The following is a 57,671-nucleotide window of genomic DNA, read 5'->3' on the forward strand; positions in this document are numbered from 1 at the left end:
CCAGATTTAGTTATAACTCGGGGTTTGACAAGTACATCAAGGAAAAAGGCTATACCGATGTGAAGTCACTGGTGGCATTCTCCGGTGAAATTACCTTAAAGGAGTTTGCGGACAAAAAATTCACCGAAGTGAATATGAATAACGGCATCAAGGAAACCGAGCTACCGGAAAAATTTAATACCGCAGACTATCAAGTGCTGTTGGTGGCGGAGAAATACCAGACTGGTTTTGATCAGCCTTTGCTGCACAGTATGTATGTCGATAAACGCTTGGCCGGGATTCAGGCGGTACAGACTTTGAGCCGGCTCAACCGCACGACGCGTGGTAAAAGCGACACCTTTGTGCTGGATTTTGTGAATGAGCCGGAAGATATCTATAAGGCTTTCAAACCCTATTATGAAGTGACGCCGAAAGGCGAAGATACCGATCCGCAACAACTGAACACGCTGGCGCATAGCCTGATCGAATGGAAAGTGTTTACCAAGGATGAGGTGAATGCTTGGTGTGAAATTTGGTTTAAGAATCGGATGAATCCCACCGGCGGCGAACACAAAAAATTGAATGGTTTGCTGGATTTGGCGGTAGAACGGTTTAAACAGCTGTCGGAAGAAGATGGGTTGTTTTTTAAAGGCCAGTTGGCAACCTTCCGCAATTTATATATGTTTGTTTCCCAGATCATCCCGTATCAGGATTCGGATCATGAAAAGCTGTACAGCTATCTGCGCTTTTTGCTGAATAAATTGCCGCGCAACACCGATACCGGCACGGTTCAAGTCGATGATGATGTTGAATTGAAATATTACCGGTTACAGAAAATCAGTGAAGGCGCTATCGATCTTAAAGTAGGAGAAACCGAGCCATTGTATGGTCAGACGGCTGTTGGCACTGGTCAGCCGGATGAGGACGTTCAGTTATCCACTTTGGTGGATAAGCTGAATGAACGTTTTGGTACTGAATTTACGCCTGCCGACCAACTGTTTTTTGATCAAGTGAGAGAGACCGCCGCAGCCAATGAGCAATTGCGGCAGGCGGTGATGGCCAACACCATTGATAATTTTGCACCGGTGTTTAATAAGCAGTTAGAAAACTTGTTCGTTGAACGCATGGACGGTAACGAAGATATTTTTGTCCGGCTGATGAACGACGAGGCGTTTCGTAATATCGCATCCGGCTATCTGATGCGCGCGGTTTATAGCCAGGTGCGGGCAGGGGCAATAGATTCGAATCTCTGATTATTACCCGGCCCTTAAATATCGTCGCTCCCGCGAAGGCGGGAGCCCAGTGGCTATATTGGATTCGCTGCGCGGTCTAACGGCTCCCGCCTTCGCGGGAATGACTACTCCAGGGAATTTAAGGGCCGGGTCAATAACAGGATGCTTCAAATGAAAGCCTCAAGCATTTCAACTTTATCTCGGCGTACCTCCTGGGGCATAAGCGGAATACCAAATCCAGGCTGCCTGGATAGTTCGAAGCTTGCAGTCCATGGCGCTGGGTGCCCACTCTTGTGTCCTCAATGGACATGTCATTTTTCAGCAGGATGTATCTGACATTGCTCCGGTTTGCCGTCCTTATACACTGCCGAAATGCCACCCGGTCCAGTGGTGCCGGTGATTAGCAGATAGGCTTGGCCGTCGATACACACCTTGTGTAAGCGCCAGGTTTGAATCTGGCCTTGAATATTGATGTGCTCCAGGCTTATCTCTTCAAGCGGCAACGATCTCGCCTCCGGAGGCGGCAGGGCATTGGCGGTGGCTGCTGCAATGCTTAGCAATAAACCGAAAATAAACGGCTGCATATTTTTCTCCTGTTTGTTTTTAGGGGCCCGCACCGCGTCAGAGCAATCGTATCAATGTTACTCGGTGCAGCTAAAGCTTTCGAAATTATCGTTGGAGTAGGGTAATTCAGGCGCTAGGGACTATTGCTGGCGGCAGCAGGTATTTTTCCACAGATTTAAGGGCGCGGCAGTCTTACAGTGACTACGCCGGCGGATCACAGGGATTGGTAATAGGACTCATAGTCGTTCGTTGCCGGTCGGAGAGAAATAGGCGTTACTTTCTGGCTCTGGGCAGAAAATGGACCTTTCTGGTCACGAGCAATAGCCAGTTGAATCGTCCTGCCTTAATGATTGGTTTCAAGGCTGAGCGGTTCGACTCGCGGTTTGGAGCTGCCTTTTTACAGGTGGGAATTTTTCGATATTTCAAAGGAGTTAGTCAAATGAACGCTCAATCAGATCAAAGTTTCAGAGTTCTGAATGCTGAAGAACTGCAAAATGTATCCGGCGGTTGGTGCGGAACCACGTACCCCGGTTTCTGGAAAGGGCCAAAACCCGGTCCGCTGCCTGACCTGTTTAATAGCGCGGTCAGCAGGCTATCCACGGTAAGCCTGAATCCGCAACCGTTACCACCCGCTGAAATCGGCTTCTTCATAAAGTAAGAGGTTCTGATCAGAAAAGCCGGCTAAGTGCCGGCTTTTTACGTTGTGGCAAGCAAATAAATAAACGTCTTCTTGGCATCGCTGAAGTAGCATTCTAGGCAAAAAAAAACCATGCCGTCGGCGAGATGATCGCCAACGGCATGGCAGGTAGGAGGGAAGGGAGCGCGGGATGATTTATGCGGCGGCTTTTCGACGTTTACCCAAACCCATTACCCCCAGCATGCCGCTTAGAAATAGCCAGGTGGCGCCGGGCAGCGGTACCGCGGAAACACCGGATACCGAGAAGGCTTGGTTAAAGGTGGTGCCGCCAACGATGTCGGTGCCAATTCTCAGCCAATCCGGGTCCAGGTTTTCGTCGCGTATCCAGGATTGCAGGTCAGGGGTGAACGGGCCGCTGCCGCCGACTATCGGTTTGGCTGCGGACAACCAGAGGAAGTTACCGTTTTTCAATTCTACCTGCGGCACGAAAAAGTAATGGTCGGCCGCCAGTGAGATGGCGTCGTTAAAATTAATGTCGAATCTGACCTCCTGCCCGGAAACTGCGCCTTCACCGCCGGTGTTTTGATCGGGCAGTGGATGGATGCCGTTAATTACCGAGTTGGCGGCCGAGGCGTTACCACTTAATAGCGTGACGCTGTAACTCAGCGAGTTGCTGGCCGATTCGCGGCCCAAAAAAGCGACGTCCGAGGGTGAGTTGACGCGGGTAGGGACGCGGCCTGATGGCGGATTGACCGAATCTTTTCCGAATACCCTATAGATTTCCACATTGACGTTGGCGATGTCGCCAAGTGTGGCGCCGTTAGCCAGTAAACCGGTGAACGTGGCTTGGTTTAGCTGGGTATGTTGCGTCAATACGAAATCGTCGGCCGATTCTATTTCCTTGCTGGTGCCGCCGGCTTGTGCGCCGGTGGCGATTCTGTAATCCGAATCGCCGGTGCTGAACGAGAAGGCTGCGGCGTCAGCGTTGGCTGCGAATAGTGTGGAAATAGCCAGAATAGGGATTAATTTGGTTTGCATGGGGATACTCCTAAAATGATTAAAGTGCTGAGAACTCGTCTCGGATAAAGAAACTGCTGATAGCTTCTGTCTCTAACAATGCGAGTAGCGTGCCAAAAGTGTTTTTTATAAATAATGTTTAAAATTCAGAGTGTTATGCTTGTTTGTGACATGATTGTTCTGGCGAGAGGGTGCGACGAAAGTTGCGGAAAAACTGTTTGCTGCGGATGTGAGGCCAGGTAATCTGCGACAGGGAACAGCTGTCAGGGTTGTGAATACGGCAACTTTTGTCGCAGGGCAGTGGCAATGGAGTTAATGCCGTAAACCAACAATCTGCGTTTATCCAAGCAAAGGTATGGATTGAAGCTGTTTCCCATCCATTGTCGTCGCAGCGAAATTTAGGCGTATCGCCATTTCAATCGAGGATAGAATGAAGACCGGATTCGTAAACCAAGCTTCGACACCAGTAAATATGACGCAGAAAAGTATTCCTGGGCTTTTTTTAGCGGTATGCATGGGTATAGCCTTATCGGTTGCCGCGCAGGCGCAAACGCCGGAACCGCTGGCACCGTTGCCGCTCACAGTGGACTTGGATGCTCCGCGCGTGGTGTTGGGGCAGCGCTTATTCCACGACCCCAAACTCTCCGATCAAGGCCGGCGCTCTTGCGCCAGTTGTCATCCGCTAGACAGCGGCGGCATGGACGGCAAAGTCCGCGCCGAATCCGCCGACGGCATTTCGCTGCTGCGCAATACCCCCAGCTTGTTCAATGTCTCCTTCAACTACTTTTTCAATTGGGACGGTGTAGTGACTACGCTGGAAGCACATACCGAAAAAGTCATGCTTAATCCGAAAATCATGAACGCCAAATGGCCGGAATTGATCGAGCGTCTGCGTGCGATGCCGGATTATGTCGATGCGTTTAACCGAATCTATCCGGACGGATTGACGAAAGCCGACGTGGTCGATGCCTTGAGTCATTTCGAACGCAGTTTGATCACGCCCAATGCCCGCTTCGACCGTTTTCTGCGCGGCGAAACAAACGTACTCGATAGCGACGAGCAAGAAGGTTATCGAGTATTCAATGCCCTGGGTTGCGTGGCCTGCCATCAGGGTGTCAATCTGGGCGGCAATTTATTTCAGAAATTCGGCATATTCGGCGCACCGCAAGGCGGGCAGGGCGCGGTGGACGAAGGGCGTTACAGCGTGACCGGCAACGACAGAGACCGGGGCGTGTTTCGGGTGCCGAGTTTACGCAACGTCGCCGTCACCGCCCCGTATTTTCACGACGGTCGCGCGGCTAATCTGGAAGCGGCAGTGGATACGATGGCCGAGCATCAATTAGGCAAACGGCTGGCGGCGAAACAGCGCGATGCTATCGTCAAATTTCTGCGGACATTGACCGGGGAATATGCCGGGAAGGCTTTGGCCGTCAAGAACGCACCCAATCCATGACCGCTATTTCCTGGCAGCCCAGGCTGATCGTCGCCGGTCTGTTGCTGACCTTGACCTATCTCTGGCTACAAAGCGCCAGCCCGGAACTGGAAAGGCGTAACCGCCTGCAAACTACGCTGCGCATCATCGAATTGCGCGATGCCGAATTGATGCGTGATATTTTGCTGGCCCGTGCCGGTCTGCTCGCTAACTATGATTCACTAACCAAGGCCGGCCAGGAACTGCTGCGCTTATCGCAGAGTTTGCAAACCGAATTGCAACCGGCAAATGCTGAAGCCGAAAAACTAATGGCTAATTTAGCGGACCAGCTAACCGTGACTGTCCAGGATAGCTTGGTGCAAATCGAGTACCTCAAATCGGACAATGCCTTGCTGCGCAATTCGGTGATGTCCTTCGACGAGATCGGCAACACCTTGCGGACCGCCGCGAAGCCCGCCGATACCGCCAAGCTGGGCAATTTATGGCGCTTGATGTTCAGTTTCACGGACAGCCCGCGGCCGGAATTGGCCAACGAAATCCAGCTGGAGCTTGATGGGCTGGCCGGACTTGCTTCGCTGTCCGATGACTATCGGCTGCTGATTGCCCACGGCCGGCTGATCGTAGAAGTCTCGCCCAAAGTGGATACACTATTGCGGCAGACCATCGCCCAGCCTATAGTCAGCCGGGTCGATGATTTGCAACAGGCCTTGCGCCACTACGGCGACAGCGTAGAGCAACAAGCCGAAGTCTATCGTCTGGCGCTATACCTGGTCGCCGTAGTCCTGCTGGCGTATTTGCTGTATCAATTCGCGCTGCTCAGGGCCAACACGCTGGCTTTGCGCCGGGCGCACGCCAACTTGCAAGAAGAAACCAACGAACGCGTGCAAGCTGAATCCTGGTTGCGGGAAAGCGAAGCCCGGCTGCGCGCCATCACCGACTCGGCGCATGAAGCGATTATCTCCGTGGACATGCAAGGCAACATCGTGTCCTGGAACCAGGGGGCGCAACTGATGTTCGGGTATACGGCAGACCTGATCTTGGGGCAGCCATACCAGCAGTTGCTGGCTAAGCCGTCGCCAGACTTTTTCAAACAAATCTGGGAAGAAAGGGAGATAAATCGACTTAATAGCCCGATGCTGGATTCGATAGCTTTAAGGCAGGACAGCAGCCAGTTTCCGGTCGAATTGTCGCTATCCAGTTGGACGCGCGGGACCGAACGCTATCTGACCGCGATCATCCGCGACATCAGCGCGCGTAAACACTTGGAAGAGGTTGCCCGTCAGCAAGAATTGCAGTTAATTCAGGCCAACAAAATGACGGCCCTAGGTACCTTGGTATCCGGTGTTGCTCATGAAATCAACAACCCCAATCAACTGATTTTGTTCAACTCCGGCTTACTCGCCGATATTTGGAGCGATGCGCTGGAGATTTTGGAGGAGCATTATCAAGTGACCGGTGAATTCTCGCTGGGCGGCTTGCCTTACACCGAAATGCGCAATAGTGCGGCGGTGCTGATCCATGATCTGAAGGATGGCGCCAAGCGCATCGAACGCATCGTCGCCGAGTTGAAAAATTATGCCCGCCCGCCAAGTGCGGGGGCTCAGGTTTGTTTTGCTATCAATGAGGTGGTGGAACAGGCGGTGCGCTTATTGAAGCATTTGATAGACCAAAAAACCCTGAGTTTCCAAACCGATTTGGCCGATGCATTGCCCTTGTTGCGCGGCGATCCTCAGCAGGTGGAGCAGGTGTTGGTCAATCTTCTGATCAATGCCTTGGATGCACTTCCTGACTCGCAAAAGTCTGTCAGTGTGACCACCAAGTTGCTGGATGACGGCCGGCAGGTCTCTCTGGAAGTCCGCGACGAAGGCATCGGCATAGCCGCCGAACACATCGAGCAACTGTGCGACCCGTTCTTTACCACAAAACAGGCCAATGGTGGCACCGGGCTGGGTTTGGCGATCAGCGCGTCCTTGCTGCGCGCCCAGGGCGGCCGCTTAAGTTTTTCATCCTCGCCGGGTCAAGGCACCTGCGCCCGTGTCATTTTTCCGGTAAATCCGGTGCCAGCTATGGAAGCGAATCATGCAATGTAAAGATCTGGGCAACCTGCCTATCCTGCTGGTGGACGACGAAGCGCAATTGTTGCACAGCGCCAGTCTGGTATTGCGTAGCGCCGGGTTTGCCGAGGTGCTGAGCCTGGACGACAGCCGGGCGGTGCTAGCTTTGTTGGCTAGCCGGTCCATCGGCGTGATAGTGCTGGATCTAACCATGCCGCATCTATCCGGCCGGGAATTGTTAGAACAGATTGCCGCCGAGTATCCGGAAATTCCGGTGATCGTGATGACCGCCACCAACGATTTGCAGATAGCGGTGCAGTGCATGCGTAGCGGCGCGAGCGATTATTTACTAAAGCCGGTGGAGCAAAACTGTCTGGTGGCGGCGGTGCGACGGGCGGTGGAGGCCAGAGTGTTGCGCGCGGAGTTTTTGGCGCTCAAAGATAGACTGTTAACCAACAGCCCGCACGAACCGGGCGGATTCGCCGACATCGTCACTCAAAGTCCGGCCATGTTTGCGATATTTTGCTACATCGAAGCTATCGCCGCTTCCCCGCAACCGGTGTTGATTACCGGCGAAACCGGGGCCGGCAAAGAATTGATCGCTCGGGCCTTGCATCGAGTGTCCGGCCGGTCGGGCGACTTGGTGGCGGTCAATGTCGCCGGCCTGGACGATACGCTATTTTCCGATACGCTGTTCGGCCATGCCAAGGGCTCATTCACCGGCGCCGAACGGGCCCGTGACGGTTTGATCGCCAACACCGGCGAGGGCACGCTGTTTCTCGATGAAATCGGCGACCTCAGCATCGCCTCGCAAGTAAAACTGTTGCGTTTGTTGCAGGATGGCTCGTTCTACCCAATAGGCGCGGACCGGCCCCGGCAAAGTAGGGCACGGATCATCGTGGCGACCCATTGCGATGTCAGGCGGCAGGTCGAGCTTGGCGCTTTTCGCAAGGATTTATATTTTCGGTTGCGGACCCATCACATCCAATTGCCGCCGCTACGCGAACGCCGGGAAGATCTGCCGCAACTGACGCTGCATTTCGTGGAAAAAGCCGCCGACAGCCTCGGAAAGCCCGCGCCCAGCGTGCCGCCGGCGCTGTTTCAGTGGTTGCACAATTACGCGTTCCCCGGCAATATCCGCGAGCTGGAAGGCATGGCATTCGATGCGGTCGCCCGTAGTCAGGGCGCGGTGTTATCTTTGCAGAGCTTCAAGGAGGCCATTGCCGATGAGATGCCGACGCATAGCGATGGCAATCTGATGAATGGGATGCCGGTCTGGTCCGGCAACTTTCCGGAACGTTTGCCGACTTTGAAGGAAGCCGAAGAAGCGCTGATCGCCGAAGCTTTGCAGCGTGCCCAAGGCAATCAAGGTGTCGCGGCCGGTTTGCTGGGGATTAGCCGGCAGGCTTTAAACAAGCGGCTGATCCGCCGAGACGCGGAAAACTTCTGAATCCATAATCTTTGCGTCTTGAATTGCGATAGATACTGCCGGACGCCAGATAGAATCTTATAAAACCAAGCTCAGGAGAGCCGTTCATGGCTTTAATATCATTACGACAACTTTTGGATTATGCGGCGGAACACAGCTTTGCCGTGCCGGCTTTCAACATCAGCAACATGGAGCAAGTACAGGCCATTATGCAGGCAGCCGATGCCTGCGACAGCCCGGTGATCATGCAAGGCTCGGCCGGGGCCAATCGCTACGCTGGCGAGGTGTTTCTGCGGCATTTGATATTGGCGGCTGTCGAGCAATATCCGCATATTCCGGTGGTGATGCACCGAGACCACGCGCCATCGCCCGACATCTGTGCCCAGGCCATTCAATCCGGCTTTAGCTCGGTGATGATGGATGGCTCTTTGCTTGAGGACATGAAAACCCCGGCTTCTTTTGACTACAACGTCGAGGTGACCCGCCGTGTTGTGAACATGGCGCATGCTTGTGGCGTGTCGGTGGAAGGCGAAATCGGTTGCCTGGGCTCCTTGGAAAATCAGCAGGATTCGGATCACAGTCGCTTGCTGACCGATCCTGACGAGGCGGTGGAGTTTGTCAAACAAACTCAAATCGATGCATTGGCGGTGGCCATCGGCACCAGCCATGGCGCGTATAAATTCAGCAAACCGCCTACCGGCGAAGTGTTGGTGATCAGCCGCTTAAAAACCTTGCAACAGCGTCTGCCGAATATGCATTTTGTCATGCACGGCTCCAGTTCGGTGCCGCAAGACTGGCTGCAAGTCATCAACGAATACGGTGGCAATATTGCAGAAACCTATGGCGTGCCGGTTGCGGAAATCGTGGAAGGCATTAAATACGGCGTTCGCAAGGTCAATATCGATACCGACTTGCGCATGGCGTCCACTGGCGCGATTCGCCGCTTTGTCGCCCAGCCGGAAAATGCTGCGGAGTTGGACGCGCGCAAGATTTATCAGGCCGCCAGAGACGCCATGCAGACGCTTTGCCAGGCGCGTTACGAAGCATTCGGTTCGGTTGGGCATGCCGGTAAAATTAAAGCCAAACCGTTAAGCGAAATGGCGAAACGCTATAAGTGAGCTACTCATGGGCTGCTCGGATCATCCGCAATTTGCGGGAAATCCGCGCACTGCCTTCCTCATTCCCGACGACCGGTCGCAGACACACAGTCGCGATAGGATCCAAGATATTGCCGGGACATTTCCAAGCTACACCGGTCGGTGGCCTCAGTTTTTATACTTGGTTGAACAAAAGTGTTGAGGTTCAGGCTAATGAAAACCTTTTCAGGTCAAACCACGTCATGCCGGATATTTGCGGATCGCTGCAATAAGAGGCTACCAACCGCCTAAGGAATTTGAATTAAACCGCCAAGAACAGCGAGATAGATCGCGGGGTATCCAAGCATGCAGACCGTATTGGCAAGGCAATTAAGATGAAAAAATTATTTATCTTAAAAGTGTTACAATCGGACCTTGTTTAGGTTTGTCTGAAAGTGTGCTGTTTAATTTGTCTGTGATGCCGGGAGCAGCCTACGGCATGATCTTCAGGAGGTAACATGAGAATTTTAGCTATGGTTTTAATTGCATCGCTTGGATGGTCGATGACAGCCTGTAGTAAGGCGAATCAGATCAATGCCCGGAGTTTGCAGTCTGCTCAGAAGTCGGTTTTTTACATTAAAGAGCATTTACCGCTGGAAGAACGTATACCGTTTGAGGTGGCTTATTGGCTGTTGCGCGATCAAATCAAGAACAATGATGAATTTTTGCAAGTCATCAATGGTAAAACATCGAAAGAGCTGGTTGGTTTGGGGAAAGACAATTTCGCTAAACGCAAAGCATCGGGCGATACGGAATATGCCCAGTATGAAAACTGGGAGCAGATGATTTCTAAATCCGTGCAACAACATAGCGCTCAAGATAACGGTGACAGTGCCGATCCGCGCGATAAGAAAGGCTATCCGAGGGTCGACTATAAAATGCACGCGATGTAATTTATCCGCCTTCGCCGAACTGAAGTTTAGGTACTTTAGCTACCGGACCCCTCCTTTATACCCATGCAACCAGTGAAGTCAGTCTAGGTATCTTGCAAGTCAAGCAAAGGCTTGATTAGAGGGAGTGTGTTTCCAAAGACTACCCGCATAAGGCTCCGATAACCTGAAGTTATTAACGAATGGATAAGCCGGGACTGTTGGTATGAAAAATAAAAAATAATTCACACGTTCGTAGCGTTTTGTTATCCTCGCAAAGAATCAGGTTGTAGTTAAGCCTGGAGCTTATGCCGATCAGGCTGGACAGAAAAAGATCAGAGGATTTATATGAAGAATGCCTTGCAATTATTAACAGGATTGTTAGTGGTTGGTGACGTGAGTTTGGTTTTTGCCGAATCATCAGTTCATTCGCCAGCTGTCGGAACGGAATCACTAAAAACGGGCGGGCAAAATATTGAGAAACTTCCTGATATCGAGGTGGCTGAAAGCGTTGAGAAAGCCGCGACCTTTTCCGGCTCGACGGCCGTAATCGATAAGCAAACCCTGGAGCGCGACCAAGTGTTTACCGTCAACGAAGCCTTGCGCAAGGCGCCCGGCGTGTTTGTCCGCGACGAAGAAGGTTTCGGCATTCGTCCCAATATCGGCATACGCGGCCAGAATCCGTTCCGCTCCACCAAGGTGTTGTTTCTGGAAGACGGCCTGCCGTTCAACTTCGCGCCTTATGGTGACAACGACATTTACTATCATCCGCCGATCGAGCGCTACGACGGTATTGAAATTTATAAAGGTGCGGATCTGACCCAGTTCGGCCCCCAAACTCTAAGTGGTGCGGTGAATTACCTGACACCGAAAGTGCCGACCAAACCTGGAGGTTTTGCCAGTTTTACCGGCGGCAATCGCGACTATTTGAACGGTCACGTTCGCTATGGCGGCATGTTCAATGACATTCCCGGCGTCGACAGCACCGGTGGCACCATCGACTACATCCACAAGGAAGGCGACGGCGCCCGCGACAACACTTTCGCCAAACTCGATGATGTTAATTTAAAAAGCATCGTCGATATAAACGCCAAGCACCGCTTGACCTTGCGCGGCGACTTTTATCAGGAAGATTCGCAATCCACCTTCGGTTTGACCGAGGCCGAGTACCGTCACTTCGGCTCGCGCTACAACCCGTTCAAAAACGACCGTTTTACTACTAACCGCTGGGCGGCGTCGGCGACGCACGAATACAGTTTCAATACCGATGCAACGCTGGAAACCAGTTTTTATTGGTCCGGATTTCACCGCGATTGGTGGCGGCAGGAAAATCAGCAGCCGACTGACGTCGTGGGCTGCGGCACGGCGTTTCGTAGCGCGCGGATGAACGGCGAGGCCGTTAACGTCGATACCGATTGCCCGTGGGTGCGGGGCCGTTTGCGCGACTACGAAACCTGGGGCGTGGCGCCGACCTTGCATGCCAAGCACGATTTATTCGGCATCGAAAGCCGGTTGGACGCGGGTTTTCGCGCCCATATGGAGACTCAATACCGGCGCACCGAGGAAGGCACTTCGGGTACTGCCCGTAGCGGCACGCGCAGCGAATTTCAGGAGCGCTTCGCCGAGGCCTATTCCGGTTTCGTGCAGAACAAATTCATCTGGCGCAACTGGACCGCGACGCCCGGCGTGCGGGTCGAGTCGGTCGGTTACGAGCGCTTGAACAAGTTGAATGGCGCCCGAGGCGGTTCGTCGGTGACAGAGCCCTTGCCGTCGTTTGCGATGACCTATTCGCCCATTGACGAAGCGACGCTGTTTTTCGGCGTACACAGAGGATTTGCGCCGCAACGGGTTGAGGATACTATCGGTGCCGACGGCAACAGCGTGGAAATCGGCGCCGAGAAAAGCTGGAATTTCGAGTTTGGCGTCCGCGGTCGTCCGCTGCTCGGCGTCAAAAGCGAGTTGGCCTTGTTCCATAACGATTTTCAGGTGCTCACCGCGCTGGGTACGGTAGGCGGCAACGATTCCCCGGTTGCCCAGGGTTCGGCCTTGTTCGAAGGTGTGGAGTTTTTCAATCGTGTCGATCTGGGCGATGTGTTTGGCTGGAGTCACAATCCTTATCTGCAAATTGCGTATACCTGGCTGCCGACCGCCGAATCGACATCACCGTTCCGCTGCATGTTGCGCTCCAACGGTACCCCGCAGCCGGAAAGCAGTTGCCCGAGCGGCAATGTGTACGGTTCGGCGGCCGGAAAGCGCTTGCCGTATGCACCGGAAAACCTGCTGACCGCTACGCTCGGGTATGCGCATCCCAACGGCTTCGATGCGCATTTCGAAACGGTGTTCGTCGATCAACAATTCGGCGACTTCATGAATCTGCAAAGCGGTGCCGAACACCCCAACGGTGCCAGCAGCGTGGAAGCCCTGTCCGGCCAATACGGCAAAGTCAACGAATACATCGTGGTCAATTTCGCTACTTCTTACAAAGTACAAAAAGACCTGACCTTGCAGATCTCGCTGAAAAACATGTTGGATAACGATTATCTGGTAGACCGGGTGCGCGGTATGTTGCCGGGCTCGCCAAGGCTGGTGCAGGCCGGTATTAAATATGAATTTTGAGAGAATTATTAACGGGGCATGCGGTAGAAAAATTGTAAGAAATTTTATTTTAATTTCATAATAGTGCTAAAATTGCTTTGCCTTCCAAGCAATAAAAGTAGGGTTTGATAAATTCTGAATATGTTTTTGCGACCGGATTCTATGAAGGCTTTTTTCGTGTATGAAGCTTAATGGCGCAATAGGTGCCCCAGGAGGAAGCGCTGTGAATCTCTTTTAAACAAAGTGCGTTTCTAAAACTTATTGCGCCTTTTTTGGGAATTGCCAAACCAAATTGAAAATCAAGTTTTTGAGAGTTTTATCGAGTATTTAGCGGCTTTTTTTTCGATGAAGATTTAGACCTTACCGTTTATTTTTTGAATAACTTCGACATTTTTTAAAACGAAGTTCTCGGATAAACAAGGCAGATTAGCTACTGCCAAACCCAAGTATAGAGAATGCCGTTGCCCAACAAGGCATAGTGGAAATGCAAAATAGATATAAAGGACTTAGGAATTTAGCCGGCTAATTGGGTGAGAAAGTCCGTCAGGCCCCCACCGCTTGAGTTTCTATTGCTTCGGCAAACTTGGAAGTGGCTTGGCGCTTTTGTGTTTTTACGCTGGCAGATACGTCAAGATTTTTTGAATACATACCAAATTCCAGTCACATTTTATGACTTAGCTTAGAGGATAGCCATGAATAGCAAGGCAAGATATTTTCAAATACTCGGTTTGGCGGCATTCTTGCTGCCGCTCTATGTCAACGCTCACCCTTTACACGGGGCGACCGGCGACGTCGGTTTTCTGAGCGGCATAATCCATCCGCTAGAAAGTTTCGATCATGTTTTAACGATGCTGGCGATGGGGTTATGGTTGTCCCGATCCGCTAAACAAACCATTTATTTCATGCCTTGGGTTTTTGTGGCTTTGATGCTAATCGGTAGCAGCCTGATTTTCATGCCTGTTGAAATCGTTCATGCCGAGAACATTATGAATTTATCGGTATTGCTGTTGGGTTTGATGCTGGCGTTTAGATTTAAGGCTTCATTGCTTATAGAAGCGCTTATCGTCGGTAATGTCATGGTGTTTCATGGTTATGTGCATGCCTATGACATATGGTTGGATGTGGATGCCTTTGCTTATACCGTTGGTTTCTCCGTGGCGACTGTGATGCTGATGGCGACCGGAATTGCCGCAAACCAGCTGTTCAATCGGCTCGAAGACAAATATTCGCTCGCAGGGCGGACTATCTAACGCCGTTTTAATGCGGCGACATTCTCAAATTGTGGTTTATAGGGGAGGTCCCAATTAAATAATTCACGTTAAAAGGAGTACAAAATATCCTGAAATAAAACGCTACATTAAATACAGCCGTTGTTTACCTACAAAAAAATTATTCATCGAAGAGATTTAGATATGACATTAAAAAAAATATTTATTGCATTTATCATGATTTTTGCAATGCTGGGTTTATCCGGTTCATCCTTTGCAAAGGAAGCCAAGAAAGATGTGCCTGAGATATTGAAAGAAGTGGATGCCAAAGTTCAACTAGCCTTGAATGCTATTCCTTCCGGCAATTCGCAAGAAATTGCCACACTGATTAAGGATATTTCCGAAAATGCCAGCGAGCTTAGCGCCAACTACAAATTTGAATTTGAGCGTGACAAGGTGGTGCTGAGGTTGAAAAAAGCGAGAGACTTAGCAAAAAAGTCTGATTTTGCAGGCACAGAACAAGAGCTCAAAGAAGTCCGCGAAGCATTTGCCAAATTGACAAATTACCTGTAACGGAAAATAAGGACAAGCATACAACCATGGGCTTGTTCCCTGGTTGTATGGTCATCGCACTTCAAATTTCGGTTTTTTGATTTCCTCTACCCAACCCTCTATCGGAGGGTGCGGATGTGCCGAAACTTGAAGTAGGGAAGTATATATTCTCTCTATTCCCCTCTAGTTAGGCCACAAGGCACGAATGATTCAGCTGTTTACAGCTAATTGCCGCTGCCAAACGCCTGATTCGCGAATGGATTAAAGCCGGGTTGCGTCACCACATTAAAACCAAACTCGGTGCCCTGATGGCAAGCATTGCAGGCCGCAGTGAGTGCTTTGTAATTTTCGATAAACTTCTGCAAGTTTTTGTCCTTGATAGCTTGTTCGAGTCCCGCTAGTGGTCTATCCATATGTTGAGCAATCAATTCCGGGATCGGCTGTTTAATCTGCTTGTGGGTAGGATGATACTTGCCGGCATCTGCAAAGCCCTCGCGTAACTCATCGACTTCATATGCTGCAAGGTCCCAGTTTCGCGCCTGCCCGGCAAACCAAAGTTTGCTGTGACGAACCGCAGTTTGCGCCATGATTTCACCGAGTCCGGGCGTGAAATATGCACTTTGTTGATGCTCGTGTTCATGGTGATGTAGATCGGCGCAGGCAAATAATAAACTCGTTGAGCCAATGAGCATGGTGGCGGCCAAGCGTGATAAGTTCATGATGGAATCCTCAATCGATGGTCTTGGGTTAAATTTGGGTAAGTTTTGGCCGAGCGGGCATACGGTGCGACAGCGCGCCGGAGTGGAATAAAACCTCTATTAGTTGGACTCGCTCTGTCGGGCTTTCTTGGATTTACTCAGGCGTTGTAGCGGTTGGTTTTGAGTTCAGCAGGCGTGGCAGGAAGTACGCCAAACCTGCTACCAATAAGCCGATAACGATAAAAAATATCCACAGAGGCTTCTCGCTGGCAGGTTGTTCGACAGCCAAAGCGACCGTCAGCGGGATATGCAAGGCGCTGATTTCCGGATCGATATTCAAATCGGTGTCTTTGACCTGCAATACCGCCTGATATTTGCCGGCAGATTTGAAATCCACGCTGACCGAAACCACCCCTTGCTTGGCGACCGCCATCGGCAGTTCGGCAAGCGTTTGGCCGTCTTCGCGGAGGATTTTCAGCGCCACCTGTTTTTTGCGTACATCTCTATCCAGCAAGTCCAGGGTTATCTGGGTTTTACCCACCAACGGGATGTCGATGCATTCCGCGGTCGGCAGAGTTTTCATATCCTTGGTTTGGCTGAGATCGGATTGATAGGCCGCGAAGTTGACGACGTAATAATCGTTGCTTTGCATGCAGCCGTACATGTCAAACGCGCCGCCCACGCCTTTTCGATTTCCGCCCAGCGGCACCGAAGCGTCGGCTTGCCAGGTAAAACCCAACATCAATAGCGCCACTAGACAGATTTTCAAAGTAGTCATGGTTTTGCCTCGGTGCTTGCGGTGTTGTCTGTGACGGTAAATTTCAGTACACCGCTGACGATTAGCCCATCCTCGGTGACGACCCGGTAACGAATCGCATGCGGGCCGGGCTGTAAGGCTTGGGTGCTGGCCGTTAAGCGATGGCGTTCGCCCAATACCAATCGGGTATCGGCATTGTCGACGCGTTTACCTTGACCATCGACTACCACCACGGATGGCGAGCGTTCGCTGACATTGCCGCTAAACCAGAGTTTGATATTGCCATCGAAGTTCGCTACCTCGGTATTGTCTTTGGGCTCGGATTTGAGCAATACGCCTTCCGCATGGCATGCCAGACTGAAGCCAATTAACGCCAGTGCGGCGACCAGGGTATTCGTTGTCTTGTTGTTCATAAATTCCAGTAGGACTTTTCAGAATAAATCCGAAATAAATAGCACGATGGGATCAGATAGCGGATGGAAGAAACCTAGCGTGATCAAGCCTAGTGCGACGATAAAAACCTTAGTCCAAGTATTTAGCGATAAATTTTGTTTTCGCCAAAGCAAATGGAACAGCAGCCAGCTGCCAAACCAGACAGTTAAGGCCAAGGTTTCTTTGCCGGTGTAGGAACCGATACTCCCGTCCGGACCGCTGCCCTGCGAGCCAGGTATCCAGTAGCCGAAGCTGTGTACCATTTTGTCCAGTCCGGGGGATAACCGGGAAATATGGTGGCTAACCATCAGCGTGAAAAAGGCCAGCAACACCGATAAGCTGGCTGCCACGGCAGGACCTGTATAGGGTGGTTGTTCCGAGGTTGGCTGGTCGTGTTGATCAAGTTCCATCGTAAGCTCCCCTAAACGAAACGCAATTTGGCCAGGATCAGACCGACCACGAATCCGAGCATCAAAAAACTCCAGGACACCAGGATGGTAATGCCGACAAATTTACATAAATCCCGGCGGATTTGTATCGGCAGGCCGTAGTAATAGAGTAATACGGTGGCGGATAGCATTAACGGAAACGGAAATAGCGAGATGAATTCCTTAAATTCCATCAACACGTTATGAAACAGCGGTCTATGAGCCAAGATCCAGTCGCGCGGCCCATCTTGGCCCCGGTAGCGCATGTAGATCCAATTGCCGCTGATCGCGCCGGCCAGATTCAGCAGGGTGGCGGCCAACAACCAGCGGCGTAACGACTCCAAATTGACTTTCATACCTTTAATCAACGGGAAAGCTCTATGCGTTAAAAAGGTGCCGACCACTACCGCCAGAATGGCAGTTACGCCGTGGACGCCGGCTTTTAAGCTGTAGGCGGACGGAAACCAAAAATCCGTCACCACAAGCGTGAGCAACAGCAAGAGTGCTATCAAAACCTGGCTGCGTATCAGAATCTTGCTGAAGTTATCGTGCGTATACTGCCCGGCGGACATGAAATGCCTCTGTCAAAAGTGGGCCGGAAAACCGGCGGAATGTTACCTGTTGCTGGAATCAATTCGCCTTGGCGGAGACTGTCGAGACAGGCGTTGCGCTATAATCCGGCATTTTTTAATAACAATAACGAGGAGCATACTGTGGAACGCTTCACCATCTCACTCAGCGACGAACTTGCCGCGCAATTCGACCAATGGATAGCCGCGCGCGGTTATTCGAACCGTTCAGAGGCTGTGCGCGATTTATTACGCAAGGAAATCGAAACCAAGCGTCTGGTTCAGGATCAAGCCATCTACAGTATTGCCACCTTGTCTTATGTCTACAATCATCACGAGCGCAATCTGGCGGAACGTCTGACCAATCATCAGCACGAAGCTCATGATCTGGTGGTTTCGTCGATGCATGTGCATCTGGATCACGATGACTGCCTGGAAACTTTGTTCCTACGCGGCTTGACTGCGCAAATTCGGTCCCTCGCCGATAAAATGTCTGCCGAAACCGGCGTGCGGCACAGCTCGCTGAATCTAATTCCGGTCAAAATTGCCGCCCTGCAACATTCCCATCACGGTCACTCTTCTCACGCGCACTTTCATACGCACAGTTAAAAATCGACTAGCCCACTGACATTCTTTCAACTAAGCAAGACGTCGCAGAACCTAGGATTAAGAATGTTTTTTTTATTTTCATACAAAATCAGCCTCAATGTCTAGTTCCGTTTTCTGGTCGACTCGATTCAAGGGGGATTTCATAAGTGTTTCTATTAAAGCCGTGGACAATTCGATGGGGTTGTTGACGGCAAAAGCGTGTGGGAGCAAGCCCCGGTAAAGCTTGCGTTAAGCCGACGTTCTGGCTGGATAAACGCTTCATGGACAATTTCCAAGCCGCGGCGAGTAACTAAAATTAAGCTCGAAATTTTTAATTTCATATTTTTGCGGTATCATCGCACCCCTCTTCACCTTGCACTATGACTTGGGCTGATGTTACTGGGGCTGAATAGAAGAAGGTGACATCTCGCCGAAATGGGGGGCCTAGCCGGAGAAGGATGCTTTCTATTTCAAGGAGAGCAGTAGAGGTTTTTGAAGTTTGTGTTTTTAATTGAATCGATATTTAAACTAGCTTTTCTAATTTTCCCATAATCGTCATGAAATCCAATCCCACAAGCAAATTCGCCGATACCGGACGCAGTCCGGGCAAGCTATTGCTATCGTTTGGATTGCCGCTGTTTCTCTTACTGGCCTTCCTGGGCAAACAATTTATCGGTTTTGACAGCATAGGTTGGCATAACGGTTTTAATCACCCGCTAATCGGTCTGGATCACTTGGTGACGATGTTGGCCGTGGGCATCTGGGCTGCGCAATTGCGCGGACAGGCTATCTGGATGTTGCCGCTGGCCTTCGTTGGGGTGATGAGTCTTGGCGGTTTGGCCGGTGCTGCGGGTATCGAGCTGCCCAGCGTCGAAGGCATCATCCTTTTATCGTGCGCGGTATTCAGCGTTCTGATTACCCGCAAGGTGCGTTTCAGCGCCAAAGTCAACGTGTTGATCGTGGCCTTCTTTGCGTTTTTCCACGGCTACGCGCACGGCCAGGAAATATCCACCTCGGCCAGTCTGATTTCATACACCTTGGGCTTTATGCTGGCGACTTTGCTGCTGCATGGCGCCGGCATCTTGGTAGCCAAACTGGTGGTATTCTGCGCAACCTGTCTGTTGACTGCTATGTTTGCCAATGCGGCACTGGCTAAATCCTCGGATTCCGTCGATGAAGGTCGATTGAACGCGTCTGTCAAATTGGTCCACGATTCAGGTCTGCCGCAAACCGCCCCGTTCTGGCCGGCAATGCAGATAGCAGGAGGCGCAGGGGATGTTAACGCGCTCTCCCGGCAGCGAATACTCGCCGCCGAATCGAAATGTTGTCGAGACCAGCTAGGCAGTGTCCGATCACACAGCGCTTCCAGTGAATTAAAGTTATTAATCAGCGCCGCCAATGGCGCTGACCAGTCTCACAGCCATCAGCTGCTCGCCAAAACCGAGCCTGCTCAGGGACTGGCTATTTGCCGGGATAGGGCCATATTCGATGGCGATCACCTGGTCAATGCCGGATTGGATTTCAAGCACTATTATCGGGATGTCAACCACACCCCCGGCAAACATCTGCTCAGCAACGGCGTCGGCCTCACTTCGCCGCCCGTTTCCAGTGTTTTAGCCCCGCAAGCGTTCCAAAATTCCTGCACCACCCCGAATTCATTCATTGAAGAGTCCGATCTTCAATCGAAATTTGCCCACTCTGATAGCGGCAATCTCCATACCCAAACGATCAAACACTTCAGGCCTGATAGCGACGTTCGTAATCAAGATCCTGCCTGGCAATCCGTTCGCCGCAGCTTTGTTTGCCCTACTAAAGTTCTATCTTACTTAACCGCCGACGCTAGGTCTCCAGGCGGCATTTTCAGAATTCATGTGCTTCCAGCAAGCCGAATTAGCTTGCCGTTTGCGATGTCAGTAAAACCGCTCGACCGAGCGATTCCCGTTCCAAACATAACAATAAAAATCAACGAAGTATTCAACTTATGAGGAAAGCAATGCACACCCTAACCCACGTCCGCCGTGCCCATATCTTTTATGCGCTAACACCTGTTAACGGTCAGTAAAGGAGCTGAAATGAATCCGTATACCGCAATGATGAAAAAGAAACCTTTGATTGTCGCCCTGGAAATCATTTTGGGTCTAAGCTGCACGACCCTCCAGGCGGCACCCGGCACGGAGCAGTCAGAACAACAGGCCCAGTCCGAAGCTGCCGATACCACCGAAAAACCGGCCAAAGCCAAGGCTATGGCTAAGGCCGAAAAAACCGAAGAACTGGGCGCGGTGGAAGTGGAAGAAGACGGCCGCGGCAAAAACCTGATCGGCATTGCCGGCTCGGCCTCGCAAGGCGAAGTCAGCCAAAAGCAATTCGAAAATCGTCCGCTATCCCGCAATGGCGAACTGGTGGAAGTGATTCCGGGTGCCGTTGCCACCCAGCACAGCGGGTCCGGCAAAGCCAATCAATACTTTCTACGCGGCTTTAACCTGGATCACGGCACCGATTTCACCACCTATGTGGACGGCATCCCGATGAACATGACCACCCATGCTCATGGCCAGGGTTACATGGACATCAACAGCATCATTCCCGAGCTAGTGAAAAAGGTTGAGTTTGGTAAAGGGCCGTATTACGCGGAAGTCGGCGACTTCTCGGCAGCGGGTTACGCCAAAATGTTCAGCATCGATAAACTGGATCAAGGTATCGCCAAATTTACCGCCGGTTCCTTCGATTATTACCGGACACTGGTGGCCAATTCCAGCAAAGTTGGCGACGGCGATTTGCTGTATGCCGGCGAATTCAATTTGTACGACGGCGTCTGGGAAGTGCCGGAAGATTCGAAGAAATTCAACGGCCAGCTACGCTACACGCTGGACCGCGGCGACTGGGGCATGGCTATCAACGGCAAGGCCTATACCAACAGCTGGACCGCTACCAATCAGATTCCGCAGGCGTCCATTGATAATCGCGACATTGGTTTGTACGGCAGCATGGACCCCACCGATGGCGGCGAGACCAATCGTTATAGCGTGTCCGGCAGCTTTTGGAACCAGGGCGATAACTGGAAAAACGACGCCAATATTTACGCGGTTTATACCGACTTGAATTTGTTTTCCAACTTCAGCGGCTTTACCCGCGGCGCCGGTGGCGACCAGATTTTGCAAACCGAGCGCCGAGTACAAACCGGCGGTCATTTCGAGCATACCCGCTACAACAAGCTGTTCGGTTTTGAAATGGACAACAGCATCGGCCTGCAATTTCGTAACGACCAGATCATGGATTTAGGGTTGTACGAAACCGAAGCTCGGCAAATCGTCAACACTGTCAGCAAGAGCAATGTCGGCGTGACCACCGTGGGCACCTATTTCAAAAACACCACGCATTGGCACGATAAAGTTCGCACGATCGCCGGTTTGCGCGGTGACTTTATCAACAATAATGTCGAAGTGTTGTCCAGCGGTAGCGGCACGGCCGAGACCAATGCGGCCAACTCCGGCAGTCGCGGCAAGGCCATGATCAGTCCGAAGCTGAGTTTGGTGGTCGGTCCCTGGTACAACACCGAATATTTCGCGAATATCGGTTACGGCTACCATTCCAACGATGCCCGCGGCACCACGTTGCAAGTGCATCCGGTGACCGGCACCGATCTGGATCCTGACGGCAATGCGGTCAGCCCACGGATTCGTCCGGCCGCGTGGTCGCGAGGCGGTGAAGTTGGAGCCCGCACGAATATCATCCCCGGTTTGAACAGTACCTTTGCCTTGTGGTGGCTGCAATCCAGCGAAGAATTGGTGTTCGTCGGCGATGCCGGTACTACCGAAGTCAACGGTAAATCGCAACGTTACGGTATCGAGTTTACCAACTACTACAAACCCACCGAATGGCTGACGCTGGACGCCGACTATGCGTTGACGACCGCGCAATTCAACAAAGCCCCTGACGGTGCCACCAATAAATTTATCCCTAATTCAGTCGGCCGGGTAATTAGTGCCGGTGCACTTATCGAAGCGCCCAACGGCTTATTCGGTACCCTGCGTTTTCGGCATTTCGGCAGCGTACCGTTGGATGAATCCGGCGCGGTTTGGGCCGGCGACACCAACATCGTTAACCTGGGAGCGGGCTACAAGCAAAAGCAATACAAATTCGAGATCGACATCTTCAATATCCTGGGTTCGCAAAGCAACGATATTGCCTACAACTACGAATACAACTATCCGAACGGCGTCGCCGGGGCCGGCCTTATGAAACATCCGGTAGAACCGCGCATGGTGCGCGGCACCATCACCGTCAATTTTTAAGGATAGCCTGATGAGATATGGTTTAAGCCATGGCGCTATCGGCCTGCTTGCAGTGTGGTTGATGTTGCAAACAACCTGGGTATATGCCCATCCACCGGGCCTGAGCTCGTTGGATATGACTATTAAACCTGCGCAAATCGACGCCAAGGTGACCTTTGCCTTGCAAGACATCGAGGCCTTTGCGCCGATGGATAGTGATTTGGACGCGGAGGTGACCGACGCCGAGCGCGAAGCCGCCAAGCCCACTATTGCCAAACTACTGGCCGCGCAATTGCGCGTAAACATCGATAGCCGGGATGTTTTGCCTAGCGAACCTGGGCAAGTCAGTTTCGACGATCAAAATAATGCGCGCGTGGAACTGCACTATGCGGCAGCGCCGCAAAACGCCTTGTTAGTGCAGTCGAAGTTTTTGGCTTTGCTGCCCGACGGCCACCAACAGTATTTGACGGTCAGAGATGCCAACGGCAAAGCGCTTACCGAGAAAATGCTGGGCAAACACGACGATCAACTCAGTTTACCAATCGCCAACGCCGCGGCAGCGGAGTCCCCCCAAGCTCCGTTCGCGGCGTTTGGCGATTTTTTTAAACTGGGCATCGAGCATATCGTCACCGGATACGATCACCTGTTGTTTTTATTTGCGCTGCTGGCGGTCACCCACAGCTTCTGGCCGGCTCTAAAGATCATCACGTTTTTCACGATAGCCCATTCCATCACCTTGGCCTGCGCGGGACTTAACTTGATCGAACTACCCAGTAGTTTTGTTGAGCCGTTTATCGCCGCGACAATTATCTACGTGGGTGTGGAAAACATCATCCGTGGCGACCATCCCAAGGGCCGGCATTGGCTGACTTTCGGGTTTGGTTTGATTCATGGTTTTGGTTTTGCCGGGGTGTTGCAGGAAATGGATATTAGCTCCGGCGATACCGGCATTCTGCTGCCTTTGTTGTCGTTCAATTTAGGCATAGAAACCGGACAAATTGCCGTCGCCTCTATCGTGTTGCCAATGATCTGGTGGCTGAACAATAAAGTCGAGACTGCTGAGAAATTTCTAAAGGCCGGCTCGATTGCGGTCAGCCTGATGGGTGCATTCTGGTTGGTGGAGCGGACTATGCTGTAAGTACAACCGAACAGCGGGTCTGTTGACCCGCCATAACCCCGTAAGCCCGGCCCACACTGGCCGGATTAATCCTTATCCGAAAAAAATGGTTCATGCGAGCCACGGATTGCTATTGCCTGTCGTTTCGGTAAAGCGGTAATTGGTTTTCAGATAAGAGATTGAGATACAAAGATTTTTTAATAAAACAATAACAATTTTATAGAGGAGGAAGGCCGTGGAACTCACCAATATGCTAGAACGAATTTTGTACATGATCTCGTCATCGCTATACCTGCCGGTATTGCTGATCGTTACCTTGTTGGCTGCCTATTCGGTATACACCTGCGGCCGTCTGGCGCAGGAGTGGTTGGAGCGGCGCAGGGCCGGCTCGCGCACCGTGCGCCTGTTCAATCTCGATCTGGCCGTCGCGCTGGGTCGCCAGCAACGCGCCAACGCCGCGCCGCTGGACGTGGAACTGGAACTGTTGCTGCAAACCCATGAGCATCGGCAATTGATCAAGCTGGATCAGGTGCGCTTTGTGATCAAGCTCGGCCCGGCGCTTGGTCTGATGGGTACTTTAATTCCGATGGGTATTTCTCTGGCCGCATTGGCGCAAGGCAATATCCCGAGTATGGCCGGCAGCATGGTCACCGCGTTTACCGCCACCGTGACCGGCCTGGGTTGCGGCGTGATTACCTATCTTGTGGCATTGGTGCGCGAGCAATGGCTACGCGCTGATTTTGCCGCGATGCGCCATCAGGCCGAACTGGCCGCCAGCCGGGTATTGGACGTGCAAGACTTGGCTATCGAGGAGGACGGCCATGCGCTATCTGAGACGCTCTAGTCTGCATCGCAATAGCGAGCCGTTGGAAGATCCGATCGCCGGCGTCGCTAACCTGTTCGACGCCAGCGTGGTGTTCATCGTCAGCATGATGGTGGCCTTGTTCATGGCCTACAACATGCTGGACCTTATGAACCCCGAATCGACGGTGACGATGACCAAGGAGAACGCCGATGGCACGATGGAGATCGTCAGTAAGAAGGGTTCGCAGATCAAGGTATCCAAAGTCACCGACCGCAAACTCAGCGGTTCCGGCGAGCGCTTGGGGACCGCCTATCGCTTGAACGACGGCAAGGTAGTTTATGTGCCGGAATAAATATTGGACCTGGCTGCTGGTCCCGTTGCTGTGGTTGGCGACCGGTTTGGTGGCGGCCGAAACGCCGATAAACCTGAGCCTGATCCTCGGCGACCTGGATTCGCAAACCGCCGTCGAAGCCACCGCCATACTGCAAAACGACCCGCTGTTAAAAGACGTGGCAATTCGGGTGTATTCCAGCTCCAAGCTGGCACAAGCCGATAACGCAGCATTGCAAACATCCCATCTGGTGCTGGCGCAAATCACCGGCCGAGGCATCTTGCGCGAGGGCGGCGAGATGTTCAAACAGATCGCCGCGCGCGGCGGCAAGTTGTATGCGGTGGGTTTGAGTTACGACGCCGATTTTGCCGACTACGGATTACAACTGGATAAAGATCTGCAAGCCTATATGTCGGCCGGCGGCTCCGACAATGCCGCCAACATGATCCGGCTGGCCGTCGCCAAGTATAAAAACATCCAGGCTCAGATTGCTCCACCGCAAGCCCAACCGGAAATCGGCGCCTTTGACGTGCGCAGCAAGCAGTTGTTCGCCGATTTCGACAGCTATCAAAAAGCTTACGCCGGCTATAAGCCAGGCCAGCCTTGGGTCGCGATTTTGTTCTACCGTTCCTCGGCTTTGTCAGGTCAGACCGACACCGTGAAAGTCTTGGCAGAAAAATTGGAAGCCAAGGGTTATAACGTGCTACCGGCGTTCGGCTATCCCTACGACAAAACCCTGGAAAAAATGCTAATCGATCGCAACGGCAAATCTCGGGTCGAAGCCATTGCAGCGCTGGCCTTGAAAATCGGTGCCAGCCCGGATAAAACCGTACCGACTTTGAATCGGCTTGGCGTGCCGGTGTTGAACGGCATTGCCTTGAACAGCCAAAGCCAAGTGCAATGGACCGATTCGGCGACCGGCCTGGATGTGATGGAGCGGGCTTGGCAAGTGGCTTTGCCGGAATTCGCCGGCGAAATCGCCCCGACCGTTGTGGCCAGTAAGGAAAGCGTGCACGACCAGGCTACCGGTCAGGATTTCGTCCGCGAAGTGCCGATCCCGGAACGCATCGAACGTTACGCCGACCGCCTGGACAACTGGGCGAAATTGCGCCGCACCAGCAATGCCGAGAAGAAAGTCGCCTTGATGTACTACAACTACCCGCCCGGCAAGGAAAACATCGGCGCCTCGTATCTGAATGTGTTACCGGAATCGTTGCTGCTGATCATGGAGCGGATGCGCAAGGAAGGGTATCGATTGGGCGAAGCGCCGACGGATGGTGAGGCCTTGAAAGCCACCGTGAAAAACCACGGTATCAACCTGGGCAACTGGGAGCCGGGTGCGATTGCCGAAGCCGCCGCCAGCGGCCGCGCGGTGTTGTTGCCGATAGCCGATTACCAAAAGTGGTTCGACGCACTGCCTGAGACCTTTAAAGCCGCGATGCTGAAAGCCTGGGGCAAGCCGGAAGACAGCAAAATCGGCGCCTGGAGCGACGGCAAAGGCCAGCGCTTTTTGATCCTGCCGGCCTTGCAATACGGCAATCTGTTGCTGGCGCCGCAACCGTCGCGCGGCTGGGAGCAGGACGTCAAAAAGCTGTATCACGACGTGACCATGCCGCCGCACCATCAATATGTGGCGTTCTATCTATGGCTGCAAAAAGGCTACCACGCCGACGCGATGATTCACTTGGGCACGCATGCCACCCATGAATGGCTGTCCGGTAAGGAAGTCGGCTTCACCGCCGCTGATCCCGGCGAGATTCTGATGGCCGACGTACCGCAGATTTACCCCTACATCATGGACGACGTCGGCGAAGCCTTGCAGGCCAAGCGCCGGGCGATGGCGACGATTATTTCCCACATGACACCGCCGCTCGACAAAGCCGATCTGAATCCGGAACTGGCCAAACTGGCCGGCCTGCTGGACGACTACAACGTCGCCGCACAGAAAAGCGAGCAACTGGCGAAAATCAGGCTGGATGAAATCAACCAGATTGCCGGCAAGGCAGGCCTGTTGAAAGACCTGAAAATGCAACGGGCTGAAACAGCCGATCAGTTGGAAGAACTGGAGCATTACCTGAAGGAAATCCGCGAGAAAAAGGTGCCTATGGGTTTGCATACCTTCGGCAAGGCGCCGGATGAAACGGCTAGATTGCGTTTCGCCGAAGCCATCCTCGCCCGCGATACCAAGCTGAAAGGCGAAGCGTTGAAACAAAAAGTCCAAGCCACCGCCAAGCTGATCGCCGATAGTGCCAATGCGGAAATGAATGCACTGATCGAAGCGCTGGCCGGCCGCTACATTCCGGCCGGCAGCGGCGGCGATCCGCTGCGTAATCCAGACGCGTTGCCGACCGGCAAGGATTTGTACGGTTTCGATCCCTCACGGATACCCAGCGAAGCGGTTTACAACGAAGGCGCTCGGTTGGCCGAGCAAGTGGTCGCCGACTTCAAAAAGCAGCACGGCCATTATCCGGAGCGCTTGGTGTTCAATCTTTGGGGTGTGGAAAGCTCGCGCCACGAAGGGGTGATGGAAGCCGAGATCATGCATCTGCTCGGCGTCAAACCGCATTGGGATGAGCGCGGCCGCACTCAGGGGGTGGACGTGATCGCCCGTGACACGTTGGGACGGCCGCGCGTCGACGTCACGATTATTCCGTCCGGTTTATACCGCGACTTGTTCGCGTCGGTGATCAAACTGCTCGATCAGGCCGAAACCAAGGCGCAGGAACAAGACGAGGCGGATAATCCGTTGCGCAGGCATATCAAGGAAACCCAGGCCGAACTGATGAAACGCGGTTTGACAGCCGGGGAAGCGCTGGATATGGCCTCGGCCCGTTTGTTCAGCGTACCGTCCGGCGCTTACGGCACCAATCTGGACCGGGCGATTCCGCTATCCAATACCTGGACTGACGAAAAGCAACTAGCCGACGTGTTCTTCAACCGCATGCATCACGTTTACGGACGTGGGCATTGGGGCGAGGCGGCCAGCAAGGATGCGGCGCTGGCGGTAGATTTGTTCAAATTGTCTTTGAAAGACACCGACGCGGTGATCCATAGCCGCTCCAGCAACGTCTACGCGACGTTAGACGGCGACGATTTCTTCCAATATCTGGGCGGTACCGCGATGGCGGCAAGGCAGATCAACGGCAAGACGCCGGAAGTGCTGGTCGCCGATCTGGCCGACCCGACCGCCGCCAAGACCATGAGTTTGGAACGCTACCAGGGCCGGGAGATGCAGAGCCGTTACCTGAACCCGAAATGGATCGAATCGATGTTGAAGGAAGGTTATGCCGGCGCCCGCTTCATCAATATGGTGGCGGAAAACTTGTGGGGTTGGCAGGTGACGGTGCCGGAAGCGGTCGGCGCCGAGAAATGGCAAGCGCTATATGAAACCTATGTTGAAGATAAATACCAGCTGGATATCCAAAAGAAATTCGAGCAAGCCGACAACCTGTTGGCTTATCAGGCGATGGTGGATCGGATGCTGGTGGCGATCAACAAGGGATACTGGCAAGCCGACCCGGCGGTGAAAGCCAAGCTGGAACAGGTTAACCGGGAAGTGATCGCCAAGGTCGGCGTGGCCTGTAACAAGGACACTTGCAGCAGCCCGGAAATCACCCAAGTTGCCGAGCAGCAGGACGCGGCCAAGGCAGCAAAATCGGTGGCACCGGGGGTGCAAGCTCAACCGCCGGCACCCGCGGCAGCTCAACCGCAACCACAGCCGACTCAAACCCAGCAGCAAGCTCAACACCCGCCTGCGCAGTCTCAAGCGCAAACCGCGCCGGACGCTGCCAAGCCATTGGAAGGCTATGAGATGGAAGAGAAGAAAACTGCTAGCGAAAACGCCGAACAGCAGCCAGCTCTGAGCTCGGCGCAAAGTTGGTGGTTGGGCTTCGCGATCTTGCTGTTGTTTGTTGCGGGTTATCTGCGCGGCAGTTGGGAGCAGCGCAAGCAAAAAAACTAAGGGCTGCGCGAAAGGTCCTGACTTCGTCGTTCCCGCGCAGGCGGGAATCCAGGAAAACCTGAAGTCTGGATCCCCGCTTTTGCGGGGGCGACGGGGTTTTAGCGCGTCGCCTCGATAGACGAAATACATGGAGGCGGTCTGTTCTTGATGTAAGAAGAATTAAAAATTAATCCAACATAACCATGAAGCGCCGTTTTGTTTAACGGTGGATTACAGGAGGAAGTGACTTTGTCTCGATTACACGTAATAACGCTGTTGGCCTTAAGCAATCTGGTCTACAGCAATCAAATCCTGGCGGAAGACAGTGACCAAACTGCCGCGGGGCAAACCGAACCCGCAAAACCCGACAACCTGGCCAGTAAGGACGACATGCTGGGTACTACGGTCGTTACCGCTACCCGCTCGGAAATGAGCACGGCCATGGCCCCAGCCAATGTCAGTGTCATCAACACCGAAAACACCGAAAACCGGCTGGTGCAAAGATTGGGCGATGCATTAAAAGACATTCCCGGTATCTATTTGCGTGGTGGCGCCCATGGCACGCACTTTCCGGGGTCCAGTACCAGTTTTTCCAGTTTTCATGGTATCGGCGGTACCAACCGCTCGCTGTATCTGATGGATGGTTTGCCGGTGAATACGCCCAATAACGGCAATGTCGATTGGAATATCCTGAATATGGATGATGCGCAGCAGGTGGAATATGTGCCTGGTCCATTTTCCGCGCTGTACGGTAGCGGCGCGATGGGCGGTGTGGTCAACGTCATTTCCAAAGTCCCGACAAAGCGAGAAGGCCGATTAACTGTTGGTGCGGGCGGAGCAGCTGTCGATCAATGGGGCATCAAGGGGCGCTACCGCGACCGCTTTGCAAATGGCTTAGGCATTTCTTTGACGTTCAATCATATGGAGAGTGATAACTGGGCTGTATCCGACTATGTGACTGTGAGCAGAGGTGGCGCCGCTTTAACAGGCGGCTCGATACCCGTCGCCGGCGCCGTTCCAACCACCAGCAATTCTGGCACACCGCAATTCATTGTCGGCGATAAGGGCCGGCGTCCGTGGGAGCAAAACAACGCGTCATTACACCTTTACTACGATTTAAGTCCGCAGACCCAAATCGACGGCGGCATGGGGTGGAGCAGAGGCGAGACTAACGATAGCGGCAGCTTTAACAATTATCTGACCAGACTCGACGGCACGCCTATCAGCATCGGCAGTGGCAGTAGCAACCTCAATATTGGCGGCAGACGCTACGCGGTAAGCGAAAACTCGTTTATGCATTTTCTGCCAGGCATCGAAGACACCCGGCGCTATTTTGCTCATCTGAAACACGATTTTGGCAACGATATAAAGTTAAATGTCGATTTTCAATATATGCAAACCGAAACATCCGCCACAAGTCCAGGTACGTCCGCTACGCTAAATGGTGGAGCCGGGACTATAACGCTGACTCCCAGTAACCGCATCGACGGCAATGTCTCCTTACGTTTCCCGTTTTTATGGGAGGAAAGAAACTTTGTCACCGTAGGCTTTGGTTCCAGTCAAACTACTTTGGAAGGACAGTCCCGATATAATCTCGGTAACTGGCGAAATGCCGATAGCACCACAAGTTTGACGGCATTGAGCAAAGGCGAATCCAGTATTTATTCGGCCTATCTGCAGGACGAATTGTGGTTGAGGAAAAATCTGATTGCTCATTTGGGGGTTCGTTACGACGATTGGTCGACGTCGGGCTCGAACATGAATGCGTCGCCGGCATTCAATCGTAGCTATCCAGAGCATTCGATTGGCCAATTTAACCCCAAATTCAGTTTGACTTGGCTTCCTGCCGATGGATATAAATTATTCGCGTCAACCGGCTGGGCGTTTCGGCCGCCCACTAACTTCGAACTTTATGGCAGCACCATATCCTCTGCGACTATCACCGAGCCGAATGCCAATCTGGAACCTGAAAAAATGTATTCGTGGGAAGTGGGCGGCGAGGCCAATCCGTTTGCGGGAACGACTATCGCGGCCAGTTATTTTCATCACTACATATCGGACCTTATCTACAATCGAACCGTTGGGACCAGTTTAAACAACCAAATCTTGGCTGAAAAACAGAATGCCGGCAAAGCCGAAGTTGAAGGGGTTGAAGTAAAACTCAGGCAGCGTTTGTATTGGGACTGGTTACATTTTAATGGCACGTACACCCTGAACGATTCGATTATTACCGAAAATACTGCAAATCCGGCTATCGTGGGTAAGCAGATGCAACAACTGCCGCAGACTATGTTCAGCGGCGGTTTGGACATTAAATACGATAAATGGGCGGGCGGCATTATCGGTCGTTATGTCAGCCAGCCGACATTTAACGATTTAAACGCCGACTCGCTGACTGGCCGGCCCGGCAGCTACGATCCCTATTTCCTGGTCGATACGCGTATCGCTTATCAAGCGACCAAAAATATCGATCTGTCGTTTTCAGTAAACAACTTGTTGGACCGGGAATATTCCGTGTTTTACCAACAAGCCGGCCGCACCGTTTATGGGGAAATTTCTTACAGCTTTTAGGGGCGCTATTGCTTTATTGATTGTCAGTTTCCGAATATTCGCAAGCTGCTGAATATTCGGAAGCAAGGCTATTAGCGACTCGAGTGCTTGCCTAGCGTGCACAGTTCACAAAAATTGGCGATGTAAGCGTTGGTTTTGTCATCTTCATCTGTTCTTAATCTGTTCCTAATCAAGGCTTAAACATTGCCTTCTAAAATCGATCCATAAGATGAATTAATCTCTACAGAAGGTGTTTTTATGTTCAGAGTGACAAGTATTGTTGCAATTGGTCTGCTGGTTTCGCCGTTAGCCATGGCTGATGGACACGGGCGCGGGCATCACAAACATCACCACCATGATCGTCATGTCGAGGTTGAGCGGGTGTATGTGCCGGGGCGGGTTGTGCAATATGTCCCTGCGCCACCGCCCGCGCCGCGTTACAACAGTTACGACCAACGATCCACTCAGGGCTTGGTAGGTGGCGCGTTAGGCAGTGTGGCGGGTTACGAGATGAGTAAGGGCGATCCGTTGGGAGCCGGAATCGGTGCCGCCGCGGGCGCTTGGATCGGCAATGGTATGAGCCGTTAAATAATGACAGCCAATATATTAACGTGCTCTGAATTTTTGGATAGCTCATGCGACAGGAGGACAAAATGAGAATAAAAAATGGTAAAAAATATCAACAAGAGCAATACAGTAGAGTGGAAAAGTTGTTGAATGTATTGTTGTTTTTTGTCGTTGTTTACTATAGCTACTATGTGTTGTCTTTCTCCCAAATGGGGGCTTGAGATCACTGACAGTAGCAGTATATTGTCAATTTGCGTTCCTGTTATACAGTCCGGATAACTAAACGCTGGATCGATCAGAACCCTGCAAGTCGCAAGACTTGCAGGGTTTTTTATTGCCCATTTTTCGACTATATCGAAGATGGATCTAAAAAATTGTAGATCCGAAAAAAAGCTGCCCGTCGATCAGTTCTTGATGAAACAGATTTTCCGGAGGTTCGGCGCTAGACCTTGAATGTGCTGGTAGAGCTTAGTTTATTGATTACCTGCTCAAGCCGTTGACAATGCTGGACCCAGCTGATAGCTTTGCTGTCTGGCACTCACCAATATCGAGTGCTAACGGAATTTGGGGGATGACGTGGCTGGCGGACAAGATTTAAACGAAAGATCGCTGTATTTATTAAAAACCTTGGTTGAACGTTATATCCAGGACGGCCAACCTGTTGGTTCGCGATTGTTGTCTAAAGATCCGCAACTAAAGCTTAGTCCTGCCAGTATTCGCAATGTGATGGCGGATCTGGAAGAAATGGGCTTGATCCATTCCCCACACACCTCCGCTGGCCGAGTGCCAACGGTGAGTGGCTACCGTTTGTTCGTCGACAGTTTGTTAACGGTCAAGCCTTTGGCATCCAGCGAGTTGGATCAACTGCAACATGGCTTGAAAGGCGAGGCGGATAAAGCCAGCGACGTGTTGAGCAAGGCCTCTAAATTGCTGTCGGACGTGACGCGGATGGCCGGTGTGGTGACTTTGCCGCGCAGGGAAAGCGTGACATTGCGGCACATCGAATTCCTGCCTATGTCCAATACGCGGGTGTTGGTGATTTTCGTCACCGACGACCAAGAAGTGCATAACAAAATTATCCACACCCACAAGCAGTTTAGCCCCGCCGAATTACAGCAGGCTGCCAACTATTTGAATTCGGTTTACTCCGGTCGTAGCCTGGCGAAAATTCGCGATCTAATTGTGCAGGAAATGGAGCAGGATCAGCGCCGGGTCAACCAAGGCATGATAGACGCGGTGAACATGGCGCAGCTTACCTTCACCGAGCAACCCAACGACGATTATGTGTTGAGCGGCGAAACGAATTTAATGGGCTTTTCCGAGTTGTCGGATATGGAGCGTCTTAAACAACTGTTCGAGGCTTTTAGCCAAAAGCGCGGTGTGATTCATTTATTGGATCAGTGTATACAGGCCGAAGGCGTGCAGATATTTATCGGTGAAGAATCCGGCTATAGCGCATTCGATCATTGTAGCCTGGTGACGGCGCCTTATTCGGTGAATGACGAAGTGGTTGGCGTGTTGGGTGTAATAGGACCGACCCGCATGGCCTACGAAAAAGTCATTCCGTTCGTGGATGTGACGGCAAAATTATTGGGCGCGGCCTTGAATCCCAAATAAATGGCCCTATCGTTAGGCCAACCTAAGAATTTAGAACCATGGAGTAAGTAATGAGTCATCAGCAATCTAGCCACGAACCACAATCGGATAGCGATTTGATCGCCGAAGTCTTGGAACAAACCAAGCCAATAGACGCCGAAGAACAAGCTAACGAAGCGTCTGGCGCTGGCGCCGCAGTCACTGTGGAAGCCTTGCAGGAACAATTGGAACAAGCCCAACAACAGGCTGCCGCCAATCTGGATAAAGCCATCCGCACCATGGCTGAGATGGAAAATTTAAAAAAACGTGTGCAAAAAGACTTGGACGACGAACGCAAATACGGTCTGGCGAAATTTGCGAAAGAATTGCTGAGTGTTCTGGATAGCCTGGAATTGGGCCTGCAAGCGGCAACCGGCGATAGCCCGGAAATAGTAAAATTGCGCGAAGGCAGCGAATTGACCATCAAACAATTTGAGTCGGTATTTGCCAAGTTTAATATCGAAACCGTCGACCCCATCGGTCAAGTATTCAACCCGGAATTGCACCAGGCCATGGTGATGCAGCCTAGCGCCACGGCCCAACCCAATACGGTATTAAATGTCTTCCAAAAAGGCTATGTATTGAACGGCCGTTTGCTGCGTCCTGCCATGGTGGTGGTGGCCAAAGCCGACGACAAACCGGCCGATAGCGCAAAAATCGATGAGCAGGCTTGAAATTAATACGATCAACCGCATATCGCTAACAACTTTTTAATTTATTACCAATTCAAGTCTGGAGAATATCAATGGGCAAAATGATCGGCATCGATTTAGGAACCACTAACTCCTGCGTCGCAGTACTGGAAAACGGCACCGCGCGGGTTATCGAAAACAGCGAAGGCGCGCGCACCACGCCTTCCATCATCGCCTTCACCGGCGACAACGAAGTATTGGTCGGTCAGTCCGCCAAACGTCAGGCGGTGACCAACCCTGAAAATACGTTGTTCGCGATCAAACGTTTGATCGGTCGTCGCTTTAAAGAAGACGCGGTACAAAAAGACATCAAAATGGTGCCTTATAAAATTATGGAAGCCAACAACGGTGACGCTTGGGTGGAATGCCACGGCAAAAAAATGGCGCCACCGGAAGTGTCTTCGCGTGTGTTGATGAAGTTGAAAAAAGACGCCGAAGCATTCTTGGGCGAAGAAGTGACCGAAGCGGTTATCACCGTGCCGGCTTACTTCAATGACTCGCAACGTCAAGCCACCAAAGATGCCGGCCGAATTGCCGGTCTGGACGTGAAACGGATCATCAACGAGCCGACCGCCGCCGCGTTGGCGTTTGGCATGGACAAACCGAAAGGCGACACCACCATCGCGGTTTATGACCTGGGTGGCGGTACCTTTGATATTTCCATCATCGAAATCGCTGAAATCGAAGGTGAGCACCAATTCGAAGTATTAGCCACCAACGGCGATACATTCCTGGGTGGTGAAGACTTTGACTTGCGTATCATCGATTTTCTGGCTGGCGAATTTAAAAAAGACAGCGGCATCGATCTGCACAACGATCCATTAGCGCTGCAACGTCTGAAAGAAGCGGCGGAAAAAGCCAAAATTGAGTTGTCATCTGCCGAGCAAACCGACATCAACCTGCCTTACATCACCGCCGATGCGTCAGGCCCGAAACATTTAAATGTCAAATTGACTCGCGCCAAACTGGAGTCGCTGGTTGATGAGCTGATAGAAAGAACCAAAGGCCCTTGCTTGCAAGCGATTAAAGATGCTGGTATTTCGACGTCTAAAATCAACGACGTGATCTTGGTTGGCGGTCAAACCCGGATGCCGAAAGTGCAAGCGTTCGTGAAAGAATTGTTCGGCAAAGAGCCACGCAAAGACGTTAACCCCGACGAAGCGGTAGCGTTGGGTGCGGCGATTCAAGCCGGCGTATTGGGCGGCGACGTTAAAGACGTGCTGCTGCTGGACGTGACTCCGCTGTCTTTGGGTATCGAAACCCTGGGCGGCGTAATGACCAAGTTGATCGAGAAAAACACGACGATTCCAACTAATGCTTCACAAACCTTCTCGACTGCGGACGATAACCAAACCGCAGTCACCGTGCATGTGTTGCAAGGTGAACGGGAAGTGGCTGCTGGCAATAAATCCTTGGGTCGTTTCGACTTGCAAGACATTCCGCCGGCACCGCGCGGCATTCCGCAAATCGAAGTATCGTTCGATATCGATGCCAACGGTATTTTGAACGTATCGGCGAAAGACAAAGCCACCGGCAAGAAACAATCCATCGTGATTAAAGCCTCCAGCGGTCTGTCGGATGAAGAAGTCGAACGCATGGTCAGAGATGCTGAATTACATGCTGATGAAGACCGCAAGCTGAAAGAACTGGTGTCGGCGCGAAACACGGCGGAAGGTATGATTCACGCCACCGAGAAGTCCATGAAAGAGTTGGGCGATCAAGTAGGCGGCGACGAAAAATCGGCTATCGAATCGGCGGTCAAAGACTTGCAGGCGGTACTGAAATCCGACGATAAAGAGGCAATTGAAGCCAAAACCCATGTCTTGACCGAGCTGTCCGGCAAATTAGCCGAGCGCGTTTATGCACAAAAAGGCTCGGAAGGCGGTGCTGAGGCTGGACCTGCTGGCGCATCTGAAGCCGCAGCCGAGCACGATCACAATGTGGTCGATGCCGAATTTGAAGAAGTTAAGGACGATAAGAAGTAAAAGCGTAGGGCGGATTGCGATAGCTGATCCGCCTTGCAATTTTCCATAAGGCGGAACACCTAGCGGTTTCCGTCTTATGTATTATCACATTTGGTATCTTTGCTAGCGATTTCCATATAAGTTATCTATTTCCGGGGAAATAAAATGAATTCCGATATTGGTTGGAACGACATCAAGGAACAAATTAACCATTGGCTCAAAGCTCCGGAAAATGGCTATCTTGGTAGCGGTTTTGGCTTCGGGGATAAGTTAGCTAGCTTTTTGAAAGAACAGCCTAACGACAGTGTTGTTAATCAAATAGTTTCGAAAATGCAAGAAGATATACCTGTTTTGAAGCAGAGAAAAGTATCTATAAATTGGGTGGTTGGAAATAATCAAGTTGTTATTGTTGTTGACAAGGAAATAGAAACTTTTGATTTTGACACTCTGTCTGTTTAACGAGGCATGTAGCCAAGTCATGTAGGGTACGCACCGCGTACCTTTTGCAAACGATGGGCTTCCTGGCGTCAGCCCATCCTACATTGAATAAACCGAATTCGGCAGAAATACAGGCAAGAACCGGCAATGCCAAAACTCTACGAATATTTCGGTTTAATTGTGATGTTTTATGCCAATGAACACGAACCCGTTCATGTTCACGGCAAATGCCAGGGGCGGGAAGCGAAGGCCGAAATTATTCTAGTAGATGGGCGAGTTGATAGTGTTCGTTATATTACAGTCTCCGGTCGTGAAATGTTATCCGAGCGTGAGATGCAGTATTTCCGCGAAATCGTCACGGCTCGTGTCAATGACATTGTGCAAAAATGGATCGATTATTTTGTTTGGCATAAATCGATTCGACCAGAACGCATTTGTACGAGGTTGAAATGAATCAAGTTGTTAATATTTGTAGCGCCGAGCAGATCGATTCGTATCTTTTGCGCTTAAAATTTGATGATGGTAAGGAGCAGATTATCGACTTCAAGGGATTTTTGATGCGTTCCAAGCATCCCGATATTCGGGCCTACCTCGATTCTGTGAAATTTTCCGATTATCGTATCGAGTACGGGGAATTGGTGTGGGGTGATTATGAATTATGTTTTCCGATGATCGATTTGTATATGAATCGTTTGGAACACGGTGCTTATATTGAATCGGCAGCGTAGATTTATGAATAATTGGTTGGACTTGGCGGAAGGCCGAGCAGAAGAGATCGATTCCGGCATCGTTGAATTGATACCTTCCGAAATAGTGTCGCTCAAGGCAAGGGAGTTGTTGAGTTTTCAGCAAGATCAACAGGCATTATTGCCGCCAAAATTTAGCGAGCCAATAAAGGCCGAATATAGAAAGTAAAAATAAATAGATAAATTCATCAAGTGACTCAAGACATTTAAATGGCCGCAAAAGAAGATTTTTACAAACTGCTGGAACTGGATCGCAACGCGAGCGAAGCCGAGATCAAGAAAAGCTATCGCAAGATGGCGATGAAATTTCATCCGGACAGAAATAACGATAATCCGGAAGAAGCGGAGAAGAAATTCAAGCTGGTTAAGGAAGCTTACGAGGTTCTGTCCGACCCTAAAAAACGTGCTGCTTACGACCAGTTCGGCCATGCCGGCGTTGATTCATCGATGGGCGGCGGTCGCGGCGGCTTTAGCGGGGCGGAGAATTTCAGCGATATTTTCGGCGATGTATTCGGCGATATTTTCGGTGGCGGTCGGCAGCAGCGCAGCAGCGTGCAACGCGGTGCCGATTTGCGCTACAACTTGGAACTGACGCTCGAAGAAGCCGTCGGCGGCACCGAAGCGACCGTGAAGGTACCGGTACTGGTGGCTTGTGTTGAGTGTAATGGCAGCGGCGCCAAAAAAGGCAGTAGCCCTGTTACCTGCAACACCTGTCATGGTCATGGCCAGGTCAGGATGCAACAAGGCTTTTTCTCGGTGCAACAAACATGTCCGACGTGTCGCGGTACCGGCAAGCAAATCAAGGATCCTTGCCCGAAATGCTATGGACAAGGCCGAGTCCAGGAAACCAAAACACTAAATGTCAAAGTGCCGGCCGGTGTCGATACCGGTGACCGAATTCGCTTGGCCGGAGAAGGGGAAGCGGGTGCGAACGGCGGACCAGCGGGGGATTTATACGTACAAGTGCAGGTCAAGGATCATCCGATCTTTACCCGCGATGGTGCGAATTTGTATTGCGAAGTGCCGATTAGTTTCACAACTGCTTGTTTGGGCGGCGAGCTGGAAGTTCCCACACTGGACGGCAAAGTCATGCTGAAAATTCCACCGGAAACCCAAACCGGGCGGATGTTCCGTCTGCGTGGGAAGGGTGTGAAACCGGTTAGAGGCGGTGCAGTCGGCGACTTGCTGTGCAAGGTGCAACTGGAAACCCCGGTACATTTGACAAAGGAACAGAAAGCCATGATCGAGAAGTTGGGCGAGTCCTTGTCCGGCGGCGGCAAACACCACAGCCCGCAAGAACACAGCTGGATGGATGGCGTTAAAAACTTCTTCGATAAATTAACAGGGTAAGCCATGGTACGGGTCGCGGTAGTAGGCGCTTCCGGGCGCATGGGTTTGTGTTTGCTGAAAGCCGCGCTGGCGGCGGAAAACGCCGAGTTGACGGTGGCGGTATCCCGCCCGGATAGTTTGGCAATAGGCAAGGATGCCGGCGAGTTGGCCGGCGTAGCGGCGGCCGGCATTAAAGTCGGCGACGACTTGGCGGCTCTCACCGATCGGTTTGACGTGTTGATCGATTTCACCCGGCCCGAGGCGTCGATGAACTATATCGACATTTGCCGGCAAGCCGGCAAGAAAGTAGTGATCGGCACTACCGGTTACAGCGATGCGCAAAAAGCCGCGATTGCCGAGGCTGCCCAGGATGTGGCGATAGTCATCGCGCCGAATTTTAGCGTCGGCGTCAATCTGTCCTTAAAGTTGTTGGAAATGACTGCCAAGGTGATGGGCAACTACACCGACATCGAAGTGATAGAAGCTCACCACCGGCACAAAGTCGACGCGCCGTCCGGTACAGCGTTGCGGATGGGCGAAGTGGTCGCCGCAGCGTTGGGACGCGATCTGAAAGACTGTGCGATCTATGGCCGCGAAGGCGATACCGGTGCCCGCGACCGCAAAACCATCGGCTTTTCCACCATTCGGGCCGGCGATATAGTCGGCGAGCATACCGTGATGTTTGCTGACGAAGGTGAGCGGGTGGAAATTACCCACAAAGCCACCAGCCGGATGACCTTCGCCAACGGTGCGGTAAGAGCCGCGATTTGGCTGGCGGACAAACAGAACGGCCTGTTCGATATGCAGGACGTGTTAGGGCTCAAAAGCTGAGCAGCGCACAAACCCACTCCGCAGGCCAGTGAATCAGGTAAGTCTTATATTCGTAGAGGCGTTACCTCGCCGGTCAGTTTATAATGCCGGTAATCCGCAATAACCTGAGCATGATCGAAAGCCAGCAGGCTTGGCAGATTGTCAAAATTGAACAGTCCGTAGTTTTTCGCATCGTCCGCAGCCATTGGCGTACCATGAGCTTGCGCCAGGTAGACGGCGGTGACAGTGTGATTGCGCGGGTCGCGTTGCGGATTGGAGTAAAGACCCAGTAATACGGTTAGTTCCACATCCAGGCTGGTTTCTTCTTTGGCTTCGCGGATTGCCGCGTGCTCAAGCGTTTCGCCGACATCGACAAAGCCGCCGGGTACCGCCCAACCGTATGGTGGGTATTTCCGCTCTATCAACACGAAGGGGCGCTGCGGATGATCAATCAATTCGATCAAAATATCGGCGGCTAACAAGGGTGTGATCGGCTTGGCCATGGTGTTCCTGATAATGATGAGTTTTAGTACATTGAAAATATGAGTCTTCTGCTAAATTTAAACATGTTTTCAAGCGCTGCTGAAATTCTCGATTCTTTTTCCTCGACAAATTAATCATGAATTAATCCGCTTTTCATATCATCCCGGCTGCTTTACGCAGCGCTTTTAAAGTCGAATTACATTTCCAAGAAGTAAAACATGAATGAGTTTATTCCCGGCCAACGCTGGATTAGTAATACCGAATCCGAACTCGGTTTAGGTATGGTGATGGATGCTGAATTTAACCGTGTCACCGTATTGTTTTTAGCGACCGGCGACAGGCGGGTTTACGCCAGAGATAACGCGCCGTTGACCCGGGTGCAGTTCAACGAAGGCGATGTGATCGAATCGGCGGATTACGCGAAAATCAGCGTGCAACAGGTGCAGCAGCACAACGGTTTGCTGACTTACATCGGTATCGATGAAGACGGTCAGTTGCAGCAAATCGACGAGACGGAACTTAACCATCATATTCAATTCAACAAACCGCAAGATCGTTTATTTACCGGTCAATTCGACCCGACGGCCTGGTTTTTACTGCGTTACGAAACCTGGCGGCGCCAGCAACAGCATCAACAAGCGGGGACAAAAGGTTTGCAGGGCGCGCGGGCTTCGCTGATTCCACATCAGCTCTATATCGCCCATCAAGCCGCCAGCCGCGCCTTACCGCGCATTATGCTGGCCGATGAAGTGGGTTTGGGTAAAACCATTGAAGCCGGTTTGATCATTCAGCATCGCTTGATCAACGGCTTAAGCAAGCGGGTGTTGATTTTGGTGCCGGAGAGCCTGCTGCATCAATGGTTGGTGGAGATGCTGCGGCGCTTTAATCTGCGTTTCAGCATTTTCGACGAAAGCCGTTGCTTTGCCAGTCCGGACGAGAACCCGTTTCTTAGCGAACAATTGGTACTTTGCAGCCAGCGCTTTTTTGCTGATTCTCCGCATCGCCAGCAACAAGCCTTGGATGCCGGTTGGGATTTGGTAGTGGTCGATGAAGCGCATCATCTGGAATGGAGCGAAGACGCACCCAGCGCCGATTATCTGTTTGTCGAGCAATTAGCTCTGGCGTCTCCCGGTCTGATTCTGTTGACTGCAACGCCGGAGCAATTGGGTAAGGAAAGCCATTTTGCGCGCTTGCGCTTGCTCGATCCGGATCGGTTTTATAGTTTCGAACAGTTTTTAATTGAAGAAAGCCAGTTTGAACCGGTGGCCAGACTGGCGAATTTGCTGATTTCCGGCGCAGCGCTGGATGCCGAACAGCAGGGCCAACTGAAAAATTTATTACAGCAGGACAATGTCGACAAACTGTTGCAACAGGTCAATGACACCCAAGCCAACGCTCGGGAAGAGCTGATCAAATTATTGCTGGATCATCATGGCACCGGACGGATTTTATTCAGAAACTCCCGGCAAACCGTGCAGGGTTTTCCGGATCGGCAACGCCATGCTTATCCGCTGCAAGGTGAAGAGACTGCGGATTTGGCTAACAGCGCGTATCTGCATTGGTTGGTCGGGCAGTTGAAAGCCTTGGGCGACGAAAAAGCTCTATTGATCTGCAAACGCGCGGAAACCGCAATTCAGCTCGAGCAATTATTGCGGCAGCATGTCGGCCATACGGCGGCGGTGTTTCATGAAGGCATGAGTATCGTCGAGCGGGATCGCGCGGCAGCGTTTTTTGCCGACGAAGAAAGCCGGGCGCAAGTGTTGATTTGTTCGGAGATCGGTAGCGAAGGGCGCAACTTTCAATTCGTGCGTCATCTGTTTCTGTTCGATCTGCCGGAAAATCCGGATTTGCTGCAACAACGCATCGGCCGTCTGGATCGGATCGGCCAGAAACATGTGATTCAAATTCATATTCCTTATTTGCTTGATAGTGCGCAGCATGTGCTGTTCCGCTGGTACGACGAGGGATTGGACGCATTCCGGCATAACTGTTCGGGTGCCGCGCAAGTCCTGAAGTTGCTGGGCGATGCCCGCGATAGCGCGTTGCTTAGCCGCGATGCGGCTGTAGTCGAGGCCTTGATCGCCAACACCAAGGCCTTGAACAGTCAGGTAGAAGAAGAGCTACATAAAGGCCGCGATTTGCTGTTGGAGCTAAATTCTTGCCGTCCGCAAGAAGCCGCGCGGTTGGTGGCAGAGATTACTGCCGGTGAGCAGGATGGCAGTTTGTGGCCGTTTATGGAAGCCATGTTCGACTGTTATGGCGTCGATGTCGAAGATCATTCGCGCGACTGCCATATCCTGTGGCCCAGCGAGAATCTGCGCATTGCGCATTTTCCGATGTTGCAAGACGACGGTTTGACGGTAACCGTCAATCGCGACATCGCGCTGGCCAGGGAAGACATGCAATTTCTGACCGCCGAGCATCCGATGGTGTTGTCGGCCATGGATTTGGTATTGTCCAGCGAGACCGGCAATGCCGCGGTCAGCGTGGTCAAACATCCGCAGCTGAAAGCCGGTCAATTCCTGTTGGAATTGTTGTTCGTTGCGGAATGCAGTGCGCCTGCCGAGTTACAAATCGGCCGGTTTTTACCGCATACGCCACTACGCGTTTTAGTCGATCAGCATAAAAAAGATCTAACGCTTGTCATTAGCCACGACAGCTTGGTCGAGACCGGCGATAGTTTCGATAAGGCGCAAATCAGTCAGTTTTTGAACAGCCAGCGCCAGCATATTCAGGACATGATCAAAGTGGCGGAACAGTTGGCGGGCGCACAGATGCAAAAATTGATAGCGGAAAGCAGTAATCTGATGATTGCGACCTTAACCGGCGAAATCAAACGTTTGGTGCGGCTGAAAAAAATCAATCCCGGCATCAAGGAGCAGGAAATCGAGCAGTTCAAGGAAATGACCATGCTCTCGCACGAAAGTATACAGGAAACCCAGTTGCGGCTTGATGCGGTGCGGTTCGTTATTACCAGCTAGCTAGAAATAGGGTTTTACCGCGTGGGGGGCCGGTTTTCTGCCGTAAGTTTGTCTAAACGGTTTTGATCAACACGGTGGTGTCGTCAAGTTCGATGCATTCAAACATCAGGTCGTCGATAGAACCTTCGACATGGTCTACGTAGTGCAAGCCGCATTCAGAGTCGACATGTTGATGTTTCAGAATGCCATGCACACTGAAAGGCGTTCCGGATTCCGGCAGTACCATGGTGATTTTAACCTTGCCGGCAACATCCGCGCTAATGGGATCTTGGAGCTTAACTCGGATGCCGCTGTAGCTGATGTCCAGAATTTCCGCATTCAGCGAAACTTCCCGGGCTGTTCTGCTATGGAAAATAATGCCTGCCTGTAGGCCTCTAGGTTTTACTCTACGGTGAATTCGTTTTTCGAAACTCATTTGTTTTGACCCCTGCTGAAGAATCGCGGTTACGCTATCGAGGATTTATTGTAGGTGCAAAGTTAAATTTTGCTACTTTAGGTGTGTTCATCATGCCATATCTTTTCTATTCATACACCCGTTAATTACGGGCATAACATAAGGTTTTTGCATGTTATTTTCAGAATTGGGTTTGTCCGAGCAACTACTTAAGGCGGTTGCCGAGCAAGGCTATGAAACCCCGACGCCGATACAGGCGCAGGCCATTCCGGTCATTTTGCAAGGCCGCGATGTCCTGGCCGGTGCGCAAACCGGCACCGGCAAAACCGCCGGATTTACCTTGCCTCTGCTTCAGCTGTTGCAAGAACAAGCGGTTCCGCAAAAGCCGCGTCCGGTTAGGGTATTGATCTTGACGCCGACCCGCGAATTGGCGATGCAAGTTTATGAGAGCGTCAGAACCTACGGCAAGCATTTACCGTTTTTTGCGGAAGCGATTTACGGCGGCGTCAGTATTAATCCGCAAATTCAGAAGATCCAGCGCGGCACCGATATTGTCGTTGCCACGCCCGGACGATTGCTGGATTTGATTCAGCAACAGCATCTGGACCTTTCAAAGGTTGAGCATTTTGTGCTCGACGAAGCCGACCGGATGTTGGATATGGGCTTTATTCGCGATATTCGTAGAATCATTGCTTTGCTGCCCAATAAACGCCAGAACTTACTGTTTTCGGCGACTTACGCTCCGGAAATTAGTGCGTTGGCCGAACAAATACTCACCGATCCGGTTGAAATAGCAGTCGCCAAACGCAATGCCGCCGCCGATACCGTCTCGCAGTTGGTGTATGGCATTAACCGTGAATACAAACGCGAATTACTGTCCTATCTGATCGGCAACGGTCATTGGCAACAGGTATTGGTGTTCGTCCGCACCAAGCACGGTGCGGATCGTCTGGCCAAACAGTTGATCAAGGATGGGATCCGTTGCGCGGCCTTGCACGGCGACAAGAGTCAGGGTGCCAGGGTTAGGGCTTTGGAGGAGTTTAAAAACGGCGCAATTACCGCGCTAATCGCCACCGACATCGCCGCGCGCGGTTTGGATATCGACCAGCTGCCGCATGTGGTGAACTTTGATTTGCCGCAAGTAGCGGAAGACTATGTGCATCGCATCGGCCGCACCGGCCGGGCCGGCGCCGAAGGTCAGGCAATTTCGCTGGTCGATCCGGAAGAGGCTTATTTGTTGGCTGCTATCGAGAAGCTGTTGAAAAGGCAGATTCCGCGCGTCGACGACACCGGCTATCCGAACGTGTCATTGGCAGTGACGAACAGCAAGCCGCAGCCAAAACCTGCCCAGCCGAATAAGCCGGCCAGGCGGCCGCAGAATGGCCGGCCAGGGGAGCAGGCTAAACGCGCGCCCAATTCTCGTAAACCGCGTCCGCAAACAGCCAAGCCCCGCTAAGTAGTTTGACTCGTCGTGCCCTGTCATGGGCACGACAACTCCTCTTGCCGAATGCCGGTCTATTCCGCAGTCGGCGCCTCGAACATATGAACTGCCAGCCATACTGACTCAATGTCCGGATTGGTCCATTCCACTCGGTGCTGACAATGCGCCGGAATCAGCAGATAGTCGCCCGGCTTCAGGTCCACAGGCGCGGATTGAGCAAATGTCAGCCTGGCTGCGCCTTGTAACAATATCACCCACTCGTCCTGATTTTGATCGTACCACTCGTTTTCGGCGCTGCAATGACCCTTGGAAACTATGCGCTCGATGCGAATAGTAGGCTTGCTAAACAAGGTTTGGCATAATTCTATTGGCAACTGAGCTGGAATGTCTGTAAAAATGCACGAACTGCTGATGTTCATAAAAGCGGGCACATAATAAAAAATTGGGGGAGGGGAATGAAAATGAATAATACGTCTTTTACTTCGTTAATGGCGGTGGTCATCGATAAACTACCGGGGATTATGCAACTGTCCAAACGCAGTTGCGATACTGCTAAATGCGTGGATTTTTTGGCGCCGCTGTTGCTGCGGCTCTATTTGGCGCCGGTGTTTTGGATGGCGGGCACCAAAAAATTCGCAAATTTTTCTGACACGGCCGAATGGTTCGGTAACGCCGAATGGGGCTTGGGTTTGCCGGCGCCTTATGTGTTGGTATTTCTGGTCGCGCTATTTGAAATTGTCGGCGCCTTGTTTTTATTGTTAGGCTTTGCCACCCGGCCGATCACCTTGCCGTTGATAATAATCATGGTGGTGGCGGCCATCAGCGCGCATATCAAAAACGGTTGGCTCGCCATTGCCACCGGTAGCGGTATTTTTGCCACCGAACGCACGATGGGCGCGATAGAACGCTTGGATCGCGCTAAGGAAATTTTACAGGTACAAGGCGACTATCAATGGCTGACCGAGAACGGCGCCTTGGTGATACTGAATAATGGGATTGAGTTTGCCGCCACGTATTTCGTCATGTTGCTGGCGCTGTTTTTTTTGGGCGGCGGCAGGTTTGTCAGCGCGGACTATTGGTTGGCTCGCAAATACTTGCCTGAACTAGCACCCAGGGCCTGACGACAACAGCCCAAACCGAGCTGTTGGCGCTGATCCATTCGCCGGCCTGTCGATCCGAAACATGACCGATTTGGCCGGCATCCAGCCATTGTGCGACCTGAGTTTTATTGTCGCGCGAAAACTGGTAAGCCACTTCGACCAGATCCAGGTCCGCCGCTACCGAGATTGCCAGTCCGGCCGCGAAAAATCGTTGCAACTCGACCCAGGGAATGGACGAGGTTTCCAAATTCACCTTGGCTTTTTCCAGATCGGGGAGTGAGTCGTTCATTAACATTTTCCGGTTGGGATGTTGTAGTATGCCCAGCTATTTTATCGTAACCCGGTTTATAAAACAGAAGTGAGGATTCATCAATGTCGCTATTGAGTTCATTTAAAAAGCGTTCCACCCTGGACGCGGCGATCAAGCAAGTTGCCCAGGCCCGTAAAAGCGAAGGCAGCAAAGCCGAGCAACTATACAAGGGTGCGTATCAAGGCTTTGCTAATGTAATTGCCGACCATTTGATTGTTTCCGAATCACTGTATCACTGGGGGTTTGGGCTATTGCACGAGGCCCGGACTCAAGAGCCGAAACTAGCTATCGAAATTTACGAAGACGCCATTTCCAAGTTTTCTTTTTGTTTACTGATTTCGCCTAACTATTTGGGTGCCGCGATAGATGGCGGTGTCGCCTTTATGGAATTAGCTCGCATCAGCCCGGAAGCAGCCAAACCCGATCTTTACGACTTGGCGGAAGATTTTTTCGAAAAGGCCTGTGGTATTCAAAAAGGCAGCGCGGCTTACAATCTGGCCTGCGTTTATGCTTTACGCGGTGATAACGATGCCTGTTTGGCGGCGTTGCAAACCGCCAGGGATTTTGGCAGCTTGCCCGACGAACAAAACATATTGCAAGACGAAGACATGGCTGGCGTGATCAACGCCCAGTGGTTCAAGGCGTTTATGGAGGAGGTCCGTGCCACCCCCGCACCGGAAAAAACCAAACTCAAGGATATTGAAATCAATGTGGAGCCGGGCTTCAAGATAGAGAAAAAAGAGGACTTTGATTACTACTCTTAAGTCAAGGTCATTCCAGTTTAAGGCCCCGTGAGAGCGGGGTTTTACATCGCCCGGAGCGCGTTATTTATCTGTGCCACTTTCAATATAGCCAACTAGTTTTTTGTCCTCGGATGAGGTATGAAAAGCAAACCAATTGAACAGAAAGTTAAAGGCGTCATCGGCACTGATACTGCCCGATTGTAATTTGTTGTTGGCTTCCGCCAACAATTTTGCGTGTGAATTGATGTGGTGTTCCTGCTCTGGATAGCGGTGATCTATCATGATATTTTCTTCGCTGAGAAAATGGAACTCGGCATATTTGCAAATTTCTTTGAATATTCTGAGCAATTTGTCCTTGGGCGTGTCTTGTTCGGCGGCGTCGTGGAAATCCACAATCAAACTCAGAAAGATGCGATGCTCCGCATCTATCCGGTCGTTGCCAAGCTCGTATTTACTGTCCCATTTCAGCATCTGCCCCGCCTGATAAATTGCGCCCAAAAAAAACCGGATGGCTCGATTAACAAACCACCCGGATTTTTTTGCATCCATGCCACCCATGAAGAACTACTTGCAAGGTAAAGCGTAGACCATGCCGGCCCTATTGCAAGCGGTTTGGCTGAACTGCCGTCTTATACATGGCTATACAGCTTTAACTCGGCCCTAAATTCCTTTTTCACTATTGTTGGTAGCAAGCATTTACAATCGCCCGCAGTTTTTCCAGGCCCAATTCGCGGGTAAGCGCTATATTGCGCTCGGGAATACCCTCCGGGTCCGGATGACTGGCTACCGCTTTTTCGATACTGTCTTCGCGAATCAGATGCAGCATGGGGTAAGGGGAGCGGTTGGTGTAATTGCTGGGGTCGTTTGTCGGCGTTTGCGCAAAGCAATAGTCCGGGTGAAAACTGGCCAATTGGTAGATGCCTTCGTAACCTTGATCGATCAGCAATTGCTCGGCGATAGCCAGCAAATCCAGGAAATCCTCGAAGTCGGCAAACGCCTCGCTAAATATCAACAAGGTAGTTTCGGTGTCGGGTTCGGAATCGAGATGCACGCACTCGGCAATCACCGCTTCCAGGCTATCCTCAATGCTGTTGCTCGACACAACCTGATAGCGAATACTGTTTCTTTCCTGCTCGCGGCGGGCAAACGGGCAGATATTGTATTCAATAACAAAAGTTTTTAGCCAAGCCTGAGTAGCGGCGATAATCTGTTGGTTAGTCATGGTGATCGAAAAAAATGATGAAAAACACTAAACACTGTCTTTGGCTGTTGGCGTTATTGCCGGCTTTACTGAACGCCGAAGTTTATCAATGGACCGATCAGCAAGGTCGCCGCCATTATGCCGATCATGGCAATGAAAACGCCAAAGTTGTAAGCATCGATCCCGGCGTTACCTACTATCGGGTAGAAAAAGTGTTCGATGGCGATACTATCTTACTAAGCGACGGCCAGAAAGTCCGTTTTTTAGGGATCAATACGCCGGAGGTTGCCGGTCGCAACAAGTCTGCGGAAGCAGGTGGCGATCGGGCCAAGGCCTGGTTGAAGCAGAAGTTGGAGCATCGCAAGGTGTTCCTGCAGGGCGATGTGGAAAAACAGGACAAATATCAGCGGACCTTAGCCTACGTGTTTAGCGAAGACAAGGAGCATATCAATCTGGAGCTGGTGAAACGCGGTTTGGCGACGGTGAACATTTATCCGCCGAACTTCAGGTATCTCGATACCTTGCTCGCCGCTCAGCGCAGTGCCGAGCAAGCCGGACTTGGGATTTGGGGGGAAGAGGCCTATGCGCCGCTGGCTGCGGAACTGCTCGATGAGAACAATTATCAGGGCTGGAAACGCTTAACCGGACGCATTCGCGGGGTCAAAAAGACGGCTAAACACAGCTATCTGCAATTCTCCGATACGGTATCCGTCAGTGTGGAGCCAATATCGGCCAGACTGTTTCCGCCGCTGGAGACCTATGTGGGTAAAGACGTGGAAGTGAGGGGGTGGGTCAAACGCTCGAAACAGCGTTTTGCCGTGCAGGCCAGGCATCCGGCGGACATCGAGTTGCGTTGATGCTGGCCTGGCTTGTTACTCTTCTTCCGCGAATAAAGCCTGAATCATCAGCTTTTCTTCGTCGTTGAGGATGTGCTCAGCCGAAAACCAGCGGGTGCGTTGAAACGGGATTTCCCGCTCCGCATCGCGCAGTCCCGCTCGACGATCAATCTCGCGGCGCTCGGCTCGCCGGCGATCCAATACCCGTCGGTCTTGTTTTGGCCACAGCACATATTGTTGCTGAACGAAAGCGACCCACTCCGCTGAATTGAAGGCGAACGGATTAGTCCGGCGTTCTTGTTGACGGCGCGCCCCTCGGCGGCGTGCCGAATCATCGCTAGTCATCATAGTGGCTACCACTGGCCTATGCCGCCGCATACGCTAATGCTGTTGGGGACAACCGGCGAATTAATGTTGAAAAAACAGTTCCTAAATAGCATTCGACCAAAATAATAAATTCATCAAGAAAATCTGAGCATTTAGGTCGGGATTTTAAATGCACTCGCCAAAATGCTCAATCAAACTTAGTTCTCCGATGCAATATAACTGGACAAAGTTCCCGGTAAGCGAAGCGGTTGATCAGCTATCGGCAACAATTTGGTTATCGATGTAAAAGTCTGGCGACGAATAGAACTGCGGTTTTTTTATGGTTCGAAATAGCTTGTTTATAGGATGGCAGGCTTCTCATGCCATCCCCCTAACCAACTTCGGGCAATTCAGTTGATCGCCCTGCGGATATACAGGTCTGACAAGTGTCAGAGGTAAATCAAAATACTACAAATTATTAACCCGGCCTTTAAATTCCCTGGAGTCGTCATTCCCGAGAAGGCGGGAGCCGTTAGACCGCCCAGCGAATCCAGTGTACTCGCTGGGCTCCCGCTTTCGCGGGAGCGACGATAGTTAAGGGCCGGGTTAATAAAGGACTTGGCTTACCCGGCAAAGCATTGGTCGAAATTGCCGAAAGCTCATTGATGGAAACCCGAGATGAAATAGCGGCTTAACTGCATCCCGATCACACCTAAAGTTGCTCATTGCGGGGCTATTCGCCATTCGCATCTGGACAGCTCCGGGAATAATGTATTCATTAATAGCCGCGAATCAACCAGGCCTTTTTTCATCAGCGCAATCAATGTTTTATTAGTGGATCCAACCGGTACGACAGCCCATTCCTTTGGGCATTTATTCAGCAGATTTTTCTGAGCAGCAGTAAGTTTTTCTCTTGCCATCGTTACACCTATTTTCGATTTTAGTGTTGATGGGAGCTTCTAAAATTCGTCATTCCCGCGCTTGCGGGAATCTGGTTTGTTGATTTCACTGGTCTCCCGCTTGCGTGGGAGTGACCGACTACGATTGATTAGAAGCTCCCTGACATAAGTGGTCTTGTATACAGGGTTTTACGGTCAGGCCTTGACGTTGGGATACGTTAAGCCAAACAACAGGATTTGTTAAATTAGTAATATTCATCAGGTCTATTAATAGCGTGCATTGCGCCATGCTGTCCCTGGTGTAGCAGTAGCCAAAGAGATGGATTGTGTTGAATGCACAGTGGTAAATGTCCTGGGTATAAGTTTTTTTAATGATGCGCGATTAAATAATGTCATTTAACGGCTATTCCGCAGTCCAGTATGCTGATTGGCACCTCAACCAAATTTAAGGAGATGACCATGAGCCATCTTGCTAAATCGTGTGCCGTGCTGCTGCTAACAACAGCCGCAGCCTTTGCGGACAGTAATTCTCACTTTGACGTGGTAGCCGATCTCGATACCGGGCCCGGCAACGTCACGGCGACGGCAAATGGCCGAATCATCATGAGCCAACATCAGTTTTATCAGCCTCAGTACACGGTAGTGGAGTACAAGGATCAAGCCTTGGTACCTTTTCCAAACAAGGAAATGTCTGCGACCGATTCGACGGCGCCGATAAAACTCGACTCAGTCCTGGGTATCCGTTCCGACAGCAACGGTATTGTCTGGATGCTGGATAACGGCATGCGTAGCGGCGTGACGCCCAAGTTGGTGGGCTGGAATACCAAGACCGATAAGCTGCAACGCCTGATTTATTTGCCGACACCAGCAGCGCCTAAAGATGCTTTTGTGAATGATTTTGCGCTGGATACCGCGCACAATCATGCCTTCATCAGCGACCCGGCCGGCGGCAGCAACGCCGCCTTGATCGTTGTCAATTTGTATACCGGGGAAGCACGGCGAGTATTGGAAGGGCATGCCAGCGTGCTGCCGGAAAACGTTGATCTCGTCATCGATAAGGTACCCATTCAGGTTAAAACACCTGCCGGCGATCTGATCAGACCCCATATAGGCGTCAATCCTATTACGGAGGACTTAAACAACGAATGGGTTTATTACGGACCGATGCACGGCTTAAGCCTGTATCGAATCAAAGCCAGCGATTTAATCGACGAAACCCTGACGGCCCAACAGCTAGCCGGCCGGGTGCAACGCTACAGCGACAAACCGATTTCCGACGGCATCAGCATCGATAAAAATAACAATATTTACCTGGGTGACCTGGCGAATAATGCCATAGGCGTGATTAGTACTGATCGCCGCTACCGGCAACTGGCGCAATGTCCGAGGCTGTCTTGGGTGGATTCGTTCAGTTTCGGTCCGGAAGGGCGCTTGTACGCGGTGGTGAATCGCCTGCATCGCTCGGCGACCCTCAACGGCGGTGATGCCCAATCCAAACCGCCTTACTATCTGTTGCAAGTCAAGGCTTTGGCAGAGGGCTTGCCGGGCCGTTAAAGCCGGATTTCGTTTGCATCGATTTTTCGGCCTATTGCGCTGATTTGTGCGCGCAGCCAACAATGGGCCGGGTCTTTTTCCCATAAGGGGTGCCAAATCATCACCAGTTCGTAATCGGGTAAATCGATAGGGACCGGCAGGATATTCAATGTGACCAATTTCTGGAATTCGGCGGCCAGCCGGTAGGGCAGGGACAGTATCAAATCGGTCTGCGCAACCATCAACGGTGCCGACAGAAAATGCGGCACAATCAGTTTAATCCGCCGTTCCAGGCCTAACTCGGCCAGCTTGGCATCGATAAAACCTACCCTGCTTCCGGTGCGGGAAATCAGCATGTGCGCCATAGCCAGATAGTCATCTAGGGAAGGCGCGCTGTGTATGGTAGGGTGATTTTCCCGTACCACACAGGCCATCCTGTCTACAAACAAATGCTCGCAGCGCAAATGCGCTGGCGGCTCCAGCATCGAGGCAAACCCTAACACCACATCCAGACTGCCATTTTCCAATTGTGCCAAGGGAAAGGCTGAGTCTGTGCGTTTGACATGAATATCCACGCCCGGTGCGGCTTGGTCGATCAAACCGGATAGTTCAGGCAGCAGTAAAAACTCCATATAGTCGGTGGCGGCGATGGTGAAACGGCGCTGGCTAATGCCTGGGTCGAAAGCCTGCGGCGACTCCAGCAGCCGTTCCATCTCCCGCAATAGGCCGTGTACCGGCTCGACCAATGCCAACGCCAACGCGGTGGGCTGCATCCCGGCCGGCGACTTGACCAAAACCGGATCATCCAGTTGCTGGCGCAAGCGATGCAAGGTATGACTCATCGCCGATTGCGTGACGAACATGCACTCCGCCGCACGCGTGACATTGCGTTCCCGCATCAGCACATCAAAAGCCAGTAACAGATTTAGATCGAAAGTGCGTAAATTGGACATATGAAAGACCCGCCAAAAACGGGTTGCATGGTAACTAAAAACCGCAGGTTTGCGGCATGAACAGTTTCGATGGCCGCGAATGAAATATAGCCATTTAACAGCGCGCTAATTTCTCCCTACCTTATACACCGAGCGTGTCGGCCAGCCTACAAAGTTTGAACTCCCCAAGGGTAGCTTTCGGTTGGCGACACGCCCAGTTTCGATGGCTATCGCCGTCATTCACTATAAGACTTTACGGGGGAAGCACACATGTCCGCACAAATTCCAATTTCCACGTTCAAACCCTACCGCGGCGAAAAATCCCGGCTGGCAAGAGCCTACGACTATTTGATTCTGGTCTTGGCTTTATTTCTGTTCATCGGCTCGTTTCATCTGCATTTCGCCCTGACGGTCGGCGATTGGGATTTCTGGGTCGATTGGAAAGACCGGCAATGGTGGCCACTGGTCACGCCCTTAATCGGCATTACCTTTCCCGCCGCCGTGCAAGCGGTGCTGTGGGATAAGTTTCGTTTGCCGCTGGGTGCCACCCTGTGCGTCGCGGCTTTGTTGATCGGTACCTGGGTAACCCGGGTGTTTGCCTACCACTACTGGAATTATTTCCCCATCAATATGGTGCTGCCGGCGACGATGATTCCGGGCGCTTTGGTATTGGATACCTTGCTGATGCTGACCAATAGTCTGACCATCACGTCCATCTTCGGCGGCGGAGCGTTTGCGTTGCTGTTTTACCCGACCAACTGGCCGATCTTCGGCATGTTCCACCAACCGGTCGAGGTGGCCAATAGCCAGCTGACGGTGGCCGATTTGTTCGGTTTTCAATACATCCGTACCGGCATGCCGGAATATCTGCGCATCATCGAGCGCGGCACCTTGCGGACTTACGGCCAGTATGCGACGCCGCTGTCGGCCTTCTGTTCTGCCTTGCTGTGTTCGTTGATGTATCCGCTGTGGTGGCATATCGGCAAGTGGTTTGCCAGCACTCGTTACCTGAGCAAAATTTAAGGAGCAGCCAACATGAAAACGCATTTTAAAACTTGGCTGTTAGCCTTAGTAGCACTCAGCGTATTGTCCGGTTTGCCTATATCAGCCGCCCAGGCCCATGGCGAAAAAGCCTTGGAACCCTTCATCCGTATGCGCACCATTCAGTGGTACGACGTGCAATGGTCCACGCAAACATTCAAGGTCAACGATGAAGTCAGCGTCAGCGGCAAGTTTCATGTCGCCGAGGATTGGCCGGTCAGTGTACCCAAGCCGGAAGCCAGCTTTTTGAATATTTCCACGCCAGGGCCGGTATTGATTCGCACCGAACGCTATCTGAACGGCAAACCCTGGACCAACTCGGTAGCCTTGCAACCGGGCGGCGATTACGATTTCAAAGTGGTGATGAAAGGCCGCTTGCCTGGGCGCTATCACATCCACCCATTTTTCAATTTAAAAGATGCCGGGCAAGTGATGGGCCCCGGCGTTTGGCTGGAAATCGGCGGGAACCCTGGCGACTTTAGCAATACGATTAAAACCATCAACGGTGAAATGATCGACATGGAAAGTTTCGGTTTTGCCAACGGCGTGTTCTGGCACCTGTTTTGGGGCGCATTGGCTGCGGCCTGGTTGTTATGGTGGGTGCGTCGGCCCTTGTTTATCAGCCGTTACCGCATGCTGGATGCAGGCTTGGAACACGAACTGATTACGCCTCAGGATAAGTGGATAGCCAAGGTGGTGTTGGTCAGCGTGCCGGTCTTGGTGTTGGTGCTGAATGCCGTCACCGCCAATCGTTATCCGGATGCCATTCCACTGCAAGCCGGCTTGGATCAAATTCTGCCGTTACCGGCGCAAGTCAATGCCGGCACCGTCAATGTGGACACGCTAAAAGCGGAATACAACATCGCTCAGCGCGCCATGGTGTTGCAGGTCAAGGTCGATAACCGCAGCCAAGGCGCGGTGCGGATCGGCGAATTCGCCAGTTCCAACGTGCATTTTCTAAATGCCGATGTGGCCAATAGCGGTTACAACCCCGGCAAGGATGACGTCAGCAACAACGGCCTGAGCTTGGATAATGCCTCACCCATAGAGCCCGGCGAACAACGCACCGTCACCATCGAAGTGCGCGATGCCGCCTGGGAATCCGAGAGATTGGATGGTCTGATTCGTGATGCGGATTCCCGATTGGGCGGCTTGTTGTTTCTTTACGACGACATGCTGGGCAAACGCTATATCTCCAGCATTTCCGCCGCCGTCATTCCCAAATTTAATTAATTCAGGAGCAAGAGTCATGGCTACCACGACAGAACACGTTAGCTTAAGTACCGAAAACCCCAAATCATTGCCTTGGTATTTGATTGACTTACCCAAATATTTGAAGGGATTTGGCTTTTTAACCATTATGTACATCAGTTTACGCCTGTATCAGGGCGCTTTTGCCATAGCGCACGGTCTTGATTCCTCGGAACCTGCGTTCGAACAGTATTGGATGCGACTGTTTTACATCGAGTTGGCAGTCATCGCTGCCGTTGCCAGCGGCTTTTGGGGTTACTTATGGACCACGCGCGACCGGAATCTGGATCAACTGGCACCCAAGGAAGAAATTCGGCGCTATTTCACGTTGACGATGTGGATCAGCATTTACACCTTTGCCGTGTATTGGGCGGGCAGTTATTTTGCCGAGCAGGACAACTCCTGGCACCAGGTAGCGATCCGCGATACGCCGTTTACCGCTAACCATATCATCGAGTTTTACTTTAACTTCCCGCTATATGTGATCCTGGGTGGCTGTGCCTGGCTGTATGCCAGAACCCGCTTGCCCTTGTATGCCAAAGGCATCTCGCTGCCATTGACGCTAGCGGTGTTTGGACCGTTCATGATCCTGGTCAGCGTCGGTTTCAACGAGTGGGGACATACCTTCTGGTTTAGAGAGGAATTCTTCGCGGCGCCGATTCATTGGGGTTTTGTGATCGGCGTGTGGTTTGCTTTGGGCGTTGGTGGCATCCTGCTGCAAGGGGTGACCCGGCTGATTGAACTGCTGGATAAAATCGAAGACGCCAAATAAGTTCAGCATGAGTGTTTCAATGGGACGTAGCGCACCGAGTCGCGTGCATTATGCCTGGACCGTATTGGCGGTGACATTCCTGTGTTTGTTTGTTGCCGCCGCACTCCGCGCCGTACCCGGCATTTTGCTGCTGTCCCTGGAACAGGAGTTTGGCTGGAGCCGGCCGGCGATTAGCGGCGCGGTAGCGATTAATCTGCTGATATTCGGCTTATCCGGGCCGTGGTTGGGTCGATGGATGGATATTTACGGCCCCAAACGGGTTTGCGTCGTCAGTATTGCGTTGTTGGCTTTGGCGGCCGCTGCCTGTACGACGGTGAGCGAATTGTGGCAATTCTATCTGCTGTGGGGCCTTATCGCCGGTATCGGCTCGGGCGGCACCTCGATTGTATTGGCTTCGACCTTAGTCAATCGCTGGTTTCGTCAGCGGCGCGGCTTGGCGATGGGCATTCTTGGCGCGGCGTTTTCCTCCGGTCAGTTGATCTTTATGCCGTTGGTGATGCAAATCAATATGGTATTCGGATGGCGGCCGGCTATTTTGTTATTGGCGGGCCTTTTGGGCTGGATCGTGTTGCCGCTTTGCGCTTGGCTACTCGCCGACGAGCCACGTCGAAAAGGTTTGCGAGCCTATGGTGAGAGCGGTGCTGAAAGCGCCGACAGTCCCTCCGAGCTCATACCGATGCGGAAAGTAGTCGTGCAAGGCCCGTTTTGGCTGTTGGCGATCAGCTTTGCAATCTGCGGTTTTACGACATCCGGACTGTTTCAAACACATCTGATTCCGCACGGTATCGAGCATGGTTTTAACGAGATGACGATGGCGATGTCGCTCGGGTTGATGGGGGCGACCGACATCGTCGGCACCTTACTTTCCGGCTGGCTATGCGACCGGTTTAATCACCGCAATTTGCTTGCGAGTTATTATGCCTTGCGCGGTATCTCGTTGCTGAGCCTGCCTTATGTGGAAACCACCGAGCAACTGATGCTGTTTTCGGTGGTGTACGGCTTGAACTGGTTATCGACGGTGCCTGTTACTTCGGCGTTAACCGCCGACCTGTTTGGAAAACGCAATGTTGGCGTAGTGTTCGGCTGGATTTGCTGCGCGCATCAATTCGGTGCTGCGTCAGCATCGTATTCCGCAGGTTACCTGCATAGCGTATTGGGAAATTATCACCTGGCTTTCCTGGGGGCAGGTGTATTTGCACTATCGGCAACCCTGATTGTGGTTAGAGTTCGCGGTTAGGGCGTGTAGACGAGTTGCGTAAATCGAAGATCTAGCTGTGTCGGCCGAGCCGATAAGCTATTGCCGGTATAACAACAGGCGGCAAAGACTGTTTAGGATCGATACTCTTACAATCGGCAGGCCTCATAGATCCGGGCGAGCTCCAGTAGATTCGTCGCGCCGGTTTTCTCCATCACTTTGGCGCGGTGGATTTCAACGGTGCGGTGACTAATGCCCAAGTGCCGGGCTATTTCTTTGTTGGTGAGACCGGCCACCACCATCCCCATAATCTCGAGTTCGCGTGAAGTCAGACCGTTTAGCCGATCACACAACGCTTGCCCTTTTATGGCTTGTGCGTAAGTGTTGATTTCGCTCTGTAGTGCTGCCTGCACTCTGTCGAGCAACAGCTCGGTACTGACCGGTTTGGTCAGAAAATCAACAGCTCCCGCCTTCATCGCGCGCACCGTCATCGGTATGTCGCCATACGCGGTCAGGAAAATAATAGGGAGATGAATGTGGCGGCGGATAAGTTCGGCTTGCAGCTCATGACCATCCAGACCCGGCATGTTGACATCCAGCACCAGGCAGCCGGGCTGGTCCGGGCAGTAGCTTTCCAGAAAGCATTCGGCGCTGGCAAAGGTTTGGTATGCAAGTTCTGCGGTCTCGAACACCAAGCCCAGACTATCGCGGACCGCATCATCGTCATCCACCACGAATACGCAAGGCTGAGTATTCATTTCGCAAACGGTAAGGTTAAGAACAGGGTCAGGCCGTCGCCGACATTCCGCTGGGCCCACATATTACCGCCATGGGCTTGAATCAAGGCGCGGCTGATGGCCAAGCCCATACCCAGTCCTGCCG

General features: G+C 52.0%; 56 protein-coding genes (1 of these 56 running past the window's edge). 38 read left to right on the top strand and 18 right to left on the bottom strand.

Features of this window, described 5'->3' with window-relative positions:
• Nucleotides 1-1,232: type I restriction endonuclease subunit R (locus A1332_RS25600; RefSeq protein WP_197491402.1), on the top strand; the 1,232-nt coding region annotated here is incomplete at its 5' end.
• 290 nt (nt 1,233-1,522) lie between these two features.
• Here the strand turns inward: A1332_RS25600 and A1332_RS05610 are convergent.
• Nucleotides 1,523-1,795: a hypothetical protein gene (locus A1332_RS05610; RefSeq protein ID WP_064007580.1), complete on the bottom strand. Its 273-nt coding sequence runs from the start codon at nt 1,793-1,795 to the stop codon at nt 1,523-1,525.
• A gap of 308 nt (nt 1,796-2,103) precedes the next feature.
• Here A1332_RS05610 and A1332_RS05615 point away from each other — a divergent pair, with 308 nt between their 5' ends.
• The gene (locus tag A1332_RS05615; protein ID WP_157203949.1) at nt 2,104-2,433 is read left to right on the top strand and encodes a bacteriocin; all 330 of its coding nucleotides are present in this window, start codon (nt 2,104-2,106) and stop codon (nt 2,431-2,433) included.
• Between the two features lie 174 nt (nt 2,434-2,607).
• On the opposite strand, the gene A1332_RS05620 is transcribed toward A1332_RS05615, so the two are convergent.
• Nucleotides 2,608-3,450: a hypothetical protein gene (locus tag A1332_RS05620; RefSeq protein WP_064007582.1), complete on the bottom strand. Its 843-nt coding sequence runs from the start codon at nt 3,448-3,450 to the stop codon at nt 2,608-2,610.
• 451 nt (nt 3,451-3,901) lie between these two features.
• Here A1332_RS05620 and A1332_RS05625 point away from each other — a divergent pair, with 451 nt between their 5' ends.
• The 8 genes from A1332_RS05625 (at nt 3,902) to A1332_RS05660 (ending at nt 14,725) form a co-directional block, all read left to right on the top strand.
• Nucleotides 3,902-4,882, top strand: coding sequence for a cytochrome-c peroxidase (locus tag A1332_RS05625; RefSeq protein WP_064007583.1), 981 nt, complete (start codon nt 3,902-3,904; stop codon nt 4,880-4,882).
• A complete protein-coding gene (locus tag A1332_RS05630; RefSeq protein WP_064007584.1) occupies nt 4,879-6,951 on the top strand; it encodes a DAHL domain-containing protein in 2,073 nt (690 codons plus the stop codon). Before A1332_RS05625 ends, A1332_RS05630 begins: the two co-directional genes overlap by 4 nt.
• The gene (locus A1332_RS05635) at nt 6,941-8,365 is read left to right on the top strand and encodes a sigma-54-dependent transcriptional regulator (protein ID WP_064007585.1); all 1,425 of its coding nucleotides are present in this window, start codon (nt 6,941-6,943) and stop codon (nt 8,363-8,365) included. The genes A1332_RS05630 and A1332_RS05635 overlap by 11 nt, the downstream gene beginning before the upstream one ends.
• Before the next feature lie 86 nt (nt 8,366-8,451).
• A complete protein-coding gene (fba, locus tag A1332_RS05640) occupies nt 8,452-9,462 on the top strand; it encodes a class II fructose-bisphosphate aldolase (RefSeq protein WP_064007586.1) in 1,011 nt (336 codons plus the stop codon).
• Between the two features lie 476 nt (nt 9,463-9,938).
• Nucleotides 9,939-10,373 (top strand): hypothetical protein, encoded by a 435-nt coding sequence (locus tag A1332_RS05645; RefSeq protein ID WP_064007587.1) that lies wholly within the window; start codon nt 9,939-9,941, stop codon nt 10,371-10,373.
• A gap of 474 nt (nt 10,374-10,847) precedes the next feature.
• Nucleotides 10,848-12,965, top strand: a complete 2,118-nt coding sequence (locus A1332_RS05650; RefSeq protein WP_231890218.1) for a TonB-dependent receptor family protein — start codon at nt 10,848-10,850, stop codon at nt 12,963-12,965.
• Nucleotides 12,966-13,636: 671 nt separating this feature from the next.
• The gene (locus A1332_RS05655; protein WP_064007589.1) at nt 13,637-14,194 is read left to right on the top strand and encodes a HupE/UreJ family protein; all 558 of its coding nucleotides are present in this window, start codon (nt 13,637-13,639) and stop codon (nt 14,192-14,194) included.
• Between the two features lie 162 nt (nt 14,195-14,356).
• Complete coding sequence (locus A1332_RS05660) at nt 14,357-14,725, top strand: hypothetical protein (RefSeq protein WP_020485222.1); 369 nt, start codon at nt 14,357-14,359, stop codon at nt 14,723-14,725.
• Nucleotides 14,726-14,928: 203 nt separating this feature from the next.
• Here A1332_RS05660 and A1332_RS05665 read toward each other — a convergent pair whose 3' ends face one another.
• From A1332_RS05665 to A1332_RS05685, 5 genes are all read right to left on the bottom strand, one after another.
• The gene (locus A1332_RS05665; RefSeq protein ID WP_064007590.1) at nt 14,929-15,423 is read right to left on the bottom strand and encodes a hypothetical protein; all 495 of its coding nucleotides are present in this window, start codon (nt 15,421-15,423) and stop codon (nt 14,929-14,931) included.
• 133 nt (nt 15,424-15,556) lie between these two features.
• Nucleotides 15,557-16,180: a hypothetical protein gene (locus A1332_RS05670; protein WP_064007591.1), complete on the bottom strand. Its 624-nt coding sequence runs from the start codon at nt 16,178-16,180 to the stop codon at nt 15,557-15,559.
• Nucleotides 16,177-16,572 carry a copper resistance CopC family protein gene (locus A1332_RS05675; RefSeq protein WP_020485225.1) on the bottom strand — a complete coding sequence of 132 codons (396 nt, stop codon included), beginning with the start codon at nt 16,570-16,572 and terminating at the stop codon, nt 16,177-16,179. The genes A1332_RS05670 and A1332_RS05675 overlap by 4 nt, the downstream gene beginning before the upstream one ends.
• 18 nt (nt 16,573-16,590) lie before the next feature.
• On the bottom strand, nt 16,591-17,001 hold the full coding sequence (locus tag A1332_RS05680; RefSeq protein WP_064007592.1) for a hypothetical protein: 411 nt from the start codon (nt 16,999-17,001) through the stop codon (nt 16,591-16,593).
• A gap of 11 nt (nt 17,002-17,012) precedes the next feature.
• Entirely contained in the window at nt 17,013-17,591 is a 579-nt protein-coding gene (locus A1332_RS05685; protein WP_064007593.1) for a hypothetical protein, read from the bottom strand.
• 3 nt (nt 17,592-17,594) lie between these two features.
• Here A1332_RS05685 and nikR point away from each other — a divergent pair, with 3 nt between their 5' ends.
• From nikR to dapB, 18 genes are all read left to right on the top strand, one after another.
• On the top strand, nt 17,595-18,197 hold the full coding sequence (gene nikR, locus A1332_RS05690) for a nickel-responsive transcriptional regulator NikR (protein ID WP_197491403.1): 603 nt from the start codon (nt 17,595-17,597) through the stop codon (nt 18,195-18,197).
• A gap of 536 nt (nt 18,198-18,733) precedes the next feature.
• Nucleotides 18,734-20,161: a HupE/UreJ family protein gene (locus A1332_RS05695; RefSeq protein ID WP_064007594.1), complete on the top strand. Its 1,428-nt coding sequence runs from the start codon at nt 18,734-18,736 to the stop codon at nt 20,159-20,161.
• Between the two features lie 87 nt (nt 20,162-20,248).
• On the top strand, nt 20,249-22,468 hold the full coding sequence (locus A1332_RS05700; RefSeq protein WP_082879551.1) for a TonB-dependent receptor: 2,220 nt from the start codon (nt 20,249-20,251) through the stop codon (nt 22,466-22,468).
• Between the two features lie 10 nt (nt 22,469-22,478).
• Nucleotides 22,479-23,585: a HupE/UreJ family protein gene (locus A1332_RS05705; protein ID WP_064007595.1), complete on the top strand. Its 1,107-nt coding sequence runs from the start codon at nt 22,479-22,481 to the stop codon at nt 23,583-23,585.
• Between the two features lie 214 nt (nt 23,586-23,799).
• Nucleotides 23,800-24,408, top strand: a complete 609-nt coding sequence (locus tag A1332_RS05710; protein ID WP_231890219.1) for a MotA/TolQ/ExbB proton channel family protein — start codon at nt 23,800-23,802, stop codon at nt 24,406-24,408.
• Entirely contained in the window at nt 24,386-24,721 is a 336-nt protein-coding gene (locus A1332_RS05715) for a DUF2149 domain-containing protein (RefSeq protein WP_026147208.1), read from the top strand. Before A1332_RS05710 ends, A1332_RS05715 begins: the two co-directional genes overlap by 23 nt.
• Complete coding sequence (locus A1332_RS05720; protein ID WP_064007596.1) at nt 24,708-28,661, top strand: cobaltochelatase subunit CobN; 3,954 nt, start codon at nt 24,708-24,710, stop codon at nt 28,659-28,661. Before A1332_RS05715 ends, A1332_RS05720 begins: the two co-directional genes overlap by 14 nt.
• A 228-nt stretch (nt 28,662-28,889) precedes the next feature.
• A complete protein-coding gene (locus A1332_RS05725; RefSeq protein ID WP_157203950.1) occupies nt 28,890-31,211 on the top strand; it encodes a TonB-dependent receptor in 2,322 nt (773 codons plus the stop codon).
• 237 nt (nt 31,212-31,448) lie between these two features.
• Nucleotides 31,449-31,778: a glycine zipper 2TM domain-containing protein gene (locus tag A1332_RS05730; RefSeq protein WP_064007598.1), complete on the top strand. Its 330-nt coding sequence runs from the start codon at nt 31,449-31,451 to the stop codon at nt 31,776-31,778.
• 555 nt (nt 31,779-32,333) lie between these two features.
• Nucleotides 32,334-33,374 (top strand): heat-inducible transcriptional repressor HrcA, encoded by a 1,041-nt coding sequence (gene hrcA / locus A1332_RS05735; RefSeq protein ID WP_064007599.1) that lies wholly within the window; start codon nt 32,334-32,336, stop codon nt 33,372-33,374.
• 50 nt (nt 33,375-33,424) lie between these two features.
• Nucleotides 33,425-34,066 (top strand): nucleotide exchange factor GrpE, encoded by a 642-nt coding sequence (gene grpE, locus A1332_RS05740; RefSeq protein WP_064007600.1) that lies wholly within the window; start codon nt 33,425-33,427, stop codon nt 34,064-34,066.
• A gap of 71 nt (nt 34,067-34,137) precedes the next feature.
• Nucleotides 34,138-36,069 (top strand): molecular chaperone DnaK, encoded by a 1,932-nt coding sequence (dnaK, locus tag A1332_RS05745; RefSeq protein WP_064007601.1) that lies wholly within the window; start codon nt 34,138-34,140, stop codon nt 36,067-36,069.
• 144 nt (nt 36,070-36,213) lie between these two features.
• Nucleotides 36,214-36,507, top strand: coding sequence for a hypothetical protein (locus A1332_RS05750; RefSeq protein ID WP_064007602.1), 294 nt, complete (start codon nt 36,214-36,216; stop codon nt 36,505-36,507).
• A gap of 126 nt (nt 36,508-36,633) precedes the next feature.
• On the top strand, nt 36,634-36,939 hold the full coding sequence (locus tag A1332_RS05755) for a DUF4160 domain-containing protein (RefSeq protein ID WP_064007603.1): 306 nt from the start codon (nt 36,634-36,636) through the stop codon (nt 36,937-36,939).
• Complete coding sequence (locus tag A1332_RS05760) at nt 36,936-37,214, top strand: DUF2442 domain-containing protein (protein WP_064007604.1); 279 nt, start codon at nt 36,936-36,938, stop codon at nt 37,212-37,214. Before A1332_RS05755 ends, A1332_RS05760 begins: the two co-directional genes overlap by 4 nt.
• A gap of 4 nt (nt 37,215-37,218) precedes the next feature.
• A complete protein-coding gene (locus tag A1332_RS05765; RefSeq protein WP_064007605.1) occupies nt 37,219-37,401 on the top strand; it encodes a hypothetical protein in 183 nt (60 codons plus the stop codon).
• A 41-nt stretch (nt 37,402-37,442) separates the two neighbouring features.
• A complete protein-coding gene (gene dnaJ, locus A1332_RS05770; RefSeq protein WP_064007606.1) occupies nt 37,443-38,582 on the top strand; it encodes a molecular chaperone DnaJ in 1,140 nt (379 codons plus the stop codon).
• 3 nt (nt 38,583-38,585) lie between these two features.
• On the top strand, nt 38,586-39,392 hold the full coding sequence (dapB, locus tag A1332_RS05775) for a 4-hydroxy-tetrahydrodipicolinate reductase (RefSeq protein WP_064007607.1): 807 nt from the start codon (nt 38,586-38,588) through the stop codon (nt 39,390-39,392).
• A 44-nt stretch (nt 39,393-39,436) separates the two neighbouring features.
• On the opposite strand, the gene A1332_RS05780 is transcribed toward dapB, so the two are convergent.
• Entirely contained in the window at nt 39,437-39,874 is a 438-nt protein-coding gene (locus A1332_RS05780; protein WP_026603868.1) for an NUDIX domain-containing protein, read from the bottom strand.
• Nucleotides 39,875-40,072: 198 nt separating this feature from the next.
• Between A1332_RS05780 and rapA the strand changes: the two genes are divergently transcribed.
• The gene (gene rapA / locus A1332_RS05785) at nt 40,073-42,835 is read left to right on the top strand and encodes an RNA polymerase-associated protein RapA (protein WP_064007608.1); all 2,763 of its coding nucleotides are present in this window, start codon (nt 40,073-40,075) and stop codon (nt 42,833-42,835) included.
• A gap of 52 nt (nt 42,836-42,887) precedes the next feature.
• Here the strand turns inward: rapA and A1332_RS05790 are convergent, their stop codons facing one another.
• Complete coding sequence (locus A1332_RS05790; protein WP_064007609.1) at nt 42,888-43,250, bottom strand: hypothetical protein; 363 nt, start codon at nt 43,248-43,250, stop codon at nt 42,888-42,890.
• Nucleotides 43,251-43,401: 151 nt separating this feature from the next.
• On the opposite strand from A1332_RS05790, the gene A1332_RS05795 reads away from it, so the two are divergent.
• A complete protein-coding gene (locus A1332_RS05795; protein ID WP_064007610.1) occupies nt 43,402-44,685 on the top strand; it encodes a DEAD/DEAH box helicase in 1,284 nt (427 codons plus the stop codon).
• Between the two features lie 59 nt (nt 44,686-44,744).
• On the opposite strand, the gene A1332_RS05800 is transcribed toward A1332_RS05795, so the two are convergent.
• Nucleotides 44,745-45,089 carry a cupin domain-containing protein gene (locus A1332_RS05800; RefSeq protein ID WP_064007611.1) on the bottom strand — a complete coding sequence of 115 codons (345 nt, stop codon included), beginning with the start codon at nt 45,087-45,089 and terminating at the stop codon, nt 44,745-44,747.
• Nucleotides 45,090-45,131: 42 nt separating this feature from the next.
• On the opposite strand from A1332_RS05800, the gene A1332_RS05805 reads away from it, so the two are divergent.
• Nucleotides 45,132-45,791, top strand: a complete 660-nt coding sequence (locus A1332_RS05805) for a DoxX family protein (protein ID WP_231890220.1) — start codon at nt 45,132-45,134, stop codon at nt 45,789-45,791.
• On the opposite strand, the gene A1332_RS05810 is transcribed toward A1332_RS05805, so the two are convergent.
• Complete coding sequence (locus tag A1332_RS05810) at nt 45,733-46,059, bottom strand: DUF2288 domain-containing protein (RefSeq protein ID WP_064007612.1); 327 nt, start codon at nt 46,057-46,059, stop codon at nt 45,733-45,735. The genes A1332_RS05805 and A1332_RS05810 overlap by 59 nt on opposite strands.
• 83 nt (nt 46,060-46,142) lie before the next feature.
• Here A1332_RS05810 and A1332_RS05815 point away from each other — a divergent pair, with 83 nt between their 5' ends.
• Nucleotides 46,143-46,844: a TPR end-of-group domain-containing protein gene (locus A1332_RS05815; protein ID WP_064007613.1), complete on the top strand. Its 702-nt coding sequence runs from the start codon at nt 46,143-46,145 to the stop codon at nt 46,842-46,844.
• A 60-nt stretch (nt 46,845-46,904) separates the two neighbouring features.
• Here the strand turns inward: A1332_RS05815 and A1332_RS05820 are convergent, their stop codons facing one another.
• On the bottom strand, nt 46,905-47,294 hold the full coding sequence (locus A1332_RS05820) for a bacteriohemerythrin (protein WP_064007631.1): 390 nt from the start codon (nt 47,292-47,294) through the stop codon (nt 46,905-46,907).
• 205 nt (nt 47,295-47,499) lie between these two features.
• Nucleotides 47,500-48,045: a DUF1415 domain-containing protein gene (locus A1332_RS05825; protein WP_064007614.1), complete on the bottom strand. Its 546-nt coding sequence runs from the start codon at nt 48,043-48,045 to the stop codon at nt 47,500-47,502.
• Nucleotides 48,046-48,059: 14 nt separating this feature from the next.
• Here A1332_RS05825 and A1332_RS05830 point away from each other — a divergent pair, with 14 nt between their 5' ends.
• A complete protein-coding gene (locus A1332_RS05830) occupies nt 48,060-48,881 on the top strand; it encodes a thermonuclease family protein (protein ID WP_064007615.1) in 822 nt (273 codons plus the stop codon).
• A 15-nt stretch (nt 48,882-48,896) separates the two neighbouring features.
• Here A1332_RS05830 and A1332_RS05835 read toward each other — a convergent pair whose 3' ends face one another.
• The gene (locus tag A1332_RS05835; protein WP_064007616.1) at nt 48,897-49,208 is read right to left on the bottom strand and encodes a hypothetical protein; all 312 of its coding nucleotides are present in this window, start codon (nt 49,206-49,208) and stop codon (nt 48,897-48,899) included.
• Between the two features lie 680 nt (nt 49,209-49,888).
• Nucleotides 49,889-50,086, bottom strand: a complete 198-nt coding sequence (locus A1332_RS25235) for a hypothetical protein (RefSeq protein ID WP_157203951.1) — start codon at nt 50,084-50,086, stop codon at nt 49,889-49,891.
• A gap of 438 nt (nt 50,087-50,524) precedes the next feature.
• Between A1332_RS25235 and A1332_RS05840 the strand changes: the two genes are divergently transcribed.
• Nucleotides 50,525-51,619: an L-dopachrome tautomerase-related protein gene (locus tag A1332_RS05840; RefSeq protein WP_082879557.1), complete on the top strand. Its 1,095-nt coding sequence runs from the start codon at nt 50,525-50,527 to the stop codon at nt 51,617-51,619.
• Here A1332_RS05840 and A1332_RS05845 read toward each other — a convergent pair.
• The gene (locus tag A1332_RS05845; protein WP_064007617.1) at nt 51,616-52,551 is read right to left on the bottom strand and encodes a LysR family transcriptional regulator; all 936 of its coding nucleotides are present in this window, start codon (nt 52,549-52,551) and stop codon (nt 51,616-51,618) included. The genes A1332_RS05840 and A1332_RS05845 overlap by 4 nt on opposite strands.
• Before the next feature lie 249 nt (nt 52,552-52,800).
• Here A1332_RS05845 and amoA point away from each other — a divergent pair, with 249 nt between their 5' ends.
• The 4 genes from amoA to A1332_RS05865 are packed head-to-tail and all read left to right on the top strand — an operon-like array spanning nt 52,801 to nt 56,831.
• Nucleotides 52,801-53,553: a bacterial ammonia monooxygenase, subunit AmoA gene (gene amoA / locus A1332_RS05850; RefSeq protein ID WP_064007618.1), complete on the top strand. Its 753-nt coding sequence runs from the start codon at nt 52,801-52,803 to the stop codon at nt 53,551-53,553.
• A gap of 12 nt (nt 53,554-53,565) precedes the next feature.
• The gene (gene amoB / locus A1332_RS05855; protein ID WP_064007619.1) at nt 53,566-54,804 is read left to right on the top strand and encodes a bacterial ammonia monooxygenase, subunit AmoB; all 1,239 of its coding nucleotides are present in this window, start codon (nt 53,566-53,568) and stop codon (nt 54,802-54,804) included.
• 16 nt (nt 54,805-54,820) lie between these two features.
• Nucleotides 54,821-55,594: a bacterial ammonia monooxygenase, subunit AmoC gene (amoC, locus tag A1332_RS05860; protein ID WP_064007620.1), complete on the top strand. Its 774-nt coding sequence runs from the start codon at nt 54,821-54,823 to the stop codon at nt 55,592-55,594.
• 19 nt (nt 55,595-55,613) lie between these two features.
• Nucleotides 55,614-56,831 carry an MFS transporter gene (locus A1332_RS05865; protein WP_064007621.1) on the top strand — a complete coding sequence of 406 codons (1,218 nt, stop codon included), beginning with the start codon at nt 55,614-55,616 and terminating at the stop codon, nt 56,829-56,831.
• Between the two features lie 107 nt (nt 56,832-56,938).
• Here the strand turns inward: A1332_RS05865 and A1332_RS05870 are convergent, their stop codons facing one another.
• Nucleotides 56,939-57,547: a response regulator transcription factor gene (locus A1332_RS05870; RefSeq protein WP_064007622.1), complete on the bottom strand. Its 609-nt coding sequence runs from the start codon at nt 57,545-57,547 to the stop codon at nt 56,939-56,941.
• Nucleotides 57,544-57,671, bottom strand: partial view of a PAS domain-containing sensor histidine kinase gene (locus A1332_RS05875; protein WP_197491405.1) — the final stretch only. Its footprint extends 3,391 nt past the window's final position; only the last 128 of its 3,519 coding nucleotides appear in the window; its start codon lies beyond the right edge, outside the window; the stop codon is at nt 57,544-57,546. Before A1332_RS05875 ends, A1332_RS05870 begins: the two co-directional genes overlap by 4 nt.

This window comes from Methylomonas methanica (assembly GCF_001644035.1).
Taxonomy (GTDB): domain Bacteria; phylum Pseudomonadota; class Gammaproteobacteria; order Methylococcales; family Methylomonadaceae; genus Methylomonas; species Methylomonas methanica_A.

Coding starts and splice junctions, on each gene's coding strand:
- A1332_RS05765 (WP_064007605.1), top strand. CDS start 37,219: ATGAATAATTGGTTGGACTTGGCGGAAGGCCGAGCAGAAGAGATCGAT.
- A1332_RS05810 (WP_064007612.1), bottom strand. CDS start 46,059: ATGAACGACTCACTCCCCGATCTGGAAAAAGCCAAGGTGAATTTGGAA.
- A1332_RS05840 (WP_082879557.1), top strand. CDS start 50,525: ATGAGCCATCTTGCTAAATCGTGTGCCGTGCTGCTGCTAACAACAGCC.
- A1332_RS05820 (WP_064007631.1), bottom strand. CDS start 47,294: ATGCTGAAATGGGACAGTAAATACGAGCTTGGCAACGACCGGATAGAT.
- A1332_RS25235 (WP_157203951.1), bottom strand. CDS start 50,086: ATGGCAAGAGAAAAACTTACTGCTGCTCAGAAAAATCTGCTGAATAAA.
- A1332_RS05815 (WP_064007613.1), top strand. CDS start 46,143: ATGTCGCTATTGAGTTCATTTAAAAAGCGTTCCACCCTGGACGCGGCG.
- amoB (WP_064007619.1), top strand. CDS start 53,566: ATGAAAACGCATTTTAAAACTTGGCTGTTAGCCTTAGTAGCACTCAGC.
- A1332_RS05755 (WP_064007603.1), top strand. CDS start 36,634: ATGCCAAAACTCTACGAATATTTCGGTTTAATTGTGATGTTTTATGCC.
- A1332_RS05655 (WP_064007589.1), top strand. CDS start 13,637: ATGAATAGCAAGGCAAGATATTTTCAAATACTCGGTTTGGCGGCATTC.
- A1332_RS05610 (WP_064007580.1), bottom strand. CDS start 1,795: ATGCAGCCGTTTATTTTCGGTTTATTGCTAAGCATTGCAGCAGCCACC.
- A1332_RS05730 (WP_064007598.1), top strand. CDS start 31,449: ATGTTCAGAGTGACAAGTATTGTTGCAATTGGTCTGCTGGTTTCGCCG.
- A1332_RS05830 (WP_064007615.1), top strand. CDS start 48,060: ATGATGAAAAACACTAAACACTGTCTTTGGCTGTTGGCGTTATTGCCG.
- nikR (WP_197491403.1), top strand. CDS start 17,595: ATGCCTCTGTCAAAAGTGGGCCGGAAAACCGGCGGAATGTTACCTGTT.
- A1332_RS05780 (WP_026603868.1), bottom strand. CDS start 39,874: ATGGCCAAGCCGATCACACCCTTGTTAGCCGCCGATATTTTGATCGAA.
- A1332_RS05665 (WP_064007590.1), bottom strand. CDS start 15,423: ATGAACTTATCACGCTTGGCCGCCACCATGCTCATTGGCTCAACGAGT.
- A1332_RS05790 (WP_064007609.1), bottom strand. CDS start 43,250: ATGAGTTTCGAAAAACGAATTCACCGTAGAGTAAAACCTAGAGGCCTA.
- A1332_RS05825 (WP_064007614.1), bottom strand. CDS start 48,045: ATGACTAACCAACAGATTATCGCCGCTACTCAGGCTTGGCTAAAAACT.
- A1332_RS05675 (WP_020485225.1), bottom strand. CDS start 16,572: ATGAACAACAAGACAACGAATACCCTGGTCGCCGCACTGGCGTTAATT.
- A1332_RS05720 (WP_064007596.1), top strand. CDS start 24,708: ATGTGCCGGAATAAATATTGGACCTGGCTGCTGGTCCCGTTGCTGTGG.
- A1332_RS05845 (WP_064007617.1), bottom strand. CDS start 52,551: ATGTCCAATTTACGCACTTTCGATCTAAATCTGTTACTGGCTTTTGAT.
- grpE (WP_064007600.1), top strand. CDS start 33,425: ATGAGTCATCAGCAATCTAGCCACGAACCACAATCGGATAGCGATTTG.
- A1332_RS05795 (WP_064007610.1), top strand. CDS start 43,402: ATGTTATTTTCAGAATTGGGTTTGTCCGAGCAACTACTTAAGGCGGTT.
- A1332_RS05865 (WP_064007621.1), top strand. CDS start 55,614: ATGGGACGTAGCGCACCGAGTCGCGTGCATTATGCCTGGACCGTATTG.
- A1332_RS05680 (WP_064007592.1), bottom strand. CDS start 17,001: ATGGAACTTGATCAACACGACCAGCCAACCTCGGAACAACCACCCTAT.
- A1332_RS05630 (WP_064007584.1), top strand. CDS start 4,879: ATGACCGCTATTTCCTGGCAGCCCAGGCTGATCGTCGCCGGTCTGTTG.
- A1332_RS05870 (WP_064007622.1), bottom strand. CDS start 57,547: ATGAATACTCAGCCTTGCGTATTCGTGGTGGATGACGATGATGCGGTC.
- A1332_RS05670 (WP_064007591.1), bottom strand. CDS start 16,180: ATGACTACTTTGAAAATCTGTCTAGTGGCGCTATTGATGTTGGGTTTT.
- dnaJ (WP_064007606.1), top strand. CDS start 37,443: ATGGCCGCAAAAGAAGATTTTTACAAACTGCTGGAACTGGATCGCAAC.
- A1332_RS05800 (WP_064007611.1), bottom strand. CDS start 45,089: ATGAACATCAGCAGTTCGTGCATTTTTACAGACATTCCAGCTCAGTTG.
- A1332_RS05760 (WP_064007604.1), top strand. CDS start 36,936: ATGAATCAAGTTGTTAATATTTGTAGCGCCGAGCAGATCGATTCGTAT.
- rapA (WP_064007608.1), top strand. CDS start 40,073: ATGAATGAGTTTATTCCCGGCCAACGCTGGATTAGTAATACCGAATCC.
- A1332_RS05750 (WP_064007602.1), top strand. CDS start 36,214: ATGAATTCCGATATTGGTTGGAACGACATCAAGGAACAAATTAACCAT.
- A1332_RS05705 (WP_064007595.1), top strand. CDS start 22,479: ATGAGATATGGTTTAAGCCATGGCGCTATCGGCCTGCTTGCAGTGTGG.
- A1332_RS05835 (WP_064007616.1), bottom strand. CDS start 49,208: ATGATGACTAGCGATGATTCGGCACGCCGCCGAGGGGCGCGCCGTCAA.
- amoA (WP_064007618.1), top strand. CDS start 52,801: ATGTCCGCACAAATTCCAATTTCCACGTTCAAACCCTACCGCGGCGAA.
- A1332_RS05645 (WP_064007587.1), top strand. CDS start 9,939: ATGAGAATTTTAGCTATGGTTTTAATTGCATCGCTTGGATGGTCGATG.
- amoC (WP_064007620.1), top strand. CDS start 54,821: ATGGCTACCACGACAGAACACGTTAGCTTAAGTACCGAAAACCCCAAA.
- A1332_RS05660 (WP_020485222.1), top strand. CDS start 14,357: ATGACATTAAAAAAAATATTTATTGCATTTATCATGATTTTTGCAATG.
- A1332_RS05700 (WP_082879551.1), top strand. CDS start 20,249: ATGAATCCGTATACCGCAATGATGAAAAAGAAACCTTTGATTGTCGCC.
- dnaK (WP_064007601.1), top strand. CDS start 34,138: ATGGGCAAAATGATCGGCATCGATTTAGGAACCACTAACTCCTGCGTC.
- A1332_RS05635 (WP_064007585.1), top strand. CDS start 6,941: ATGCAATGTAAAGATCTGGGCAACCTGCCTATCCTGCTGGTGGACGAC.
- A1332_RS05715 (WP_026147208.1), top strand. CDS start 24,386: ATGCGCTATCTGAGACGCTCTAGTCTGCATCGCAATAGCGAGCCGTTG.
- A1332_RS05620 (WP_064007582.1), bottom strand. CDS start 3,450: ATGCAAACCAAATTAATCCCTATTCTGGCTATTTCCACACTATTCGCA.
- A1332_RS05685 (WP_064007593.1), bottom strand. CDS start 17,591: ATGTCCGCCGGGCAGTATACGCACGATAACTTCAGCAAGATTCTGATA.
- A1332_RS05805 (WP_231890220.1), top strand. CDS start 45,132: ATGAATAATACGTCTTTTACTTCGTTAATGGCGGTGGTCATCGATAAA.
- A1332_RS05625 (WP_064007583.1), top strand. CDS start 3,902: ATGACGCAGAAAAGTATTCCTGGGCTTTTTTTAGCGGTATGCATGGGT.
- dapB (WP_064007607.1), top strand. CDS start 38,586: ATGGTACGGGTCGCGGTAGTAGGCGCTTCCGGGCGCATGGGTTTGTGT.
- fba (WP_064007586.1), top strand. CDS start 8,452: ATGGCTTTAATATCATTACGACAACTTTTGGATTATGCGGCGGAACAC.
- A1332_RS05695 (WP_064007594.1), top strand. CDS start 18,734: ATGAAATCCAATCCCACAAGCAAATTCGCCGATACCGGACGCAGTCCG.